The sequence below is a fragment of the Laspinema palackyanum D2c genome, assembly GCF_025370875.1.
Classification (GTDB): Bacteria; Cyanobacteriota; Cyanobacteriia; order Cyanobacteriales; family Laspinemataceae; genus Laspinema; species Laspinema palackyanum.
This window is the reverse complement of record NZ_JAMXFD010000004.1, coordinates 196777-254447: the sequence shown is the minus strand read 5'-3', so window position 1 is coordinate 254447 and position 57671 is coordinate 196777. Positions and strand designations below refer to the sequence as shown.

At 48.3% G+C, this 57671-nt stretch carries 47 protein-coding genes (1 of these 47 running past the window's edge); 28 read left to right on the top strand and 19 right to left on the bottom strand.

Annotated features, from left to right (window positions below; translation table 11 throughout):
* Both NG795_RS07770 and NG795_RS07765 read right to left on the bottom strand, forming a co-directional pair.
* On the bottom strand, positions 1-1858 hold the 5' portion of the coding sequence (locus NG795_RS07770) for an NAD(P)H-quinone oxidoreductase subunit 5 (protein WP_367288082.1). It extends 212 nt beyond the left edge of the window; 1858 of the gene's 2070 nt are visible here — the first part of the coding sequence; it begins with the start codon at positions 1856-1858; the stop codon falls past the left edge of the window.
* A 369-nt stretch (positions 1859-2227) separates the two neighbouring features.
* Entirely contained in the window at positions 2228-2599 is a 372-nt protein-coding gene (locus NG795_RS07765) for a thioredoxin family protein (RefSeq protein WP_367288081.1), read from the bottom strand.
* A 1043-nt stretch (positions 2600-3642) separates the two neighbouring features.
* Here NG795_RS07765 and NG795_RS07760 point away from each other — a divergent pair.
* Complete coding sequence (locus NG795_RS07760) at positions 3643-4038, top strand: AbrB family transcriptional regulator (protein WP_254566134.1); 396 nt, start codon at positions 3643-3645, stop codon at positions 4036-4038.
* A 195-nt stretch (positions 4039-4233) separates the two neighbouring features.
* On the opposite strand, the gene NG795_RS07755 is transcribed toward NG795_RS07760, so the two are convergent.
* From NG795_RS07755 to NG795_RS07740, 4 genes are all read right to left on the bottom strand, one after another.
* Positions 4234-4509 carry a hypothetical protein gene (locus tag NG795_RS07755; protein ID WP_367288080.1) on the bottom strand — a complete coding sequence of 92 codons (276 nt, stop codon included), beginning with the start codon at positions 4507-4509 and terminating at the stop codon, positions 4234-4236.
* A 202-nt stretch (positions 4510-4711) separates the two neighbouring features.
* The gene (locus tag NG795_RS07750; RefSeq protein WP_367288079.1) at positions 4712-5179 is read right to left on the bottom strand and encodes a VOC family protein; all 468 of its coding nucleotides are present in this window, start codon (positions 5177-5179) and stop codon (positions 4712-4714) included.
* Positions 5180-5349: 170 nt separating this feature from the next.
* Positions 5350-6048, bottom strand: a complete 699-nt coding sequence (locus NG795_RS07745) for a Uma2 family endonuclease (RefSeq protein ID WP_367288078.1) — start codon at positions 6046-6048, stop codon at positions 5350-5352.
* A 75-nt stretch (positions 6049-6123) separates the two neighbouring features.
* Entirely contained in the window at positions 6124-7437 is a 1314-nt protein-coding gene (locus NG795_RS07740) for a hypothetical protein (RefSeq protein WP_367288077.1), read from the bottom strand.
* Between the two features lie 706 nt (positions 7438-8143).
* Between NG795_RS07740 and NG795_RS07735 the strand changes: the two genes are divergently transcribed.
* Both NG795_RS07735 and NG795_RS07730 read left to right on the top strand, forming a co-directional pair.
* Positions 8144-9025 carry a prohibitin family protein gene (locus NG795_RS07735; RefSeq protein ID WP_367288076.1) on the top strand — a complete coding sequence of 294 codons (882 nt, stop codon included), beginning with the start codon at positions 8144-8146 and terminating at the stop codon, positions 9023-9025.
* Positions 9026-9071: 46 nt separating this feature from the next.
* The gene (locus NG795_RS07730) at positions 9072-9260 is read left to right on the top strand and encodes a DDE transposase family protein (protein ID WP_367288075.1); all 189 of its coding nucleotides are present in this window, start codon (positions 9072-9074) and stop codon (positions 9258-9260) included.
* Between the two features lie 67 nt (positions 9261-9327).
* Here the strand turns inward: NG795_RS07730 and NG795_RS07725 are convergent, their stop codons facing one another.
* Positions 9328-12474, bottom strand: coding sequence for a protein kinase domain-containing protein (locus NG795_RS07725; RefSeq protein WP_367288074.1), 3147 nt, complete (start codon positions 12472-12474; stop codon positions 9328-9330).
* A gap of 755 nt (positions 12475-13229) precedes the next feature.
* Here NG795_RS07725 and ispG point away from each other — a divergent pair.
* From ispG to NG795_RS07670, 11 genes are all read left to right on the top strand, one after another.
* On the top strand, positions 13230-14456 hold the full coding sequence (gene ispG / locus NG795_RS07720; protein ID WP_367288173.1) for a (E)-4-hydroxy-3-methylbut-2-enyl-diphosphate synthase: 1227 nt from the start codon (positions 13230-13232) through the stop codon (positions 14454-14456).
* A 451-nt stretch (positions 14457-14907) separates the two neighbouring features.
* Positions 14908-16215 (top strand): carboxyl-terminal processing protease CtpC, encoded by a 1308-nt coding sequence (ctpC, locus tag NG795_RS07715; RefSeq protein WP_367288073.1) that lies wholly within the window; start codon positions 14908-14910, stop codon positions 16213-16215.
* A 363-nt stretch (positions 16216-16578) separates the two neighbouring features.
* On the top strand, positions 16579-18783 hold the full coding sequence (locus NG795_RS07710; protein WP_367288072.1) for a hypothetical protein: 2205 nt from the start codon (positions 16579-16581) through the stop codon (positions 18781-18783).
* A gap of 177 nt (positions 18784-18960) precedes the next feature.
* Positions 18961-19554 carry an AAA family ATPase gene (locus NG795_RS07705; RefSeq protein ID WP_367288071.1) on the top strand — a complete coding sequence of 198 codons (594 nt, stop codon included), beginning with the start codon at positions 18961-18963 and terminating at the stop codon, positions 19552-19554.
* Positions 19535-19669, top strand: coding sequence for a hypothetical protein (locus tag NG795_RS07700; protein WP_367288070.1), 135 nt, complete (start codon positions 19535-19537; stop codon positions 19667-19669). The genes NG795_RS07705 and NG795_RS07700 overlap by 20 nt, the downstream gene beginning before the upstream one ends.
* 255 nt (positions 19670-19924) lie before the next feature.
* The gene (locus NG795_RS07695; RefSeq protein WP_367288069.1) at positions 19925-20887 is read left to right on the top strand and encodes a TRAFAC clade GTPase domain-containing protein; all 963 of its coding nucleotides are present in this window, start codon (positions 19925-19927) and stop codon (positions 20885-20887) included.
* 9 nt (positions 20888-20896) lie between these two features.
* Complete coding sequence (locus tag NG795_RS07690; protein ID WP_367288068.1) at positions 20897-21685, top strand: hypothetical protein; 789 nt, start codon at positions 20897-20899, stop codon at positions 21683-21685.
* A gap of 94 nt (positions 21686-21779) precedes the next feature.
* Complete coding sequence (locus NG795_RS07685) at positions 21780-22619, top strand: dienelactone hydrolase family protein (RefSeq protein ID WP_367288067.1); 840 nt, start codon at positions 21780-21782, stop codon at positions 22617-22619.
* Between the two features lie 128 nt (positions 22620-22747).
* Complete coding sequence (locus NG795_RS07680; protein ID WP_367288066.1) at positions 22748-23587, top strand: class I SAM-dependent methyltransferase; 840 nt, start codon at positions 22748-22750, stop codon at positions 23585-23587.
* A 151-nt stretch (positions 23588-23738) separates the two neighbouring features.
* Complete coding sequence (locus tag NG795_RS07675) at positions 23739-24974, top strand: LL-diaminopimelate aminotransferase (RefSeq protein WP_367288065.1); 1236 nt, start codon at positions 23739-23741, stop codon at positions 24972-24974.
* Between the two features lie 187 nt (positions 24975-25161).
* A complete protein-coding gene (locus NG795_RS07670; RefSeq protein WP_367288064.1) occupies positions 25162-25725 on the top strand; it encodes a Uma2 family endonuclease in 564 nt (187 codons plus the stop codon).
* 286 nt (positions 25726-26011) lie between these two features.
* Here the strand turns inward: NG795_RS07670 and NG795_RS07665 are convergent, their stop codons facing one another.
* The gene (locus tag NG795_RS07665) at positions 26012-29362 is read right to left on the bottom strand and encodes a glycoside hydrolase family 15 protein (RefSeq protein ID WP_367288063.1); all 3351 of its coding nucleotides are present in this window, start codon (positions 29360-29362) and stop codon (positions 26012-26014) included.
* A 264-nt stretch (positions 29363-29626) separates the two neighbouring features.
* On the opposite strand from NG795_RS07665, the gene NG795_RS07660 reads away from it, so the two are divergent.
* Positions 29627-30364, top strand: coding sequence for a WecB/TagA/CpsF family glycosyltransferase (locus tag NG795_RS07660; protein WP_367288062.1), 738 nt, complete (start codon positions 29627-29629; stop codon positions 30362-30364).
* Positions 30365-30657: 293 nt separating this feature from the next.
* Here NG795_RS07660 and NG795_RS07655 read toward each other — a convergent pair whose 3' ends face one another.
* The 5 genes from NG795_RS07655 to cysK all read right to left on the bottom strand — a co-directional run bounded on the left by NG795_RS07655 (position 30658) and on the right by cysK (position 34939).
* Positions 30658-32556 carry an ABC transporter ATP-binding protein gene (locus tag NG795_RS07655; protein ID WP_367288061.1) on the bottom strand — a complete coding sequence of 633 codons (1899 nt, stop codon included), beginning with the start codon at positions 32554-32556 and terminating at the stop codon, positions 30658-30660.
* Positions 32557-33023: 467 nt separating this feature from the next.
* A complete protein-coding gene (locus NG795_RS07650) occupies positions 33024-33218 on the bottom strand; it encodes a hypothetical protein (protein ID WP_367288060.1) in 195 nt (64 codons plus the stop codon).
* A gap of 199 nt (positions 33219-33417) precedes the next feature.
* Positions 33418-33726 (bottom strand): hypothetical protein, encoded by a 309-nt coding sequence (locus NG795_RS07645; protein ID WP_367288059.1) that lies wholly within the window; start codon positions 33724-33726, stop codon positions 33418-33420.
* Positions 33727-33814: 88 nt separating this feature from the next.
* Positions 33815-33970 carry a hypothetical protein gene (locus NG795_RS07640; protein WP_367288058.1) on the bottom strand — a complete coding sequence of 52 codons (156 nt, stop codon included), beginning with the start codon at positions 33968-33970 and terminating at the stop codon, positions 33815-33817.
* A 6-nt stretch (positions 33971-33976) separates the two neighbouring features.
* Positions 33977-34939 carry a cysteine synthase A gene (cysK, locus tag NG795_RS07635; RefSeq protein ID WP_367288057.1) on the bottom strand — a complete coding sequence of 321 codons (963 nt, stop codon included), beginning with the start codon at positions 34937-34939 and terminating at the stop codon, positions 33977-33979.
* Positions 34940-35596: 657 nt separating this feature from the next.
* On the opposite strand from cysK, the gene NG795_RS07630 reads away from it, so the two are divergent.
* A complete protein-coding gene (locus tag NG795_RS07630) occupies positions 35597-36034 on the top strand; it encodes a type II toxin-antitoxin system VapC family toxin (protein ID WP_367288056.1) in 438 nt (145 codons plus the stop codon).
* Positions 36021-36248, top strand: a complete 228-nt coding sequence (locus tag NG795_RS07625; protein ID WP_367288055.1) for a hypothetical protein — start codon at positions 36021-36023, stop codon at positions 36246-36248. The genes NG795_RS07630 and NG795_RS07625 overlap by 14 nt, the downstream gene beginning before the upstream one ends.
* 140 nt (positions 36249-36388) lie before the next feature.
* On the opposite strand, the gene NG795_RS07620 is transcribed toward NG795_RS07625, so the two are convergent.
* Positions 36389-37594 carry a phosphoglycerate kinase gene (locus tag NG795_RS07620; RefSeq protein ID WP_261207748.1) on the bottom strand — a complete coding sequence of 402 codons (1206 nt, stop codon included), beginning with the start codon at positions 37592-37594 and terminating at the stop codon, positions 36389-36391.
* A gap of 194 nt (positions 37595-37788) precedes the next feature.
* Here NG795_RS07620 and NG795_RS07615 point away from each other — a divergent pair, with 194 nt between their 5' ends.
* Together NG795_RS07615 and ylqF are read left to right on the top strand one after the other, a co-directional pair.
* The gene (locus NG795_RS07615; RefSeq protein ID WP_367288054.1) at positions 37789-38202 is read left to right on the top strand and encodes a universal stress protein; all 414 of its coding nucleotides are present in this window, start codon (positions 37789-37791) and stop codon (positions 38200-38202) included.
* A 364-nt stretch (positions 38203-38566) separates the two neighbouring features.
* Complete coding sequence (ylqF, locus tag NG795_RS07610; protein WP_367288053.1) at positions 38567-39430, top strand: ribosome biogenesis GTPase YlqF; 864 nt, start codon at positions 38567-38569, stop codon at positions 39428-39430.
* A 27-nt stretch (positions 39431-39457) separates the two neighbouring features.
* On the opposite strand, the gene NG795_RS07605 is transcribed toward ylqF, so the two are convergent.
* Entirely contained in the window at positions 39458-40363 is a 906-nt protein-coding gene (locus NG795_RS07605) for a calcium-binding protein (protein ID WP_367288052.1), read from the bottom strand.
* Positions 40364-40494: 131 nt separating this feature from the next.
* Complete coding sequence (locus NG795_RS07600; protein WP_367288051.1) at positions 40495-41709, bottom strand: glycosyltransferase; 1215 nt, start codon at positions 41707-41709, stop codon at positions 40495-40497.
* Between the two features lie 176 nt (positions 41710-41885).
* Here NG795_RS07600 and NG795_RS07595 point away from each other — a divergent pair, with 176 nt between their 5' ends.
* Both NG795_RS07595 and NG795_RS07590 read left to right on the top strand, forming a co-directional pair.
* A complete protein-coding gene (locus NG795_RS07595) occupies positions 41886-42182 on the top strand; it encodes a hypothetical protein (RefSeq protein ID WP_367288050.1) in 297 nt (98 codons plus the stop codon).
* A gap of 100 nt (positions 42183-42282) precedes the next feature.
* Positions 42283-42852 carry a GNAT family N-acetyltransferase gene (locus NG795_RS07590; protein ID WP_367288049.1) on the top strand — a complete coding sequence of 190 codons (570 nt, stop codon included), beginning with the start codon at positions 42283-42285 and terminating at the stop codon, positions 42850-42852.
* A gap of 124 nt (positions 42853-42976) precedes the next feature.
* On the opposite strand, the gene NG795_RS07585 is transcribed toward NG795_RS07590, so the two are convergent.
* A complete protein-coding gene (locus NG795_RS07585; RefSeq protein ID WP_367288048.1) occupies positions 42977-43579 on the bottom strand; it encodes a fasciclin domain-containing protein in 603 nt (200 codons plus the stop codon).
* Between the two features lie 921 nt (positions 43580-44500).
* Positions 44501-47203, bottom strand: coding sequence for a bifunctional acetaldehyde-CoA/alcohol dehydrogenase (gene adhE, locus NG795_RS07580; protein WP_367288047.1), 2703 nt, complete (start codon positions 47201-47203; stop codon positions 44501-44503).
* Positions 47204-47771: 568 nt separating this feature from the next.
* Between adhE and NG795_RS07575 the strand changes: the two genes are divergently transcribed.
* The 4 genes from NG795_RS07575 to NG795_RS07560 all read left to right on the top strand — a co-directional run bounded on the left by NG795_RS07575 (position 47772) and on the right by NG795_RS07560 (position 49057).
* Entirely contained in the window at positions 47772-47900 is a 129-nt protein-coding gene (locus tag NG795_RS07575) for a hypothetical protein (protein ID WP_367288046.1), read from the top strand.
* Positions 47901-48333: 433 nt separating this feature from the next.
* Positions 48334-48540 (top strand): type II toxin-antitoxin system HicB family antitoxin, encoded by a 207-nt coding sequence (locus NG795_RS07570; RefSeq protein WP_367288045.1) that lies wholly within the window; start codon positions 48334-48336, stop codon positions 48538-48540.
* Positions 48537-48743, top strand: a complete 207-nt coding sequence (locus tag NG795_RS07565) for a type II toxin-antitoxin system HicA family toxin (protein ID WP_015149121.1) — start codon at positions 48537-48539, stop codon at positions 48741-48743. Before NG795_RS07570 ends, NG795_RS07565 begins: the two co-directional genes overlap by 4 nt.
* A 29-nt stretch (positions 48744-48772) precedes the next feature.
* Positions 48773-49057 carry a hypothetical protein gene (locus NG795_RS07560; protein WP_367288044.1) on the top strand — a complete coding sequence of 95 codons (285 nt, stop codon included), beginning with the start codon at positions 48773-48775 and terminating at the stop codon, positions 49055-49057.
* A 244-nt stretch (positions 49058-49301) separates the two neighbouring features.
* On the opposite strand, the gene NG795_RS07555 is transcribed toward NG795_RS07560, so the two are convergent.
* Positions 49302-51950 carry a colicin uptake protein gene (locus NG795_RS07555; RefSeq protein ID WP_367288043.1) on the bottom strand — a complete coding sequence of 883 codons (2649 nt, stop codon included), beginning with the start codon at positions 51948-51950 and terminating at the stop codon, positions 49302-49304.
* A 466-nt stretch (positions 51951-52416) separates the two neighbouring features.
* Here NG795_RS07555 and NG795_RS07550 point away from each other — a divergent pair, with 466 nt between their 5' ends.
* From NG795_RS07550 to ureC, 3 genes are all read left to right on the top strand, one after another.
* On the top strand, positions 52417-53472 hold the full coding sequence (locus tag NG795_RS07550; RefSeq protein WP_367288042.1) for a hypothetical protein: 1056 nt from the start codon (positions 52417-52419) through the stop codon (positions 53470-53472).
* Between the two features lie 30 nt (positions 53473-53502).
* A complete protein-coding gene (locus NG795_RS07545; protein ID WP_367288041.1) occupies positions 53503-55551 on the top strand; it encodes a CHAT domain-containing protein in 2049 nt (682 codons plus the stop codon).
* A 261-nt stretch (positions 55552-55812) separates the two neighbouring features.
* Positions 55813-57546 (top strand): urease subunit alpha, encoded by a 1734-nt coding sequence (ureC, locus tag NG795_RS07540; protein WP_367288040.1) that lies wholly within the window; start codon positions 55813-55815, stop codon positions 57544-57546.
* The last annotated feature ends 125 nt before the right edge of the window (positions 57547-57671 follow it).

The window sequence follows — 57671 nt, the reverse complement described above, 5'->3', positions numbered from 1 at the left end:
TGTAGATTTCGTCAAAGTACCATTTCTTGCGGGAAAGCAAGTAAAGGGGTTTGATTTGGGCGGCGATCGCCCCTGGGTCGATTTTCCGACTCAAGTACATCAGGGATGCCACGGTAATCCCAATCAAGGCAATTCCCACGGAACTGCCGCCCATGACTAAGAATTCGGTGAGGTTGAATTCTTCGGCGTGTTCAGCAATTTCCAGCATGGATTCACTGGGAGGATGAATAAATGCCTCAAAGTAATTGGCAAAGGGAGTCCCCACCAACCCAATCAGGACCGAAGGCACGGCCAGGGCCATCAAGGGGAAGGTCATGGCTAGGGGAGACTCATGGGGATATTCGCTGTGATGACCGTGAGAGTGGTCATCGTGGCTGGCTTCCAGTTCCCGAGGGTCCATTGCTCCAGGACCAAAGGCGAGGATGGGTTCCCCGGCTTCGGCTTCGCTTTTGAGTTGGTGACGAATTTCGGTGTCGTTGCCTCGGAAGGGTCCTTCAAAGGTCATGAAGTACATCCGGAACATATAGAAGGCGGTCATCCCAGCGGTCAGCCAGCCGACGCCCCAGAGGGCGGGATTGGCTTCAAAGGCGGCCCCGAGGATCTCGTCTTTGGACCAGAATCCAGCAAAGGGCGGGATGCCACAAATGGCGAGGGTGCCGATCGCGAAGGTAATGGCGGTAATCGGCATAAATTTCCGCAGTCCCCCCATTAGCCGCATATCTTGGGCCAGGGTGGGGTCATGACCCACGACTTCTTCCATGCCATGAATCACGGATCCAGACCCGAGAAACAGCATGGCTTTGAAGTAGGCGTGGGTCATGAGGTGAAAGAGTCCGGCGCTGTAAGCCCCGATTCCCATTGCCATGACCATGTAACCCAGTTGGGACATGGTGGAGTAGGCTAACCCTTTTTTGATGTCGGTTTGGGTGAGGGCGATGGTGGCCCCCAGGAAGGCGGTGAAACATCCGGTCCAGGCAATGACGGTCATGGCGCTGGGGATATGTTCAAAGACGGGATACATCCGGGCGATTAAGAAGACTCCGGCAGCCACCATCGTGGCGGCGTGGATTAAGGCCGAGATGGGTGTGGGGCCTTCCATTGCGTCCGGTAACCAGACATGGAGGGGGAATTGAGCAGATTTGGCAACGGGTCCCAGAAAGACTAGGATGGCGAGAAGGGCCGCGACTCCTGCACCGATCGCCCCAGATTGGACGAGATCTTGCAGGCGATCGCCCATGATTTGAAAATCAAAACTATCCGTTGCCCAATATAAGCCCAACATTCCCAACAGCAGACCAAAGTCACCGACGCGGTTGGTGACAAAGGCTTTCTGACAAGCATCGGCTGCCGGTTTGCGATCGAACCAAAAGCCGATCAGCAAATAGGAACACATCCCCACGAGTTCCCAGAAAATATAAACCTGAACCAGGTTCGGACTGATCACCAGACCCAACATTGAGGAGCTAAACAGGCTCAGGTAGGTGTAAAAGCGCACATATCCGGGATCATGAGCCATGTAGCCATCGGTGTAAATCATCACCAACAGGGCCACCGTAGTCACGATCGCCAGCATCAGCGCCGAGAGGTGGTCAATGGTGTAACCCATTGTTAGGTGAAAATTCCCCGCTGCCGCCCATTCCAGGGTGCGGGTGTAAGTTTCATGTCCTTGGATTTGACTCCAGAGCAAGGCAAAGGACAAAACCATTGCCCCACCTACGGAGGAGACCAAGAATGCGGCAGTTGCTTGCCGCAAATTATTGGTCGTCTTGTTATAAGAAATCAGGCCCAAGCCGACCAGCATTGCCGCTAATAAAGGCAAAACTGGAATCAGCCAAGCATACTGATAAATTGGTTCCATCGCTGACGCCCACTTAAATACTTCTTTACTGAGTTAACTCACTGGTTAACATTTTGACATAGACCCGTCATAGAAACGGGAGACTAGGGATATCATAGCGATATTCACTCATTTGCATTTTTGGGGTTTTCTGATATAATCCCTAACGGTTTGAATCCCGAGGTGGGCCTCACCGATTTTCCCCACCCCTCAAACAGAATTCTCCTCACCCCTGAACCCCAAAGGAAAAACCCCACGCAGATTAGACTAGATGGGGTTTAGGAGTTCCAATTTTTAAGAACGAAACACGGGCTCACCCGTAGTACAGGGCCCGTGATTCATCCCCAAAAAAGCGGATTGCTGTAAAAAATTCCTGACGAGAAACTCTCATCAGGAATTGATGGCCGGTTGTAACTGGGAATAAGAATGGGCTTTTTGAGTGTTCAGGAGCAGGGACCTTAATTCACGAGTTAAGTCATCTCGTCCTTGGAACCCTTCAATCCGATGGATAATGGATCCTCCATCAAACAAAATCAGGGTGGGCAACGTCGCGATCCGATAGGTACTTGCCAGCTTTAAGGTTTGATCGGCATTAATTCCGCCAATTTTCACCGTTTCGCCCCATTCAGCCTCAAATCCCTTCAAAATCGGGTTAATCAGCAAACAAATACCGCACCACGGTGCCCAAAAATTCACGAGAACAGGAGTGGGAGCTTCTAAAACTTCTTGTTTAAAGGACCTTTCATTAAGAGACAACACCATGAGACCTCTTGATTGAATCGGTTTGGATATCAACACCGGGATCATGGTACATCGATTTGGGATCGTCTGGCTATCCCCCTGAGTCATCAGTTTCCAGTTTTGCCCCCAACCCCAGGCAAAATTTGGTCCATTTATAAGCTCAAAACGCTCTCTCCACAAAGTCTTGAGGGTTTTCATGTAACCCAAGGAAAAAATAACACTTCTTAAGTTAGTAATTAGCGATTTGTTGTTGGCCATTTGTTGTTGGTCATTTGTTGTCAGCAATACCCCATCTCCCCCATCAACCAAGGACATAAGACATAAGACCCATCCCCCCCATCAACCAAGAACCAAGGACCAAGGACCAAGGACATAAGACATAAGACCAACAACAAATGACCCATACCCCCATCAACGAGGGACATAAGACCAATGACATAAGACCCATCCCCCCATCCTCTGATGTGAGATACCCACCCCACTTCTCCCCACTTTCCCGGGTCAGGATTTTACAGAGACCTAAAAATAGAAGATTGCCCTCTGCTGAGATGATCAATTAGAGAAATATCCCTTGCGTCCCATTCGGGGGAATTTTTCAGTGGATTTACTCTGTGGAAACCGAATCAAGGCTATTAATACCAAAACGGGTTAGGGATTGTGGTGAGGGAAGAGTTGGGTGGAATTGACGTGAATGAGGGAAGTGGCGACGGGACGGATTGAGTATCACCTTCCTCCTACTCGCCTATTTCAGCCCTTATCATAAATCTGGGCAATTTTATCAAGTTTTCTTTTTTCTGAAAGACAAAGCTTTTAAGGGAGAGGAGGGAGTGAAAAATCTTAAGGAGATGGAGTGACAAGGAGGAAGCCTCTGCTATATAGAGGAGTCAGTGGTCTGTCACTGCAAAAATAGCGGTTCAATGCTAAGGGCCACGACTTGATAAATTCCTTTGATCGCAGGATCGGCAATGTCGTGTCTGAGTAATTAAATTTTAAAAATAGGTGTTGTATTTTTTAGAAGTTCGTTTATAATAATTCTTGTAAGAAGAGTTAGTAAGGAATTAATAATGGCTGAAACAGCAACTGCCCTAAGAGGAAAAGCGCTGCTCAAGAAGGCAAAAGAACTCGCCAACTTACCCCGGCGAGAGTTAGCAAAGGCTTGTGGTTACTATACCACCACAAAAGGTGGGGAAACTCGGGTCAATCTGACTGACTTTTATGATGCACTGCTCGAAGCCAGAGGCATCGCCTTGGATCCGGAAGCCAAAAAGAGCACTCGTGGCAGAGAAGCAAGCTATCGGGTTTCCGTCCACCAAAATGGTCAACTCGTGATTGGTTCAACCTACACCCAAGCAATGGGGTTGAAGCCCGGTGATGAGTTTGAAATTAAGCTAGGTTACAAGCATATCCATTTAATTCAAGTGGACGAGTCAGAAAAAGACGGCGAAACCGAAGCGGCTTAATTCAGAGCATCGGGGGGAGCGATCATTAATATAGAGTCCTTTTTGGGAGTTTCTACTTAAGAAAATCAACAGGGTTTCTCTCTCTCAAGAAAACCTGTAGAGGGAGAAAAAACCTTGTAACAGCCCCAGGGCAGGAGGTTCTGACCCGCTGTCCTCTTCAGTAAAATCCCCAGGAAAACTTGTTTTTAGCATGGATTAGGGAGAGATTTTTCCGGGGGCAAATACGTCAGGAAGGTCCGGAAGCCCTGGATTTTCGCTTAAATATTCTGAAATGGGTTTGCGAGGAAAGACCCTAACCGATGGGATACCATCGTTTCGGTGGATGTAATGGAAAAGCCTTTCGCGATCGCGAAAGGCTTCTTTATTTAAAGAGGCAGTTCCTGGGGGGATATCCGAGGCGATCGCCGAGGTATCCTCAAGCAGGAATCCTGTGGATGATTCATAGGAAGGATTGACCCTTCGTGGCAACATCAACCCCGACTCTTCTAACGAGAAGAGGTTAACGGCGACTGGTTAAAAGCGGGATTTGGTATCCCGTTTTACAGATAAATCTTCAGGGATTTTTATTCCAATGGCAACTCAAGTTACTCGATAGGGAGGAAACGGGAGATATTCTCAGGTTTCCACAGTCTCAAACCCCACTTTCCCCGGACTCGCCTCGGACTTTTATCGGTCAACTGTCGAGAGGATTGCAACGGATCTCGATAATAAACCCATCGGGATCGTAAAAGTAGATACCGCGTCCAGTCGGACGGGTGACGGGACCGCTATCGATCGCCACCTGATGCGCTTTAAGTGCCTCAACTGCGTCGTCAAATAACTGCGGATCGATATCGAAGGCGAGATGATTGGCACGGGTAAAGGCACGTTTCGGGTCCGGGTCCGGGGGTAATAAATCCGGTTCGTAAAATAAATCGATAACCGTCCCATCTGGGGTAACAAAATTGGCAACTTTCCCCGTTGCGACTAATTCGCGCAACGTGGTGGGAACAGACTCCCCAGTTAGTTCCTCTAACCCGAGGATCCGGCCATAAAAATGGCGGGATGCTGCCAAATCCCTGACGTTAAATGCGATATGGTGAACTTGTCGCAAACTGCCAGGAGCGATCGCAAAAGTTGAAGATTCTAAATTGATTTGCATGATATGGACTCGTATGAGAGGGTAATCCCGGTGGAAATTTCTCAGGACATTTTCGAGGAATCCCGGATGGATTGGAGTAGTTTATCGGGAGAATTTTTGCCAGAAGTGGTGCGATCGCCCCGGGGATAAATGCGATCGCATCCGGGTCGGGATGAGCGATTTAGATATCCCTACAACTCATCTGGATCAATTCCCATAGAGCGTAGGCGATCGGCGAGTACCTGGGATTTCTGGCGTTCTCGTTCCAGTTCCGATTCCGCTTGTCGCGCCCGTTCTTCGGCCTGTAGCGCCCGTTCCTCTAATTCCAACGTGGTGAGAAATGGTTCGCCATCGGGACGATACAGTTGCAATCCCGTGTCTGCCATTTGAAAGCGTACCCCAAGGCGGGGACTCACCCAGCCGTCCATTTGTTCGATCGGTTGTAAACCCTCCTCACCCTTGCACCATCCTGCTAAATCCAGTAAATCGGGATGATAGAGATAATATTCTTCTACACCGTAGTTCTGATAAAACGCCAATTTCTTGGCCATTTCCGAGGGACGGTTCCCGGGAGACCAAATTTCAAAAACTACCTGCGGGGGGATATTCTCTTCCTTCCATTGTTGGTAAGACCCTCGATATCCTTTGGGTCGTCCGAATGCTACCATCACATCCGGCGCTTGTCTGAGTTTATTATTTCCTTCAACGGGATACCACAATAAATCTCCGGCGACGAAGACATTCGGATCGGGAGCATAGACCCGTTCTAAATTTTCTTTAATCCAGACGATCAGCGCAAATTGTTGGGTATTGTCTGCCATTGGTTGACCATCGCTATCCGGGTAGATGACGGTTGCCTGGGGTTCAGGCGATCGCACTTCTGTAACCATAGCTATTTCTCCGGGGGGTTGTGCTAGACTTAATTTTAGCAGGAGAAACGTGCGATCGCCGGATCAACCCCCGCATCACTTCCCGAGTTTTTGCCAGAGGGAGAGGGCTACAAAAGTGACTAAACTGGCGACCCCTCCGCAAATTACACTTAACAATAAGAGCCCAGTCAAGCCTGAATTTGTCCCCGGATTCACGGAGGAAACAGGAGGATTCATCGAAGAAGCGACGGCTACTATACAACCTGTCGCCACACCGACTCCCCCGATCGCCACTGCGGTTTTAACGGTGCGATCGCGCTGGGCCTGACGAATTTCCACCTGACCCTGAATCATCTGGGTTAGATGTTGTATCCGTTCCAAATTTAAGCGGAATGCATTGATATCCCCTTGCAGTCGAGGGAGGTAAGTTTGTTTGACGGAGGTGCTGAATTGTTTTAAAAACGTGAGGTCTGTTAACCCTAAACCATCAGCATCTTGTTCTAACTGATGGCAATATTGATCATAATGGTCGATATAGATTTCCATCCAATTGAAATAGCTCTCTAACGTCGTGAATCCGGTGAGCAATCCGCAGAGAGCATCCCTCGTGGTTTTGAGGTGATAGAGACTTAGCTCAGAATAATCAGCGATCGCCTCAATCTGGTGATATTTGTCGATTAGCTGTTGTTTGAGCTGTTGACTCTGGCAGTGGGCCCAAACAATTTGATGGCGAGATAATAAAACTTGTTGCCATTGTTCATAAAATCCCCATCCCGCTTGAAACATTTCGCGATCGGGATACAGAAGCAGGAGTAAATAACTATTGCCTTCAATTGTCGCCCCAGTGTTTCCCCGAGATGTCCGCCAAAACTCATGCAGTTTCACCCCCACATAGTCTCCTGTTGCGCGATGATGCCATCCTTCCGGAGAGATTAAGGTTTTATAGCTCTCTTCGGCCAGTTTTTCGATTTGAGTGGAATTGCCATGTTCCCAAACTCCTGAAATTAGCCAAGTTTGTCCTAAATTATCGGGGGAATAGGGGTTAGGGGTTAGGGGTTTGAGGGTACTCAGCAGACTCTGAATTTGATGGGCGTTATATCTTTCCTGAACTGAACCATCAAAGATTAAGGCATAAGTCTGATGGAGACTACGCCGCAGATAGCGTCCGAGGATGGTGTGGTTATGGAGGGTTCCTTTAAATTTTAAATCGGCGGTGGGTTGGGACTGGAGAGCGAGGAAAGTTTCCTGACAATCCGGGGCGATCGCATCGGGGATTAATCGAGAAATATCCCCCACTATTTTTTCTAAAACTGAGTGATAATTCCGTTGACTGCTTTCTAGGCTGATGCCTAACCCTTCTTTGAGATGGTAACTAAATAAATATAAGTTAGGAGCGTTGATTTCTAGCATGAATTTGGGGGCAGGTCAGATCTAATCGAAAAGACGCATTTAATTGTACCGCAGATTTGAGGGAATAATTAATATAAGTTTAGGGAAATTAACAGAAATTGGGGTCTAAATCTGCTTCGGGTTGCAGCGCGATCGGTGTTGGGGAAGGGGGGGGATATTGCTTGTGAGATATAGGGTGCGGTGAAGAAAGTTGGAGGGATAATGTAGTCTGGTTTTGAGTCACTTTGTATTGTTAGCAGGATTAAAGGGAAGAAACGACTGAAGTCGGGACGTTGAACAGGGGAAACGACTGAAGTCGGGACGTTGAATACTCCCCATCTTCCCTATCTCCTCTATCTTCCCCATCTCCCCTATCTTCCCCATCTCCCCCATCCCCTCCATGATAGAAACTTCCGGGCAGTTTCCGGACTTAGGGGGTTTTTTGTTGAAACAAGCGCACCAAGGCTCTGTTTAGGGGTTTTGCGGTGATCATGAATTGATTGATTGACTAGGGTAAGTCCCCAATCCATCAAAAAAATTTATGGCAAGTTGTTGTCCAGCGATCGCTCGGGTGGGGTATCCGGTGTGGTATCCTAGCAAGATTCGTGGGGCAGCAGTTGGATTGCCCCGGGGAAAACTTGAAAGACTCTCATCGCGTTGATTGATTTAAACTGAATTGTATTTTATTGTCGATGTCCTGTTCATTACAGCAGTTTGAGGTAATCCCATGACCTTCATTGCCACAATCCTCACCAGTCTCCTCTCAATTCTGGTGGTTCTTGTCGGGCCGAAGTTTTCGGATGAGAAACATCGCAATACTGTGCGCGCTGTTGCCCTTTTAATCGGCATTTTGGCGGCGACAGTTTCCTTGTTGAAAACCTTTACGATTATCCCATCGGGCAAGGTTGGGGTGATTGAGGTGTTTGGGAAGGTAGACCCCCAACCCTTGAATCCCGGGGTGCATTGGGTGAACCCATTTGGAAATGTTTTGAAGTTTTCCACGCGCTTGCGGGATATGCCGGAAAAAATTGCAGCTACCTCCCAAGAAGGGTTAAACCTGGTGGTAGAGGGGACGATCCAGTATCGCTTAGACCCGAATAGTGCAGCGGATCTGTATCAAAATGTGGGTGTCAATGATGGTGAAATCGTGCGATCGCGGTTTCAAGCGATTATGCGGGAAATTACATCCAGTTATCCCGCTAGAGACATTTACACGGCTAAACGAGAGGAAGTCACCCGGCGACTGCGGTTGTCCATGCGGGAGTCTTTAACGCCTCTGGGTTTTATTGTAGAAGAAGCCTTTCTCAAGGATGTGGCGCTACCGGAGAAATTGCAAGCTGCCATTGAACAGAAAATGGAGGTAGAACAGGACAATCAGCGCATGGAGTTAGTGCTAGAAAAAGAGCGGCAAGAAGCGGAACGCAAGCGGATTGAAGCCTTGGGAATTGCGGAGTATCAACAAATTATTTCCCCGGGTTTAACGTCGCAATTCTTGCAATGGCGCAGTATTGAAGCAACCGATCGCCTTGCCAATTCTAATAACAGTAAAGTGGTAATTATGGGCGGGTCCGGCAATAATGCGACTACGCCGGTGATTCTGCAACCCTAGACGATCGCCCATTTTGCTGTAACCCCCTTTTTCTTAATCTAAACCGATGGCTGAACCCTCCAAATACTATATTGTCAAGGGCAAAAACGGAACTTGTGAAATTCTCCCCAGCAGCAGCCTGGAAGGGACGGACCCGCCGGAACTCGGGGAGAACTGGGGACCCTTTGAGTCCCGAGAGGAGGCGATCGCCCGCCGTGTGGGTTTGATTCGCGCCGGAAAGTGCCAACCGTTATAACCTGGACGGGAGAACCCATCGGTGTCATACAGGAATAAGGCACCGATTGATTCCCCTGAATCGGTGACTAGCGGCCCATCTTGACTAAAACCCAGTCCCGGGACTCCTCTGCCAGAGAGAAATCCGGTTGAATTTCTAGGGCTTTTTCGTAGGAAACTAGAGCCTCATCGTACCGTTCAATGGACTCCAGGGCGATTCCCCGTTGAGTCCAGACTAAGGCATCTTGGGTTTGAGCGGCGATCGCCTGATCAAACGATTCGATCGCATCAGTATAACGCCGGAGTTCATTGAGTGCGATCCCCCGATTCGCCCAGGATCTGCCATCCCTTGGCTCAATCTTAACCGCTTGATCAAACGAGGTCACTGCCTCTTCATAACGGCGTAGTTCCATTTGTGCCAAACCGCGATCGCGCCAACCTAGATGAAAACTCTCCTCAATCGCCAAAGCGCGATCAAACGCCTCGATCGCCTCAAAGTGACGACCCAACCCCAGACTCAGCAAGACGCCGCGATTATGCCAGCCTTTATAAAAATCCGGTTCGATCGCCAGAGCCTGATCGTAAGCCGCTAACGCCTCCGTAAATTGAGACGCACTATACAGCGTCGTTCCCTTGGCATTCCAGGCGAGATAAAACTCCGGATTAATCTCCAAAGCGCGATCAAACGAAGCGATCGCCTCATCCAGACGCTGTAACTGATTGAGTAATCGACCCCGTTCCAACCAGGCATTCAAATCATCCGGGTTGCTTGCCAACTGGCTATCGTAAGCAGCCAGAGAGCGTTCAAAAGCGCGATCGGCCTCCTGGGGACGTTGCAAATAGTCTAAAACTAACGCCTTGCGTTCCCAGCCTTGCGGGTCATTCGGCTCCTCTTCTAGGGCTTGGTCCAGGGCTCCTAGAGCCTCATCGTAGCGATGTAAACTGAGTAAAGCCAGACCCCGACCCTTCAGGGCATTCACATCATTGCGACGAAGTTCTAAAGCGCGATCATGAGCTGCGATCGCCTCCTCGTAGCGCTGTAATTGATACAAAGTTTCCCCACGATTGTTCCAATACCGGGCATTTTTCGGTTCTAAACGACTGGCATTGTCATAAGCCACGAGAGCCGAGTCATAGCGATCAAGCAGATAAAGCGCATCCCCACGACATTTCCAAGCCAAGGCATAATCCGCCGTAATCCCGATCGCCTGATCGCACTCATCCAGGGCTTCCAGGTACTCCTGAGACTCCAAAAGCAGGCTGGCATTTTCGATAAATTGGTCCGAGTCTTGACGCGCTTGGCGCGTTTGCTGAGAATTGCTCAGGGCGATCGCCACCCCTGCCGTTCCCATCAGGGCCACCGCTGCCAGAATCGGCCAGGGTTTGGCAAAGGGTAACTTTTTGGAAACTTGGGTCACCCCGGCTACAGCGGCAGCGCCGATGGGAGCCTTCGCTTTATTCGCAACTGGGGGACTCGCCCCTAGGTCTGCCTGGGGCTGTTCTGGGGGGACCTGGGGAGAGACAAAACCCTCCGCCCCCATCGGCACCGGGACCGACTCCTCCAAGGGGGCAATGACCGGCTCTTGGAGGGCGCGCAGATCCGCTAACACCTCCTGAGCCGATTCATAGCGCTCGCGGAAATAAGAGCGCACCATTTTATCCAGAATTGCCCCAAAGCGATCGCTCACCTGAACGTGCTTGCGCCAACTGAGCTCGCCCGTATGGGGTTCCGTCCCCAGATAATCCGGACGCACCCCGGTTAACGCTTGCAGGGCCACTGCTCCCAGAGCATAGATATCACTATTCGGGCGGGGATTGCCCACCATTTGTTCCTTCGGCATATAGCCCGGAGTGCCGATCGCCGTCGAAGTCGTGAGCTGGCCCTGGTCAATCGTCAAGGTGCCAATTTGCTTCACCGCGCCAAAATTGGTCAGCATCACCTTACCGTCGGACTGACGCCGGAAGATACTCCAGGGGGTTAAATCCAAATGAATGGCATGATGTTCATGAACGAAGGCGAGAGTTTCTAGGACCTCTTGTAATAAAGCGACTGCCTCTTTTTCCTCGTACTTTTTGCCCTGGAGCAATTCATGAGAAAGGGACTGTCCCTCAATCTGCTCCTGGACCAAATAAAATGCCCCATTTTGCTCAAAATCTGCCAGCAACGTGGGGATGCGGTCATGAGTGCCTAAACGGTGTAACAATTGCGCTTCCGCATCAAAAAAGCTTTTCGCTTCCCACCAGGGAAAGGTCTCTTGTTGAGCCGGTTTAATTTGCTCTACCGTACACCAGGGCATTTCCTGGCGTTGTAAATCCTCCCCTAAAAAGGTTTTACTAAAGCGGCGTTCGGCTAACAAACTCACCAGTTGATAGCGACCATCGAGGAGATTGCCAATTTCATGTAAAGACCGTAAATCAGCGATGACCTCCGTCGCCTGTTGGTAGCGGTCTTGATAGTCTGAACGCACCATTTTATCCAGAATCTGAGCCAACTTCGGGTTCACCGGGGCCAAATGGTGCCAGATCGTTTGACCCGTTTTGGGGTCCCGTTCTAACTCCCGGGGGGGGACGCCGGTTAAGGCTTGAATCGCGGTCATACCGAGGGCATAAATATCGCTATTAAAGCGAGGTTTGCCCCCGAGTTGTTCGATGGGGACATAACCTGGAGTGCCGATCGCCGCTGTGCCAATTTGACCTTGAGGATTGATAGCTAAAGTTTCGATTTCTTTAAGCGCTCCAAAATCCACCGGGATAATTTTGCGATCGCCAGTCCGTCGGATTAAATTAGAGGGTTTAATATTGCGATGAATCACCGAGTGCTGATGAATGAACGCTAACACTTCCAGGACTTGATGCAATAGTGCCATCACCAAGCCTTCACTCCAGCGGTTGCCTCGGATAATTTCTTGACTGAGGTCTTGACCTGGGATAAATTCTTCAACAATATAAAATTTTTGCTCCTCCTCAAACCCATCCAAAATTCCCGGAATCAGGGGATGAGCGCTTAATTTTTGCATGACTTCGATTTCTCGTTGCAAGCGCCCACGGGCTTCTTCAACCAGGGTGGGATTGGAAAGATTCGGCTGGAGTTGTTTAATGACACAGGGGCGCGGTTGGTCCGGCTGTTGTCGGTCTTCAGCCAGATAGAGTTTACCAAAAGCACCTCGCTTGAGGTCTTTGATGAGTTGATAGCGCCCTTGGATGAGCTGTCCGGTCATGGCGTTCATCAGTTGCATAGCTTTAGATCTGCGGCGGCGGTTGAGTGAATAGTTTTCCGGGGCGAGAGAGCCCCTTGGTTATGGAGTTTTTGGGTGCGATCGCGAGGTTTAGGATGATGATTTAGACGGGTGGCACCCTTTCGCGGGTTGAGAAAATCTGATAGGGGACAGAGAAAATCAAATCACCGCTGCGATCGCCTCGGGGGGTTACGACCCCTGCAATGGGTTGAATAGGGGCCTTCGTTCGAGCGCTCCTGGCATTTTGAAGCACTTGCATTCAGGATAAACAGCTCTGGCACTAACAACACATCGATTGATTTCCATGCAAGCAATCCGTTGAACAACAAAGGTTTTTTACAGCAAGAATCGCACCCTTTGAGAACTTAGCGTGGCGCGATCGCAAGCCATCGGACTTGCCATCGGCGAAAATATCTTCCTATCTTATCGGTTTCTCGTCCCCTGTCATCAACCCCATCCAAAAATCTCTCGGAGGTGGGGTAAAACGAGGGCGCGTGACGGGAGGGGAGAATGCATCAGTCTGTGGGTGACGAGAGATTGAGGGAACCGAGGGAAGTTTTCTCTCAGGATTTTCCGCCAAATTGACCCAATTTATGGCAACCTGAAAAACATAACCCAGACTAGAAGACCCCGGTGCGTCCATTGGCTGATCGAGAAGGGGTATGAGCCCCAAACCTAGAAGCCTGAATGCGATCGCCCGGGTTTTAACCCAATCAACCACCCTGCACAGCAACTATCGGATTGCGATCGCCAGTATGCAAACACTCCCGAACCCAACCACCCCCCAACCGACTCCCAATACCGCCCTGACGGACACCACCATCCACCGTCGCAAAACCCGCCCGGTTCCCGTGGGTAACATCACCATCGGAGGCGGTAATCCGGTGGTGGTCCAGTCCATGATTAACGAAGACACCTTAGATATCGAGGGGTCCGTGGCCGGAATTCGTCGTCTCCATGAAATCGGCTGCGAAATTGTCCGCGTCACCGTCCCCAGTATGGCCCATGCCAAAGCCTTGGCGGAAATTAAGCAAAGACTGGCGCGAACTTATCAACTCGTCCCCCTCGTCGCCGATGTCCATCACAACGGCATGAAAATTGCCCTAGAAGTCGCCAAGCACGTCGATAAGGTCAGAATCAATCCCGGACTCTACGTCTTTGAAAAACCCAACCCTAACCGCACCGAATACACCCCGACCGAATTTGCAGAAATTGGGGAAAAAATCCGGGAAACCCTAGAACCCTTGGTCATTTCTCTACGCGACCAAGGTAAATCCATGCGAATTGGGGTCAATCACGGGTCCCTCGCTGAACGGATGCTGTTTAGTTATGGGGATACGCCCGAGGGGATGGTAGAATCCGCCCTCGAATTTATCAGAATTTGTGAATCGTTAGACTTCCGCAACCTGGTCATTTCTATGAAAGCATCCCGCGTTCCGGTGATGCTGGCCGCCTATCGCCTGATGGTGCAGCGCATGGATCAGTTGGGAATGGACTATCCCCTGCACCTCGGGGTCACCGAAGCTGGAGATGGAGAATATGGTCGGATTAAATCCACCGCTGGCATCGGCACCTTACTCGCCGAAGGGATTGGCGACACCATTCGCGTGTCCCTGACGGAAGCGCCAGAAAAAGAAATTCCGGTCTGTTACAGTATCTTACAAGCCCTGGGTCTGCGAAAGACGATGGTGGAATATGTGGCCTGTCCCTCTTGTGGTCGCACCCTCTTTAATTTAGAAGAGGTCCTCCATCAGGTCCGCGAAGCAACTAAACACCTGACGGGACTGGATATTGCTGTAATGGGTTGCATTGTTAATGGACCCGGAGAAATGGCCGATGCCGATTATGGTTATGTGGGTAAGCAACCGGGATATATTTCCCTCTATCGAGGTCGGGATGAAATTAAAAAGGTCCCGGAATCTCAAGGGGTTGATGAGTTAATTAAGTTGATTCAAGCCGATGGGCGATGGGTTGATCCCTAGTATTGTAGGGTGGGCAATGCCCACCGATATTAAGGTGGGCATTGCCCACCCTACTGAATACTTAAATTCCCCCCTCCTCTGCAAGGGGAGGGGGCAGGGGGGAGAGTTCAGAGCGGTTTGTAGGCAAAATTGAACCGAATCAGGCCGGTCTGTTACCTCAGCAAAGCCTGTGTTATCGTAGGGCTAGGGACAAACCTTATCCCTACAATCCTGACAATCCTCTATTCCTTATTTGAGCTGTTCCCGGCCTAGTGGGGAAAATAAAATCAGGGCAGGCGCTTTCTCGTCGGGTTAGTCATCTATCGTTCACTATCAACCCGGTGCTTTCCCTTCATTAACCCCCATCCCTTCCCTGTCGATTGCTTCCATCGTACTACCTTCTTTGTCGAAAGATAGAAGAGTCAACCGGGGTCCTCCTTAATCGTAGTTTTTCCTTCCTGATTGAATATTTATGGTGATTACAAAACGCGGACTTATAGTAGGTGCAACAGCAGTAGCCTTAACTGCTGTTACGGTCACGGGGGCGGGACTTCATCTGTCCCAAAGTCAAGCATTTTTTCAAGAGAGTCCCAAAGAACTGGTAGACGAAGTTTGGCAAATCATTAACCGCAATTATGTGGATGCCACGTTTAACCAAGTGGATTGGGAGACGGTTCGTCAAGAGTATCTGAACCGACCTTATACCAATAAGGAGGAAGCTTACACCGCGATTCAAGAAATGCTGGAACAACTGGGGGACCCTTACACCCGGTTTATGAATCCAGAAGAGTTCAAGAGTATGCAGATTGATACCTCTGGAGAACTGACAGGGGTGGGGATTCAACTCTCCCAGGATGAAGAAACAAAGCAACTGATCGTGATTTCGCCGATCGAGGATACACCGGCTTTCTCGATGGGAATTCAAGCTAGAGACGCCATCCTCCAAATTAATGGACAAAGTACCGAGGGGATGGATATCAATGAGGCGGTGTCCCTGATTCGGGGTCCCGTTGGCACGGAGGTGACCCTGACTATTGAACGGGTGCTTGACGAAGAACGCGGGACGAAAGAGACGAAAGATTATACGATTCGCCGCGAACGCATCGAACTCCATCCGGTTCGCTACAGCTATCAGGAAAGCCCGATGGGTGGGGTCGGTTACATCCGTCTGACGAATTTTAACGCGATCGCTGCTGAAGAAATGCGCGATGCTATCCAGGACTTGGAAGGTCAGAATGTCTCCGGCTATATTCTGGATCTGCGGTCTAACCCCGGGGGTTTGCTCCATTCCAGCATTGAAATCGCTCGGATGTGGCTTAATTCCGGCAGCATTGTCTCCACGGTGAACCGCGTTGGAGAGATGGACCTTCAGTCTGCCAACGGACGCGCCCTCACCAATAAACCGTTAGTGGTGTTAGTGGATGGGGGTTCCGCCAGTGCTAGTGAAATTCTTTCGGGGGCCTTGCGAGACAATGAACGGGCGGTTCTCGTGGGATCTAAAACCTTCGGGAAGGGCTTAGTGCAGTCGGTACGCGGATTGGGAGATGGATCTGGACTGGCGGTGACGATCGCCAAGTATCTCACCCCCAATGGCACGGATATTAACCAGGAGGGGATTACTCCGGATGTGGCGATCGAACTCACCGAGGACCAACAAAAACTCTTACGGGGCGATCGCACCTTAATTGGTTCCGCTCAAGACCCGCAATACACGAAAGCGATGGAAGTTCTCCGCCAAGAAATTGCCACCGCCCGGGCTAGACGTATCCCTGCTAACTAACATCAAATCGCTGAATTTTTAAGGGTTATAAGTTTCAAAACTTTGATTGTTTTTACCTGTTTCCCTGAAATTAAGACGATTTAGAATGGTTCAATAAGACCCCCATCCCGTAAGATGAAAGGGTCTTATTTTTTTCTTGTATCCCTCCAAGGGAACTCCAAAAAATAAAACCGCTAAACTGTTCGGAGTGACTCCTTCATCGAGTCATCTTATTAAAGAAACCCCTGAAGGGGGGACGTTGAACGTTTGGATGATTTATTTTTTGCAATCCCCCAAGCAGTCTTTTCAGTTCTTGACGGGCGATGAATCCTTCGCTAACAGCATCAAGAGAGGGGACGGAAACGAATAATTATATTGCCCATAATGAATAATCACAGAACCGCACAAATTGCTCAGATTGTCGAAAAACGTCGCCCTTTAGCCGAAAAAATTAGTCGGGTTGAGGACAATTTGAGGTCCCTCGCACAGGCCCTTCGGACCTTACAGGACCACCGCGATCGCCTTTTGGATTCCGTGGAGGATCTGGCGATCGTTGGACATCTCCAAGACGTGGATTTTTGGAAAATTCAGGTGGAAATTGCCAGAGAATTAGAGGCAACGGCGAAACTGAAAGCGCGGTTTTCCCGGGATACCCTGAATATAGGCGTTGTCGGACGCGCTAGACAAGGGAAAAGTCGCCTGTTACAAAGTTTAACGGGACTGACTGCCTCGGAAATTCCCGACGGCGATCGCCAACATTGTACCGGCGTCCTCAGTACCATCTACCACAATCCCACCCTGGAAACTCACGGGGAAGTGTTCTTTCATAGTGAGCGATCGTTTTTAGACGAGGCGATCGCGCCCTATTACGACCAACTCCAGCTAGGACCCGCCCCCCAGTCCCTGGATGACTTTGCAAGACAGTCTCTTCCGCCCCTGCCTCGCGACCTCTACGGCGCACAAACCGGGGCAAAACACGAACATCTCCGGCGCTATCACACCCACCTGGACCAGTATCGGACTCTCCTCCAGCAGCCCTCCCCACGGCGAATTTCTCAAGGGGAAATTCGCGAATATGTCGCACAAGATACCCCCGATGGTCAGCGCGTCTTTTTCAACTATCTGGCTGTGCGTCAAGTAAAAATTGTCTGCACCTTCCCCAATGGGGATGTGGGAACCATTGCCTTAGTGGATATGCCCGGATTGGGGGATACCGGCATTGGCGATGAAGTGAGACTGATTGAAACCCTCGGTCATGAGGTGGATTTTGTTCTATTTGTGAGAATGCCTAAGTCCTCGGGGGATTATTGGGCCGATGTTGATGTCAAGTTGTACGACACTGCTGCGGCAGCCTTAACCGAACTGCCGATCGCCCTTTGGTCGATGATGATTCTCAACCAAACCAGTGCCGGTTCTGGCAATGGAGATAATGGCAAAAATTGCCAAGATTTAGCCGAAACAATGGCGGAAAAACATCTGGAAGTGGTCAAAACCCTAACGGTGAATTGCGCTGATTCTGTGGCGGTGAATGAGCAGATTTTAGAGGGAGTTTTGGAGTATTTGATGGCTAAAATTACCGAACTGGACCGACAGTATGCGGCAGCTTGTCAAGACCGACTCTTGCACCTGCGAGATCGCCTCGCTGCCGAACTGGTCAAGGCAAGGCAAGTCATGGGCCAAGCGGCCCAACGAGAGAGCGAATTTCCCCTATTTCTGCGGTTATTTGATGCCCTCTGGAATAACTTAACCAGTGGGTTAGAGGGATTTTTGCGGGGTCTGTTTCACCAGCGAGAAGCAGAAGATTTGGAGTTTAAAAAGCAAGTCCAAATTGCCATTACAAATTGTCGCCAGGACCCGGGAATTCCCACTTTAGAAGAGATAGAAACACGACGCGATCGCGTGGGAGGATATCCCAATGCTTACTATCAATATTTGAACGAAATTCGCGCCCATTTATCCCAACATTTTTTGACCTTAGATGATGGATTGAAGCAGGCGATCGAGCGAGTCAAGTCCCGAGTCGCGGATGTTCTGATAGAACAGGGACGATTAGGAAACCTCACCCCAGTTCGGGGAAGTGAATTTTTAGGCGTAATGGCGGAACTATTACCGGAAGATTTACAGAAACTCAAACTAGGGTTTAGAATTTTAGATGAATTTAATTTATCCTATCGGGGACTGATTCAACATCGGATTCGTCAGCAGTTGGATGGATTAAATCCAGATAAGACGGGATTGAAATTATCGAATCAAGGGGTTTCGGCATCTGAAGTTTTAGGAAACCTAAAAACCCTTCATGCCGAAGCCGTTTATAATTGTGAAACCGCCCTGGAAGATTTGTTAGTTGAACCGAATCAGGCAGCGTTTGCGATCGTTGAGGAATTTGTGGATCGCGTATTGCGCGTGGAAGGGGTGAAAACCGAGTGGCAAATCTTTTTAGAACAAGTTCGGTCCGAGGTGTGGCAAGATGAATTTGACCGTCTAGGCAGTCGCGATCGCCTCCGTCGAGAATGGTTTGCTGCGGTGGATACCGTAGAAGCGGGGAATCAATTGGAATTGATGCAATTTCTGCCGGGGAATCGCGGTTGAAACCGGGTGAAAGTGCAGATTTAGGCTTCCTTCAGTGGGACAAGAAACCGGGTTTTTACCCCAATTTATGACTCTTTACCAAAGATTGTGTGAAAAACCCGGTTTCTAACCGCTATTAGGCCACCACTTCATTGCGGCAAATATTTTCAGAATTTGGGTTGATTTAATCTCCATTTTATGATAGATGACTTGGAAATTATCAAAAGGCGAACCCTAAACGTAGAGGCGATTCGCGAATCGCCTCTACATTTAGATAACAAGGTTACCAATGGCGTAAATCCGGGGATAGAATTGGTAATATTTATCGGCTTGCAAGGGGCGGGGAAAAGCACCTTTTATCAAACCCATTTCGCCGAAACCCATGCTTTGGTGAGTAAAGATTTGATGCGAAACAATAAAAGACCCGCCCGCAGACAAGCCTTTTTAATCGCCGAACATCTCAAATCTGGAACCTCTTTAGTGGTGGATAATACCAATCCCACCCTGGGCGATCGCCTCGCTATCATTGAAATTGCACAAAACTATCAGGCCAAGATTATCGGCTATTATTTTAACTCCAAAATTGCCGATTGCCTCACCCGCAATCGACAACGAGATGGAAAAGCCCGAATCCCGGATTACGCACTCTATATGACTCGCAATAAATTAGTCCCCCCGAACTACTCCGAAGGATTTCATCAGTTATTTCAGGTCAAAATAGCCCAGAATCCAGGAACCTTTGAAATTCATCCTTGGACCCCGGAGGAAAACCTTGGACCCGAATCAATTTGACCGCCAAATTAGGCAACTGGACTATTTCCACAATCTATCCCAGGTGGTAGATTGCTTTCGGTGGCGACAAGCTTATGCCACTCCTTATGGGATAAACTTTAATGAATTACCCTGATAACAGCGTCACGGGACAGGGTTATATTGGGAAAATTACTCCAAAATCGGGTATAATCCGATTATAGGGCAAGAAGTCGTTGCCACCGGACGGCGAATTAAAATTGATGAAGCCTTGCCGATGAAGGCCGCTTATAGCGAGTTTATCGCCGGATTATTAGACAGTCAGGAGAGGTTAAAGGACAACTGCCTTTGATGCTGCTGACATAAAAGTAACTACAAAAACAATCAGGTCAACCCTAAACCCAAGAACATAATGCAGGAATTAAAAGTCACCATGCTGGGACCCAGTGGCGTGGGTAAAACCAGCCTTTTGACTGCCATGTATGAGCAATTTGAACGCAGTATTGGACAAACCAATTTGCAACTGACCCCAGATTTAGAAAGTGCAGCTTTGCTACAAGAACGATTAGCTGAACTGAAAACCCTACCGGACAGTTTTGAAACCAAAGGATGGATGCAAAGTACGGAAGACCATAAATCTTTTATATTTGAGTTGGGTAGAAGAGGGGCAATTCCCTCATTAGCGCTACACTTTCAAGATTATCCCGGAGAATATCTAGCCGCCAAAAGTTCGCGGGAAGAAAAGGAACGAGTGGAGACATTTGTGCGGGAATCGGCAGCAGTGGCGATCGCCATTGATACCCCTGCCTTAATGGAAAAAAACGGCCAATGGCATGATGCGGTCAATAAACCCCAACAAATTGCCAATTTATTTCAACGAGTCTATCGCGAATTAGAGTCTCCCCGATTGGTGATTTTTGCCCCAGTCCGCTGCGAAAAATACTTACAAGATGAAAAAAGCAGTGCGGAATTAGTCCGGCAGGTACAAGCGGGATATGCCAGGGTATTAGATTTATTGCGTTCGGAATCATTACTCTCAAAAGTCGTGGTGATTATCACCCCAGTTCAAACCGTAGGAACTGTGGTCTTTTCCCGCATTGAAATGATGGATGGTAAACCGTTATTTATTTTCAGAAAAACCAGTCACGATGCCCAATACAATCCCCAAGACAGCGAACAGCCTTTGCGCTATTTGTTACGGTTTTTGCTAAGACTGCATTTGGACCGACGCAATTTAGGCTTGTTTAATTTTATCCGAGATTGGTTAGGATTGGATAATCACCTCAAAGATGCAGTCCGGGAATTTGCAAAAGGCTGTAAAAATACGGGTGCTTATGCGGTGTTGCAGGGTCAAAATTGGCTGAATATTGGATAGGAGAAGAGTATGGAAATTTATGTAAAAAGTCGGGGATTTGCTCAGGAAGAAGGCTACTGTTGGCTACGGGAAACCCCTTCAATTCTCACCTTAAATCGGGTTAATGACTGCATTCAAACCGAATCTCCCTCTCTCGTCTTGGGGCGATATAGCGGACGGTTGCTATTGCTGATTACTGGGTTAGAGGCGAGGGGACGGACCGATTTTCGCGATCGCGCCATTCGCAATTCCATCGCCTGGGTTGCCGAAGATTCTGCTACGAATGAACAACAGTTACGGGCCATTGCTGTCCGCGCCTTACGCACTTTTTTAGAGGAAAAACAAGACGGATTAGATGCGGAAATTGACCAAGCAATTCCCGTGGGAGGACCGGACGGATTTACCGTCAACTGGGAACTGTTAAAAGAATTATCCGCAAGCGCAACTCTTGCCAGTCATCCCCAAAAATCCGACCGAGAACGAGAAGAACATTCTACCGATAAACTCGCCAAAAATTGCGATCGCACCAAAGAAACCCTCGCCACCCAACTTGAACAGTATGGGTTACCTCAACGAGAAGGTCCCCTAGTTGTCGTTACCGGAATTAAAAGCAAAGATGCCTTAATTCAATCGCGAGTCTGGCGGGGATTATCCAAAAGTTTAGAGGAGGAAGATTGGACGCCGGTTCGAGAGAGACAAAACGCCCCCAGTTCTCCGGAAGAACCGTTACAGCCGGAAAAAAAGCTCAATGAAACGGCAACTTTAGTGGCAGGAATTGTGGCGATCGGGATGCTAATTTTAGGGTTTTTGTGGTCTTAGAGGAGGGGAAATCATGGCAGGGGTCATAGAAAAGTTGTTTGTTTAGATTACAATTAGACCGAATGATTCCTTTAACCCATAGGACCCCTTGCCAATGAAACCTTTAACCCGCCGACAATTCATCAAAGTGAGTGCGATCGCCGCTGGATTTGCCCTTGCCGCCCATCCAATTTTCGCCCAACAAGTCATCACCACCGATAGCGAAGGATTAACCGCTGGTGAAGTGACTATCCCCGTTGCTGATGGAGAAATCCCCGCCTATCGCGCCATGCCTGCCAGGGGACAAAACTTCCCGATTGTGCTAGTCATCCAGGAAATTTTCGGGGTTCATGAACATATCCAGGATGTCTGCCGCAGATTTGCGAAACAGGGTTATCTGGCGATCGCCCCAGAAATGTTTGCCCGACAGGGAGATGTCTCCCAAATGGAAGACATCCAGCAAATAATCTCCGAAGTCGTATCTAAAGTACCCGATGAACAAGTGATGTCGGACCTCGATGCTACCGTTGCTTGGGCACAAAACAGCAGTAACGGCAACCCCGAAAAGCTGGGCATCACTGGATTTTGCTGGGGAGGACGAATCGTCTGGTTGTATAGCGCCCATAACCCCCAAGTCACCGCAGGAGTCGCCTGGTATGGGCGATTAGTCGGTGAATCCACCCCCCTAACTCCCCAACATCCCATCGATATCGCCGAGGAATTAACCGTTCCCATCCTCGGATTATACGGCGGTGACGATGACTTGATTCCTAACGATACTGTCGAACAAATGCGCGATCGCCTCGCCTCCGGCAACACCAACTCCGAAATCATCCTCTATCCCGACACCCCCCACGGATTCTATGCCGACTACCGTCCCACCTACCGCCCAGACGAAGCAGCAGATGCCTGGAGTCGCCTTCTCACTTGGTTTGAACAGTACGGCGTTGCCTAAAAAAAATCTGATTTAATTCTCCCAAAAGCCCCCCTTCTTATAGGGGGGTTGGGGGGATCTCTCCTAGAATATTTTATCTTTTTACTCCCCTAAAAACCCTTGTAACAAAACAAAAAACCATAACAATCATGAATAATTCTCGGATTCATAATGACTATAAACAACAAATTGCTGATTACTTTAATCGCCGGACTAACTATGACCAAGAAGGCGATTTTCATCCCATTGTTGCCCATCATCTCATCCAATGCGCTGACATTCAACCGGGACAGCATATCTTAGACATCGCCACGGGAACGGGTCTAGTTGCTATTGAAGCAGCCCAAATTGTAGGGAATAGCGGGTCAGTGGTGGGAGTCGATTTGTCCGAGGGAATGTTAAGGCGATCGCAGGCCAAAATCACCGCTGCTGCTTTAACCAATATCGAACTCCAACAAGGAGATATCGAAACCATCGACTTTCCAAATAACAGCTTTGACCGCATTTTTTGCTGTTGCGGTATTCCTTACATTCCCAACATTCCCACTAATTTACGCCGTTGGCAAAGATTTCTCAAACCCGGTGGCATCATCGCGATTACCGGAGTTGCTGAAACTGCTTATATGTTTAGACATATTTTAACAAAAATCGCCAAAAGTTACGAAATCCAATTGCCGAATTGGAACGAATCCATAGGAACGGTAGAAAAATGTAACCGCCTCTTACAAACATCTGGTTTTGAAGTAATTCAAGTCACCGAAGAACAATTTGGAGAGTATTTGAGCTTAGAGTCTGCTCAAAAGTTATGGGATATTATCATCAAAAATCCTCTCACTTTTTTTAACTTCGTCCAACTCTTGAATTCAGAACAATTAGAGGCTGCTAAAGCACAATATTTAGCGGACTTAGAAACATTAGTCACGGATAAAGGGATCTGGAACGACATCACCCTATTTTATATCGTCGGACGCAAACCCATCGGCAGCTAAAAATCAATTCGAGAAACCCCTCGTCACGAATCGGGTTGACTGGGGTATCCCCAGACTTGAAATTGCTCATAACCGGAATAGCAACGCTAACCTCTATCCCGGATGCCACCATTGGCAGTAAACTGTAATACGATGTTTTTAACGATTGACGATGGCAACGATTAACGACAACTACCTCAAACTTAAAGCGGGTTACCTGTTTCCCGAAATTGCTCGTCGGGTGAATGCCTTTGCCGAGGCGAATCCGGACGCCAAAATCATCAAACTTGGCATTGGCGATGTCACGGAACCCCTACCGGAAGCTTGCCGCAAAGCGATGGTAAAAGCGGTGGAAGATATGGGCGATCGCAGCCAATTTAAAGGGTACGGACCCGAACAAGGGTATGCCTGGTTGCGCGAGAAAATTGCCACCCACGACTTCCAATCCCGAGGATGCGCGATCGATGCCTCAGAAATCTTCATCTCCGATGGTTCTAAGTGCGATACCGGCAACATTCTCGACATTTTCGGCAACAACAACAAAATCGCCGTGACTGACCCGGTTTATCCCGTCTACGTTGATACAAACGTCATGGCAGGACATACCGGACCCGCCAATGATAAAGGAGAGTATGAGGGATTAGTCTATCTCCCCATTAGTGCGGAAAATAATTTTACCGCCGAACTTCCCACCGAGAAAGTTGATTTAATTTACCTCTGTTTCCCCAATAATCCCACGGGTGCAACTGCCACAAAAGACTACCTGAAAAAATGGGTAGACTATGCCAAAGCCAATGGTTCCATTATATTCTTTGATGCGGCATACGAAGCCTTCATTACTGACCCCAATTTGCCTCACTCCATCTATGAAATAGAAGGCGCAAAAGATTGTGCGATCGAGTTTCGTTCTTTCTCCAAAAATGCGGGATTTACCGGCACTCGTTGCGCTTTAACCGTAGTTCCAAAAACCTTAACGGCAAAAGCCTCCGATGGGTCTGATGTCGAAGTTTGGAAACTCTGGAATCGCCGCCAATCCACCAAATTTAATGGCGTTTCTTACATTGTCCAACGCGGTGCAGAAGCAGTTTACTCCGAGGAAGGACAAGCACAAGTTAAAGAATTGGTCAGTTTCTATTTAGAAAATGCCACAATTATCCGCGAGAAATTAACCGCTGCCGGATTGTCAGTTTATGGTGGTGTGAATGCACCTTACGTCTGGGTGAAAACTCCAAATGGATTATCCAGTTGGGATTTCTTTGATAAATTGCTGCAAGTGGTGAATGTCGTTGGAACTCCCGGTTCGGGTTTTGGCGCTGCTGGGGAAGGATACTTCCGCATTTCTGCCTTTAATAGCCGGAAAAATGTGGAGGAAGCGATGCAGCGGATTACGGAAAATTTGAAAGTCTAGTCCAAGTTTAGCAGAAGATTAGAAACCGGGTTTCTGAACAACGATTAGGGAGAGAACCTTAATCTGACTTAGAAACCCGGTTTCTTTTTGGGAAACGGAATGCGCTCTAGGATTGAGCGCTATAATAGGGGGAAATTGAGAGAGGCGATCGCGCACTCAACCCCCCTCATTTTGGAGGTCCCCCAACATGGTCCAAACCCCATCTAAATCTTTAACCTTAGAAGAATTTCTCAAACTCCCCGAAACCAAACCCGCGAGTGAATATATTGAAGGCGAAATCATCCAAAAGCCAATGCCACAAGGAGAACATAGCACAATTCAATCTGAACTAATTATCGCGATTACTGCCGTTGTTAAGCCCACCAAAATAGCCCGAGCTTTCCCAGAATTGCGGTGTATCTTTGATGGACGGACCATTGTGCCAGATATCGCTGTCTTTACGTGGGACCGAATTCCCAGGAGAGAAAATGGTAGAGTAGCCAATGTGTTTAACGACTCTCCCGATTGGATCATAGAAATACTCTCTCCCGAACAAAGAGTTGCAAAATTAACAAAAAAAATTCTACACGCTCTCAAACACGGGACTCAAATGGGCTGGCTCATTGACCCCACGGAACAGACTATTTGGGTATATTATCCTCACCAACCACTCGAAGTCTTTGATGAACCTGAACAGCAAATTCCTGTTCCTGCCTTTGCCAGTGACTTGCGACTAACTGTGGCAGAGATATTTGGCTGGCTGTTAGAATAGAGATGAATTCAACACTCTATTTCAAAGTTGCCACACCCGGCGGGGGTTAAAACCCCCGCCTCACAGAATTAAGTCGGTTGAAACCGACTGAAAGTCTTATGAAATGGTGTCTTTAGTCGGTTTTCAACCGACTTTAGCTATGAGGCGGGGGATTTATCCCCCGCCGGTTGTTGCAACGGATGATATGGTTGAATTAATTGTGTTTTTAGTCGGTTTTCAACCGACTTTAGCTATGAGGCGGGGGATTTATCCCCCGCCGGTTTTTGCAACGGGTGCTAAGGTTGAATTACCCGACTGCGATCGCCTTGCCAAATTTGGTCAGGTAGCGGAATGCTTTCACCACAAAACTGGCGCAAACATAAGGGGAAGTATTGTAAAATGAAGGCCATGCCAAGGCTTTATCTTCATCATAGCAATCGCTTCGTTCCGGATGACCTTCAATCCAGGCTAATCGCACCGCATGACCAATTAATACATCCAGGACGATGTATTCCTGAATCTGTAAATCGGGGTTGCGATCGCAAATTTCCGCGAGTTCCATCAAAGTTTCAATATTTACCTGTCGGTATTCCGGTGCTTGAATTTTATTCAGCAAATGTTCCACCCGCAAAGCAAAATTCTTTTCTCCGGGGGTCATTTCTGCTAAAATCAACTCACTATCTAAGCGGTTGCGGCGCTCTAATTTATCCCCAATCACTAACCCTTTACAATGTTGCATGACTTGCCACACCCGAGGATAAAACTCTTTCGGGACTCGTCCTGCCGCGCCATCTAACTGTCGCCGTCGGTGCCAATTTCCTGAGATTTCCTCGGTTTCATTGGGGGAAGGAAGCACTACCCAGTCAATTTCTTGTTCCTGTTGTTGAACGTGCAGAGATTCTTGTTTTTTCAAAAGTTTATTCATCCCTGCATATCCTTTCAAGACTTCCCGCAAGCGATTATTAATTTCAAAGGGACTTAATTCCATCACCCGTTCATAAGCTTCATCTTGGGTGAGGTTTAATTCTTTGGCGAGTTCACTGGTAATCAGCAAGATTAAGTAACTCACGCGCAGGGTTAGCAATCCATCAAATAAGTCGGGTTCGGCTTTGATTAATAACCCCAGATAGAGTAAAATCTCCTGAGTCAAGACGCGATCGCGAATGTCCTCTCCGCAAAACAGCCGAATTTTGTCCACAATTTCTGTATAAGACATCGGACGAGAAATCAGGGATGCCTCACTGTAAGCTTTCCCGACGGTAATCTGCTTTTGTCGGACCAGGATATCCGTCACCGCATCGGATAACCCAATATCTACTTTATTCAACAACCCTGCGGCGCGACGGACAACGGACCAATGAATCTGCTTTTGTGCCGCATTCTCGGTGCTATTCCCCTCGGTTCTCGGAGTCTTTCGTTTGGTACTTCCGGCAAGGGTACAATCCCCGATCGCCTTCCCGGTTCCTGCCTTAAAATAGACTTCATTCAGCAAATCGGCCACCGTCACTCGGCGTCCGGGTCCTGCCAGTCCCGTCTCAAACTCTAATCCCCGCAAGCGATACAGGGTATGCAACAATTCGATTTGCTCATACAAATTACAAGAAGAGCGCAAGCTATCCAACAATAATCCCGGATCGGTTTCACTCTCTAGCATGAACTCCTGAGTATGACTTAACGGCCCATTTTTCTCCGCATCGTAAGCCAAAAAATAACAAGCGGGGGCCGCATTTTGTACGGGATTCTCACTAAACTGAAATTCATGGAGAAAATCAATCCGTTCAATGCTGCCGGTGAGCATCAATTGATTCAGTCGTCCCAACTTCACCGGGGTTCCTGCACAGTGCCCATCGCGCAATTCTTTCATCAGTTCCAGCAATGCTGGGAGAAATCCCTCACCACGCCCATCGGTTTCTAACATGGCATGAGTTAGCAGCAAGGTTACCGTAGGACGTCCTACTCCATGACCCCCAATTTGAGGATAGCGCCACCAATGGCGATGGATATAGGCCAGTTCACCCTTGATATTTGACACTAAAAAGTGATAATCTAAGGTGAGATAAAACTCCTGCTGGTTTAAAAATGACGGCAAGAAGACAATCGTTTCTCCGCGAATCCGAAAAATATTAGAACTTGTGAGACTCCGCAACCGGCGCACGGGTCGTCCGGTTAGCCCTAATTTATCATTTCGGCCAATTTGCCGATAGACTTGGGAGAGGTCTCGTGCTTGTCGCACTTGGATCGGTTCGACTTCTGCCGGAGTTTGGGTGGCGATGCCATGATAGGCGAGTTCGGTTTGGAGGTCTTCATCTTCCGCAAGCAAGGCGATTTGCACCACAGGTTGGCGGCGTCCTGTGAGGGTGCGGCGACGTCCTAATGGGTCGATATCCCCTCGGTCTAATAACCCTTCATCCAGCATCAGACCCAGGAAATATAGACTTTGCGCCCAGACTAAGGGGAGATTTTCATTGGGGAGACGCGGTTGAGTCTGGGGATTGGCACGTTCGGCTTCTACCTTGTCTGCGGGAACGTAATACAACTCAGGGAGGAGTTTCAATCCGTAGGATTCGACAACCAAGGAGTTGAGGCGTTCTTTATACTCTTCGGTTTGGGTGCGATCGCCTCTAAAAATCCCATCCAAAAACAAGTAAGTGAAAAATAACGGCCACTCACATTCGATATTCTCAAACTTTTTCAGTTCCCAGGGTTCGTAATGCAAGCGCCAGGGGTCTTCCAAAACCGTTTGATGTCCATCCCGCAAAAACCGCTTGCAGCCGTATTTCCCTTGTAATTTTTTGATGACCTTCTGTTTAGTGCGATCGCATAACGGACCATCCTCGATCGCAAACGCCGGAAATGTGATAATACTCAACAACGCCGCATCCACTTCCTTAGAACTCGATTCCCGAGGCAGAATCGATTCCAACGTCTGCCTTGCCCGGGCAATTTCATCCGCCAGGACATGAATCACCGAATTTTGAGACCCTTTGACCCCAAACAAATTCACCCCATTAATCGCTTCCAATGCCGCCAGTGCCATGCCAATCGAAGAAGCATTTAACTCCGGATTGCCTTTATTAATTTTATTTCCCCGTTCCCAGATGCCATAATCCGGAGTGCGATACGCTCGGCCAATATAATAAACCAAGTTTTGAATAAAATTAACCTCATCCACCGTATAAATGATGGATAACCCGGAAACGGACATTTGAGCTAACATCAACAAAAAGATTGAAGTTGCATCAAGTTGGAGATGTCCCCATTCATTATCTCCGACGACTGTATCTCCGGTATGGGTATCGAATTTAGCGTGTAAACAATCCAACAGAGATTGGGTTTCTTTGAAGCGTTCCACCTTGTCCGCTTGTCGCATCATACAAAACAGCAATCCCCGCATCAACTTCACCACACTATGTTCTAACTCATAAGTGCGTCCTTGGGAATCATCCATTTTGCGATAAGCGAGGGCCAACCCCCAAACGGCGAGAATGCTATAAACATTGTCGCGCACCCAGGCATCGGTATAGTCCCCGTGGGCGTTGATGGCGGTAGAAGCCGGTAACAGCCCTGTAATCGGATTTTGGCGAACCAGAATGAGGGACTGGATCTGGTGATAGTAATAGTCTAATCGGGTTTGACGTTCGGTTGAGGTTAGGGTCATGAGGTTGTTGGGGGTTGAATAAACAGTAAGATTGGGAGCAGTGCGGGTTTATCCTCAGTGGTGCAAGGGGCTTTTACCCTCCCTAGAGAATATCCGGGCGCTTTAATACCAATTTTTATAAATAAGCGCGCACCTTATTATCCGTAATTTTTATAAAACTGAGGTTAATGGTAATCAAATTAAAATATAATTAAAATCAAATTTAGTCAAGAATAAGCTGAGGCGTTAGCAAGCTGGAAGTAAGGGTCTAAAAATAAAAGGGTTATGTTACAGGTGTTGCAAAAATTTTCTGTATTGGGACTGCCGGTTCATATTACCACTCATTATCGAGACTGGTTACAGTCACGGTTGCAGCAACGCCAGGGTACTCAGGTCGTGACGCTGAATGCGGAAATGGCGATGCAAGCGCTAGAAAATCTGGACCTCGCTGAGGTGATTCATCAGGCGGATTTGGTGATTCCTGATGGTGCCGGAGTGGTGTTTTACTTTCTCGTCAGAGGTCGAAAAATCCAGCGATGTCCTGGGATTGAACTGGCGGAGTCCTTGGTGCAGTTAGCGGGGGATTTGGGGGAGGACTGTTCCACCTTTTTCTTTGGGGGGAAACCGGGAATTGCTGAAATAGCGGCGAAGCGATGGCAAACGGAGTTACCCGGATTGGCGATCGCCGGGACCCAGGACGGATATCTGTCTCCAGAGAATGAACCTGCATTCAAAGCGCGCCTTCAACAACTGCAACCCCGCTTGATTTTAGTCGGATTAGGCGTTCCCCGACAAGAGTTTTGGATTCGAGAAAATCGCCATTTATGTCCCGACGCAATTTGGGTGGGAGTTGGCGGTAGTTTCGATATTTGGTCAGGTCAAAAAGAACGAGCACCTGTTTGGTTGCAACGCCTCCAGATGGAGTGGGCCTACCGTCTCTATCAAGAACCCTGGCGTTGGCGACGGATGTTAGCATTGCCCCATTTCGCCTGGATTTCCCTGAAAAGCGCCCTCCGTCAGTAAGAAGGTTTCCCTTTGTTCGTAGTAACGACTTCAGTCGTTTCCAATGTTTGTAGTAACGACTTTAGTCGTTTCTTTATGTTCGTAGTAACGACTTCAGTCGTTTCTTCAGTTCGTTAAAGGTCGCATCTTAAATATTAAAGGTCCGAGTCACCTTATCCCTTCCCAAGGGGGAGAACGACTGAAGTCGTTACTACGAACTAAGAAAGAGAACGACTGAAGTCGTTACTACGAACTAAGAAAGAGAACGACTGAAGTCGTTACTACGAACTGGGAAGACCCCCATCCTCCACGAACTACGCCGACACCTGCCGCTGTGCTTGTTGTTCTTGGATGCGATCGAGGGTGCCGGTGGGGATGGAGGCGATGAGCGATCGCGTGTAGTCTTTTTGAGGGTTGCTGTAGATGCTTTCGGCGGGACCCACTTCTTCTATCTTGCCTTTATTCATGACTAGAATGCGATCGCTCATAAACTTGACCACACTCAAATCATGGGAAATAAAAATATAGGTGAGTTTAAACTCCTCCTGTAATTCTTTTAACAAATTCAACACCTGCGCCTGGACCGATACATCTAAGGCCGAAACCGATTCATCACAAATAATAAACTTAGGATTCAGCGCTAATGCTCTCGCGATACAAATCCGTTGGCGTTGACCTCCAGAAAACTCATGAGGATAGCGATTCATCAATTCCGCATTTAATCCCACTCGTTCTAATAAATAGGCCGATCGCTCTCGTCGTTGGCGTGAACTTTCTCCGACTCCATGTATTTTTAACGGTTCCATCACCAAGTTCCCAATGCTCATCCGGGGATTAAGGGAACTAAAGGGATTTTGAAAAACAATTTGCATTTCTCGGCGCACTTGTCGCAACTTTCTCCCTTCCAGTTTGCCGACATCTTGCCCTTCAAATAAGACTTTCCCGGCAGTGGGTTCAATTAATCTTAATAAAGTGCGAGCAAGGGTGGTTTTACCACAACCGGATTCTCCCACTAATCCCAAGGTTTCTCCCGGATACACTTCAAAAGAAACCCCATTCACTGCCATCACATACCGTTGGGTTTCTCCAAAGATACCGCGCACCGGAAAAGCGACTTCTAGGTTACGAACTTCTAGCAGAGGAGACTTTTGCTGTAACTCAGTTAACCGTTTTTCGATGTCCGCCTCACTGACTTCTTGGATGTTTGTTACTCCATCCAGAGAATCGTGAGTTTCGCTGTGTTTTTCTCGAATTTCGCGATCGCCACTGGCATTGGTGACCACTTCCATAAAATCCGAAACCGTCGGCAGATAAATTAACCGGCGATCGGGACGGGGACGACAAGCTAATAAACCTTTTGTATAAGGATGTTGGGGATTAGAAAATATTTGCAAAACTGAACCCTGTTCGACAATTTTCCCTTGATACATCACCGCCACTTGATCGGCGATTTCCGCAATCACCCCAAGGTCATGGGTAATAAACATCATGGACATTCCCCGGCGATCGCGCAAATCCCGCATTAATTCGAGAATTCTCGCCTGGACTGTCACATCCAAGGCCGTTGTCGGTTCATCCGCAATCAGCAACGTGGGGTCACAGGAAATCGCCATAGCAATCATCACCCGCTGAATTTGACCCCCAGACAATTCATGGGGATAGCGCTTCAAAATTGCCAATTTTTGCTGATTCACCTGTTGCATGATTTCCCGGTCCGTTGCCGTTTCGGGTAGCTGCACCTGTTCGCGCAATTCGGCATCACTCGGGAGCAACTTCACCTCTTGTAACGCAGCAACTGCCCGTCTTCTCGCCTCAGATTCTGATACTTGATGATGCAGTAAAATCGCTTCAGTGAGTTGAAATCCGATATTATAAACCGGGTTCAGAGAACTCATCGGTTCCTGAAAAATCATCGAAATTTTGCCCCCGCGATACTGCTGTTTCGCTTGGGGAGGCAGGGTCAATAAATCGATGGGTTCTTCTTCCTGAGTCCCTCGAAACCAAATTTCGCCCCCGGAAATCCGTCCCGGAGTCGGCACTAATCCCATCACCGCCAGGGAAGTGACGGATTTCCCAGAACCCGACTCCCCGACAATGCCTATGGTTTGGCCGCGTGGGACTTTAAACGAAATCTGGTCAACAGCTTGAACGGGTCTTCCTTCGGTGAAAAATTGGACTTGCAGATTGCGAACGTCAAGAACGGTGTCAGTCATGGAGAATTAGGGGGAAAAGGTAGGAAGATTGTAACAGGGTCAGTTTGTAGATGTTGTAATTTTAGGAGTAGTTTTAGGGGAAAAACTGCATCAGTATCCCCTCAATATTAACCCACTCCGTATCTGGAGCGATCGCCCGGTACTCTCTCCATCGCGGACCCTGGCACTAAAAACCGACTCAAAGCGAGGCAAAGCCCCCCACCGTAGCTGCATCCAGCAGATTGGTCCAATTGATTTGGGTAAATTTTTCCCTACGTTTATTAAAAGCTGTATGAGAAACAGTTTTTGGTAAAATTAAAAGGAAGTTAACCCCCTTCAGGGAAAGCATAGAAATAATGGATATTGATGAAGTTCTCAGGCGATACGATGGGAGTGAAAGAGATTTTAGCCAGATTAATCTACATTTTTTTGCAAGAGATATATTTAAACGAGTTCTCGACTTCCCCCTCTAAAAATTTTTGATAATATTAATCCCGCACCCCATCAAAAACATCGGACTCGATCCATATTCCCTCAGAATCCAGTTCTCGGCGAAAGGCCTGAAGCCGTTGCCAAAATTCTCCCCCTGTCTCAATCGACAACCTAATTTCTTGACCATCGGGAATATCTAAATCTTCAAATATTTCAATATTTCGACCTTTTTTAATTCCTTTGATTTGCATAATAAATTATTTTGCTTCCTCATGGATAACCTTTGGGAAATTATATCATACCCCTCTAAAAATTTCATCAATTCTCCTGAAAAACAGAAAGAGGCGATCGCTCACCTCTTTCTCAAAAACATCTTTTAATACCCTGACGGACCCAGGGGATGAACTCAACGGATTCACCTTTCCCCTGGAGGCCGATCGCTTCTTTGGATTACTGCGCGGTAGGGTTTTGATGGTTTTCTTGGTTTTGATGGTTGGGGGCATTTTCTCCGCCGCCCATGCCACCATTCATTTTAGCTTTGCAACGTTCTTTCATTTCTTGCATTTCCTGCATTTGCCCCCTCATTTCCTCCATCTGCACCCTCATTTCCTGGTGCTGTTGCTGCATCTGTTCCAGAGTCATGGGGGGGACCGTTCCTTGGGGTCTTTGTGCGAACAAAGGATTGGCACTGACGACTAAGAGGGTCACACCTGCGGCGGCGGTTCCTAGGACGGTTTTGGTGAATAAACTTGCGTTCATTTCGACTTCTCCAGGGCTTAATTTTTTCCTGTTAAACACAGGATAAACCCTCCGCTTAAGGGGAGAGTCTAGGGGGTTTTACAATTCTTTACAATCGGGTAAACAGGAGATGGGGGCGATCGCCTCCAGAGGGTTCTCCGGTCCCTGGTGACCGGGGTCCCATTCCCCAAGCAAAACTCGACACCGTAACCGAGAAATTGGGTTTCTGGGTCACGGTGTCGAGTTCAGGGGAAAAATCAAGCAAGGGATATTAACTAATCGCTGCTGCCTCTTGAAGTTCAGGGTCTTGGAAGAGGGGAGTGCTCAGGTAACGTTCTCCAAAACTGGGCTGAATCATCACAATCAGTTTACCTTCATTTTCTGGCCGTTGAGCGAGGCGGATCGCGGCGCATAAGGCAGCACCCGCAGAAATACCCGAGAGGAGACCTTCTTCCCGGGCCAAACGACGACTGTAGGCCATTGATTCATCATCGCTGACCACAATTACTTCATCAATGAGTTCTACCTTCAACACATCGGGAATGAATCCCGCCCCGATGCCTTGAATTTTGTGGGGACCGGCAGATCCGCCGGTGAGGACTTGACTGGTGGTGGGTTCAACGGCGATCGCCTTAAAACCGGGTTTGCGCGCCTTGAGCACTTCTGCCACTCCGGTTAAAGTCCCACCCGTTCCGACCCCAGCAACCACAAAGTCTACAGCACCATCGGTATCTTCCCAAATTTCTTCCGCTGTCGTCTCCCGATGAATCTGCGGGTTGGCGGGGTTGCTAAACTGTTGCAACATATAGGCATTCGCGGTACTGTCCACAATTTCTTGAGCGCGAGAGATGGCCCCTTTCATCCCCATATTGCCCGGAGTCAATTCCACCTTAGCCCCATAAGCGCCTAACATCAATCGGCGCTCTTGACTCATGGTTTCAGGCATCGTTAGAATCAGTTGATAGCCCTTGGCGGCAGCGGCCATTGCCAGAGCAATTCCGGTATTTCCCGAGGTCGGTTCAACTAAGATGGTTTTTCCCGGAATAATTCTCCCCTCCTCTTCCGCGACATTAATCATATTGACGCCGATACGATCCTTAACGGAAGAGGCGGGGTTCATTCCTTCTAATTTCACCACAATTCTAGCCACACAACCTTCGGCTTGAGGAATGCGGTTTAAATCGACTAAAGGAGTGCGACCGACGAGTTCAGTAATATTTCGAGCTATTTTCATGACTTCACTGAATAGATAGGGTTAGTGGGGTTATTGACTGTTGAGAACGGTGCAGCGCCAGATTGCACTGACCGATTGTACTGAGATTCCCTTGGGGGATTTTTGAGCTTAACCCGACTCCAGTAAACGATTGAGAATGGGGGATGGTCAAGGTTGATGTAATAAAACTTTACTCATCAAACGTCCCAGTATGTGAGAAGTGACTGCTAAGTTTTGATAACTGAATCAATCCAAACCCTATTTCTCTAACCTGCATTGGAGTCGTCGTCACCCGGTGAATAATGACAAAAGATTATTATAGCGCGATTGGGAATGATTTTAGTTGCAGATTGGGGCGATCGGCACCGATAAAGTCGCTTAATAGAAAGTAGATTAACAATTACTGGACAAGACATTCAGGCTGTCATTTTTCCAGGGAGCAGCTTCTCTATATTTTTGATTAGGTCTACTTACTTATAAAAAAGTTCCTTGAAATCACAATAAATCTTTAAAATAAATTCAATTGTGAATCAATCTTAAATCAGATGCCTTCACGCCCCCCATGAGCAACGATTTAATTCGGTTATATAATAAGGGTACTCAGTCCCATTACTGAGTCGAACATTTTACGGGTAATCCCCAAGAGGCAGTCCCCCGATCGCCGAAGGAAATGATATAATGCGGCTTTACCTTGATACCATCGCTTACAATCGCCCCTTTGATGACCAGTCTCAAGTTAAGATATTCCTGGAAACCCAAGCAGTCCTGCTGATTTTACAACTGATTCAAGATCAGCAAGTAGAATTAGTGAACTCCAACGTTTTAGAATATGAAAATAGCCGAAACTCTAATTCTGAGCGGGCAAAATTCGTTGACTTTTACCTGAGTCGGGCCACATTCCGGCAAATCGCCAACGAGTCGATTCGACAACGCGCCCAAACCTTAGAAAAAATGGGACTCAAAGCCATTGATGCCTTGCACGTTGCCTGCGCTGAAGCGAGCCAGAGCGATTATTTTATAACCTGTGATAAACGATTAATTAATCGGTGTAAAACCCTAAACCTACTCGTCATGAATCCCGCTGATTTTATTTTGGAGATGGATGATGAAAATTAAAAGACCAACCGAACAAAAAGTTATTCAACAAGCCTTAAATATCTTATCGAATCACCTAGAACCCTTGAATTATGCTCGGTTTGTAGCAGCTATTAAACTGGGAGAAGGGGATTATTTAAAAACCAAAGACCAACTTTTTACCCAGGAAACCGTTGATAGTCTTTATGAAAAAGTTCAGACCTTTGAAACGGCAAAAAATGAATCTCAACTCTAATATTCAAGTTTACCGTTCCCGGGCTAAAGTAGGGGTAATGGATGAATTACCCCTACTCAACTCCTGAAAGAGTTATCCTCGGTTCAGGCAGCGTTACACCCTAGGACTGGGTATCCCACCCGGTCTAAATATCCCAATACTTAGGCTTCATCTAAGGCGGCAACTCCGGGGAGTTCCTTGCCTTCGAGTAATTCTAAGCTGGCACCGCCGCCGGTGGAAATGTGGCTCATTTTATCGGCCAATCCGACTTTTTCCACGGCTGCCACGGAGTCGCCACCACCGATGATGGTGGTAGTGCCTTTGGGGGTCAGTTCGGATAAAGTATGGGCGATCGCCTCGGTTCCTTTGGCGAATTTGTCGATTTCAAACACACCCATCGGTCCATTCCAAATCACCGTCTTGCAATCGGCAAGAGCGTCTTGGAAGGTTTTTACGGAATCAGGACCAATATCCAATCCCATCCAACCATCCGGGATATTTTCCACGCTGACAATTTGCGTATTGGCATCGGCACCAAATTTGTCTGCAATCACCACATCGGTTGGCAATAACATCGCCACGCCGCGTTCTTTTGCCTTCGCTTCCAATGACTTGGCTAACTCTAGCTTGTCATCTTCCACCAAGGAATTCCCCACGCTGATGCCGCGCGCTTTTAAGAAGGTGAAAATCATCCCACCACCGAGGAGAAGTTTGTCACACTTCTCTAACAAGGTTTCGATGACGCCAATTTTGCTAGAAACCTTGGAACCGCCAATAATCGCCGCCAGAGGACGCTGAGGTTCTTCGATCGCCCCTTTGAGGTATTGCAGTTCTTTCTCCATCAAAGACCCAGCAACCGAGGGACTCAGGTAATGGGTCACCCCTTCGGTGGAAGCATGGGCACGGTGGGCCGTTCCAAAGGCATCATTCACATACAAATCGGCCACAGAAGCCAGCTTTTTGGCAAATTCTGGGTCATTTTTCTCTTCCTCAGCATAGAACCGGACATTTTCCAGTAAGGCAACTTGGCCGTTTTCCATGCCTTGGACCTTGCTTGCCACCTCATCGCCAATGCAGTCATCGCATTTGATGACTTCTTGACCCAATAATTCCGAGAGGCGCTTGGCAACTGGGGTGAGGCGCATTTTTTCATTCACCTGACCCTTGGGACGTCCAAAGTGGCTGGACAGAATAACTTTGGCCCCTTTACCCGTTAAATCTTGAATCGTCGGCAATGCAGCCCGAATCCGGGTATCATCGGTGATGTTACCAGCATCGTCGAGGGGTACATTAAAGTCAGCACGAACTAACACCCGTTTACCGGATAGGTCTGAGGCTGACAAATTTGCTACAGTTTTCTTGGGCATGAAGATCCCTCCTAATTGCGTTTTTTGGTCTGTTTTCTAGAAAATCGGCTTATAGCGCGTGGGATTTAACTCCTGCGCCGAGGCAGTACCCCAAAACTGACCTCATTAATGGGGTCACGATAGATGAGTCTCTCTCTATCTGGAAGGTTTGCCGTAAACATTTTATCGTTGAGTGCGTCCTAAACACGGCTGCTATGTTTAAAACTGTTCTTTTTCCGATCGATGAAAGTCGCGAGTCCCGTGAAGCGGCGGATACGGTGGCCCAAATGGTCAAAACCTTCAACTCGCGCTTAATTTTGCTGTCTGTGAATGAGGTTGAGGTGGAGGGAGAGGAACCGCCACCTCCAGAACGGGTGATGACCCCGGAGGCGATCGCAGAATTACTCAAAAATGCTCAGTCAATGTTTTCTAAGCTAGGTATCACAGCGGAAACCATTGAACGGGAAGGAAAACCTGCCTTTATCATTTGCGATGTAGCGGACGAAATCAATGCGGATCTCGTGATTATGGGTTGTCGCGGGATCGGGTTGACGGAAGAGGGTCTCGCCGATAGTGTCACCAACCGGGTGATTAATCTGGCCCCTTGTCCCGTGCTGATTGTACCGTAGGGCAAGTTTCTCCCCTCTTAGTTTGTAGTAACGACTTCAGTCGTTATCTTCTCTTAGTTCGTAGTAACGCCTTCAGGCGTTATCCCTCTTCTGTTCGTAGTAACGCCTTCAGTCGTTATCCCTCTTCTGTTCGTAGTAACGACTTCAGTCGTTATCCCTCTTCTGTTCGTAGTAACGACTTCAGTCGTTCTTCCGGTTCCTTAAAATGTAGCATCCTAAGCTTTATGGTTTGAATCCTCGACTTGGTTAAGCCGGAAACGACTGAAGTCGTTACTACGAACAGGGGAGGATGGTCTCTCCCCCATCCTCCCCATCTTCCCCATCTGTCCCATCTCCCCATCCTGCATTTATCAAGTATTTAACAATGACAACTCCTGACATTCAATGGTATCCCGGCCATATTTCTAAGGCGGAAAAACAACTGGCGGAACAATTGAAGCTGGTGGATGTGGTGTTGGAGGTCCGGGATGCGCGGATTCCTTTGTCTACCCATCATCCCCAGGTGCCGCAGTGGGTGGGGAGTAAAAGCCGAGTTTTGATTATTAATCGGGTGGATACGATTTTGCCCCCCCTGCGCGATCGCTGGCATCTGTGGTTTCAACGTCAGGGAGAAACGCCGTATTTTACCAATGCTCAAGATGGGACGGGGATCAAGGCGATATCTAAGGCGGCAAAAGAGGCGGGGATTGCCCTGAATCAACGTCGTCTCGATCGCGGGATGCGCCCTCGCGCTGTTCGTGCGGTGGTGATTGGGTTTCCTAATGTGGGCAAATCGGCGTTGATTAATCGCTTAGTTGGGCGTCGTGTGGTGGAAAGCGCCCGACGTGCGGGGGTGACTAAGCAACTGCGTTGGGTGCGGATTTCCGATGAACTGGAACTGTTGGATGCCCCTGGGGTGATTCCCAGTAAGTTAGAGGACCAAGATGCTGCTTTAAAGTTAGCCATTTGTGATGATATTGGTGAGGCAGCTTATGACAATCAACGGGTGGCATCGGCATTTGTGGATATGGTGAAAGAGATTGAGGCAATTGGGACCGGATGGATGCCACCGGAGGCGTTGCGATCGCGCTATAAACTTGACCCTCTCCCCATGACGGGGGAAGATTATCTCCATAATTTTGCCGAATCCCGATATGAAGGCGATGTGGAACGGGCGGCGCGGCAAATTCTCAATGATTTTCGCAAGGGATTGTTAGGTCAAATTCCCCTAGAATTGCCTCCGGAATAACTGGAAGAGGGCGATCGCCTATTCAAGTTACCCTAGGGCTAGAATCTCTGGCGGTACTGGGGTGATTGCCCTTCGCAGTTCGCTGTCGGTGGCATTGAGCACAACTGCTAACACTCTACCTGTGGACTCCTGTTGAATTAATGTCCCTTCTATCTGTCCATTGTCGTTCGGGTCCAGTTGGCCTGGGGACAATTCACTTAACACCAAAACATCATCGGTCGTATAGGTTTGCAAAATATCAAGTTCGGCTGGTAAATCCCGAGTAAAGGGTTGAAATACCAAATCATTGGCTGTTACGCCTTCGGTGAGTCCAATGCGATCGTTATTAAAATCCAAAATAATATCCGCTTGTTCGGGATTGGTGGAGGCGGCGTCGGTGCGAAGGACAAATAAATCCGTACCACTTCCCCCCACCATGCGATCGAGTCCGAAATCACCGATTAGGGTATCATTTCCTTCCCCACCTATCAGCAAATCGTTGTCTTGACCCCCTCGCACGACATCGTTTCCTCGACCTCCGAGGACTAAATCATCCCCGCGATTGCCATTGAGAATATCATCCCCTTCTTCTCCATAAACGGCATCATTATCCTGTCCACCGCGCAAGGTATCATTACCCCCTCGGCCAAATAAGAGATCGGTGCCCAAATTGCCGTTGATCAGTTCATTTGATGTGGCACCAATGACCGTATCATCCCCGGCTAAAGCTCTTACTCCCCCTGGGCGTTCAGCGAGTTGTCCCGGACTCAGCCTAAAATCATCAGGGCGCAGGGCGTCATCCTGGAGGTCCAGAAAGTCCGCCGGGTTTAAGGCTTCACCCGGGGGAGCTCCCGGTGCTGTCGGTCCGGGAACCGCCCCAGGGTCGGGTTCTTCTGGGATCAGTGTACTCAGGCAACCACAGGCTAAATCTCCGGGTAAAACTCCAGGTATCATCTGTTTTCCTCGCTGTTGAAACTCAGGTTATTGATTCTTTTTATTGTATGGCCTCATCCCCACGCATCAACCCCACGGATGAACCGGAAGAACCGCCGGACAATAGGTTCCACGGAATTTGAGCGTTCCTATCAGATTTTAAATCCCATGTCTTTTAAACTTTGGCGCAACGCTGGACCCGCAGGGGATTTCCGTTGTTCATAGAGGGAAACGGCCCGTCGAAAGGCTTCTAATCCATCTAAAATATTCCCCCCTTTGAGTAAGGCAACGCCAAGATTTTGGTACGCTTCGGCATAGTTGGGATTGAGTTGAATGGCTTTGTAATAGGCGGCGATCGCCAGGGGAATTTGCTTTTTTTCTTTCAAGGCAATTCCCAGGTTAAAATAGGCGGAACTCAGGGAGGGGTCGATTTGTAAGACTTTTTGATAGGTGGCGATCGCCCCGGTGAGATTTCCGGTTTCCAGCAGGAGGTTCCCCAAGTTATTATACGCCCCCAATTTGATGGGTTCTAAAATCGGCAGGGCAACCGCTTTTTCATACTGCGCTTTGGCTTTGCTCAGTTTCTGCTGGCGCGTATAGGCGATTCCCAAATGATAATGCAGTTCATACACAACCAGGGGTTCTAACCTTGTACTGGCGGCTAATCCCAGTTTTAATAACTGCATCCCCCGTTTAATCTCTCCGGTTTGCACATACAAGGCCCCGAGTTTGCTGCAAGTATAAGCATCGTTGGGATGGGCGGCGAGATAGGATTCCATTGATTCTCGGGCCCGGGTCAATTTATCTCGGGAGGCGATCGCTTCGGCTTGATACCCTTCATGTAAAATTGCCACCTCCATCAACGAACCCACCTGCCATTGATTGGATTGCTGCTGTAACATCCGCTGCACACTATCATCAATCATGGCATGATAGGGCCGCTCAAACTGGATTCCCGGTTGATTTCTAAACAAGCGTGAAACCAGGGAATAAGGGGATTGTTGCGCCCCGACTTCTTGACGAATTAAGTTCATTAAAAGATAGGGTTTCGGTTGGGCGTTGCCACTTCCATTAATCAATTCTTTGATTTGGGGGACAACTTCCGGGGTTAACACTTCATCTGCATCTAATACGAGAATCCAGTCCCCTTGAGCATATTTAAGGGATTCATTTCGCGCCGCAGCAAAATCATTGCACCAGTCGAAGTGATGAACATCAGCCCCAAACTCTTGGGCGATTTCTACGGTGCGATCGGTGGATCCGGTATCAAGAACCACCATTTCATCTACCAGATCCTTGACGCTGGCAAGACATTTGGGAAGGGTAGCTTCTTCGTTTTTGACAATGGTGCAAAGACTCAGCTTCATCGGAAACCAGTTAACGGTAATGGGTCAGTTTTATTGTACTGGTAGAGACCCCGTAATGGTAGTCTGAGTTGAAGCCAGTGGCGATCGCGGCCTCCAAAGACCCTAGGCGGGAGTAGTCGCCTCAGCGAGGATCTATTGGTTTATACTGGAACAGCAGAGCATGAAGAGGTAAGAATGTGGCCGAAATTATTCTCAAAACGGATAATCCAGACCGAGTGACGGACTTAATAAAAAGAGCGATCGCTGCTGAAATAGATCGCATTGAAAAAAATCTGAAATTTACAAAAAAAAGACTTCAGGCGTTTGAAGATAAATATAATCAACCCTCCCATCAGTTGAAAAATAGACTGACGGCAGAAGATATGGATGGGGGAGATTTAGAATATTTAGAATGGGCGGGAGAATATAAACTATTTTTAGAGTTAGAGGAACAAATTAAAGTCCTCAAAAGCTTAGAATATGTCAATCCATAATGCCAGTTTTACCTCAAACTCAAATTGAGTGACAGTCGCCCAGATGGAGGGCGATCGGCACTCTTATCATACCGTGAGACTTTGTTAGGAGATGATCCTCATGACTCTAACTTTATATCCTGACTTACCAACCCTGGAAAGCGATCGGCTCATTCTTAGAAAAATGAGCCGAGAGGATGCACCGGATCTGTTTGAGTATGCCTCAGACCCTGAAGTAGCCCAATACACAACCTGGCACCCCCATCAATCCCTAGAAGACAGCTATATTTTTTTAAATTCTATCCTCGAAAAATATCAGACCCATAAAAGTGGTGATTGGGGCATTATCCATAAAGGCGACTGCAAATTAATCGGCACTTGTGGTTTCGTCAACTGGGTTCAAGCTGATCATCACGCTGAAATCGGCTATGCTTTATCCCGACGCTATTGGGGAAAAGGATATATGCCCGAAGCTGTAAAAGCTGTCCTCGCCTTTGGCTTTCAGGAAACTAACTTAAACCGGATTGAGGCGCGATGTAAACTGCCTAATCACCCCTCCGCAAGGGTGATGGAAAAAGTTGGCATGAAATATGAAGGAATCCTCCGCCAACAGATGTTTAGCAAAGGCAGATTTGATGATATGAAACTGTATGCCATTTTGCGGGAAGATTGGGAAAATTTATCCAAGTAAACGGTGTCATTTCAGGGGAAAAAGGGAGTTTAGCTCTCTCATTCCATAGCTAAACCCCCAACCCAATTGACTCAAGCGTTGGGTTTAATGCAGTAAATTGTCGCTACCTTTAGGACAAATTTTCCTACATTTGAGGCGGCAGAATTACTTTATCAATCACATGAATCACGCCGTTACTGGCTTGGATATCGGCTTGAACCACGTTAGCACTATTGACCATAACGCCATCGTCACCCACTGTCACATTGATGGAACGTCCTTCAATGCTGGGAACTTGCGTGGTGCTCAAATCCCCAGACATGACTGAACCCTCTACGACATGATAGGTTAAAACTTGAACCAAAAGCTGGCGGTTTTCCGGCTGTAATAACTGCTCTAAAGTGCCTTCGGGTAAAGCGGCAAATGCCTCATCGGTGGGTGCAAACACGGTGAAGGGACCTTCACCGGAGAGGGTATCGGTTAAACCGGCAGCTTCTAAAGCGGTAGTGAGGGTGGAGAAGGATTCGCTACCCGCAGCAATGTCAGCAATTGTCTGTTGACTCGTTTCCATTGTGCTCGCGGGGGTTTGAGTCCCAGATTGAGCGATCGCCTCATTAGAATCGGTCATCTTATCTGCTGCGGTGCTAACCCCTGCCACCACAGGCAATCCCATCAGTAAACTTGTCCCTGCAACACCCAAAAAGAGAGCAACTTTTTTGTTGAAACCGTTCCAAAATTTAGACTTCATCAGGTTTTTCCTTAATAAGTGAAGAATCGAAATATCGAGATATGAAGTAATGTTACACGATGGTTTTCAATTTGACCACTCCCGCGAAAAATTTGTCAAAATTCCTGGGATAGCGGGGCCTATTCTCTATCAGAAATAGTTCTGTGTGGGGGATTCAAGGGATTGCGATCGCCCGGATGAAGGGGGCGATCGGTCAAATAATCCTCCCGATAAAAACCATCAAATCCATGCAGCACAATAACTTTAGAGATATAATAAAGAAAAGTCCCCGGCAGTCCTCCCCAAAAATCCGGGGGATGGAAAACCCATTTTTTTCAAGGGTGAGTCCATGAACTGGGAGCGGATGATTCTTACTTAAATGTGACAATACCGGGATATTTGATAGATTGATTTAGCAAAAAAAATCACTCCCTCTGTATTTTATCCGCTCCTATTTAAAGATTTCAGAGATAATTTCACTTAAATTTCTCGTTTAAGTGAAATTAAGAAATTTTTCAATATCTACCCCGGGATAGAGAGGAATCGCGCCAAGATACCCTAATTTTCTCTAAATTGTTTTTATCGATAAAATGGCCCTGGCGCACTCCCGTCAATTGAGAGGAATGTTACTACTGAGCGATCGGCCCCTTAATCATGAGGGAAAAATGTGAGGATGGATAGGCTTACTGTGAAAAAGGTAGATTATTAAATGACTTTATACAGAAGTATTGATTGGGTTAAAAAAATGCAAATCAACTCTGTAGCGCTTCTACATCAGATTATCATGGAAGAAGCGAGAAAGATGTGATGCACCGACGGCACGCGAAGCCGCATAGCGAAGGTATAGTGATTCAAGGAGATAGCATCTTCCTATAAGCCCGATCGCCTCTCCAAGAAAAAAGCCCGCTTAAGCGGGCTTTTCCTTTGTACATTAGCTGGACATTACGAGTTACTTTCCACCATCACCGGCTGGATGATAGAAGTTACAGCATCAGCGCCATTGCCTTGTAACACCTCTTCCTGAGATTCTTGATGATACAAAGCGGAATCGATGCGGCAACCCCGGTAAGCTAGGACATACAACTCTTTAAGGTCGCGAATCAGGGGATAGCGGGGATTGGCACCTGTACATTGGTCGTCAAATGCCTGATCCGCCATTTCTTCCACTTCTTCGTAGAAGGCTTTGTCATCCCCAGAGAGGGCTTCTTTCAGGGTCAGAGGAATGTCTAACTCTTTCTTGAGGTTCTCGATCGCCTCTACCAATTTCTCGATTTTCTCTTGTTCGGTATCCCCACCGAGTCCGAGATAGTCGGCAATCCGCGCATACCGCCATTTGGCATTGGGATATTTGTATTGCGGGAAGATGGCTTGCTTAAAGGGCGTGTCCGTGGCATTATACCGGATGACGTGAGAAATCATCAGGGCATTGGCTAACCCGTGGGGGACATGGAAGGTCGAACCCAGTTTATGCGCCATTGAGTGACAGACCCCGAGGAAGGCGTTCGCAAATGCCATCCCGGCGATCGTCGCCGCATAATGCACTTTCTCCCGCGCTTTCGGGTCTTTGGCCCCGTTTTTGTAGGAGGAAGGCAGATACTTAAACAGCAGGCGAATCGCTTCTAAGGCCAATCCGTTGGTAAACTCAGAAGCACAGACGGAAACGTAGGCTTCTAAGGCATGGGTGAGGGCGTCGATGCCACCGTAGGCGGTGAGTTTCTTGGGCATATTCAGCACCAATTCCGGATCGACGATCGCCATGTTCGGAGTGAGGGCGTAATCTGCCAGGGGATACTTGATCCCCGTGCGATCGTCCGTGACGACGGCGAAGGGGGTGACTTCTGAACCCGTTCCCGAAGTGGTGGGAATGGCAACCATGATCGCTTTGACACCCAATGGCGGGAGTTCGTACACCCGTTTGCGGATGTCCATAAACCGGGTGGCGAGTCCTTCAAATTCGATTTCCGGATGTTCATACATCAACCACATGACTTTCGCCGCATCCATCGGGGAACCTCCCCCGAGGGCGATAATCACGTCGGGTTTGAAAGAGTTCATCCGCGCCAGTCCCTTATTGACCGTAGTCAGGGATGGATCGGGTTCGACGTCGAAGAAGATGTCATATTTAACGCCAATTTCTTCGAGGACTTCTTCCACGGACTTGGTGAGACCCATGTCGTACAACGGTTTATCGGTGACGATAAAGGCGCGTTGTTTTCCGGCGAGTTCCCGCAGGGCGATCGGGAGGGAACCATATTTAAAGTACACTTTGGGCGGAATCCGGAACCAAAGCATATTTTCCCGGCGTTCCGAGATGGTTTTGATGTTGAGCAGATGGTGGGGACCGACGTTTTCGCTGATGGAGTTGCCTCCCCAGGTGCCGCAACCGAGGGTCAGGGAGGGGTCAAGGCGGAAGTTATATAGGTCGCCGATCGCCCCTTGAGAGGAGGGAGTATTAATCAGCACCCGCGCCGTTTGCATTTGCCCTTCAAATTCGTGGATATTCTGGGTATTCGCCGGAGATGTATAGAGTACGGCAGTATGTCCCCGTCCGCCAAACTGCACTAAGTCATGGGCTTTATGGACGGAATCGTGAAAATCTGTCGCCCGATACATGGCTAAGATAGCGGAGAGTTTCTCGTAGGCAAAGGGTTCCGCTTCGGAAATCTCTTCTACTTCCCCAATCAGGACCCGCGTCTCTTCTGGAACGGAAATTCCGGCAATTTCAGCCAGTTTTTGGATGGATTGTCCGACAATATCCGGATTTAAGCGTCCGTTGACAATGATTTTGCTGCCGAGTTTTTGCCGTTCTTCCGGATTCAGGAAGTATGCGCCGCGATCGCTAAATTCCTGTTTGACCTCCTCATACACCTCATCTACCACAATCACCGATTGTTCTGAGGCGCAAATCATCCCATTGTCAAAGGTTTTGCTCAGAATAATCGAGGAAACAGCCATTTTAATATGGGCAGTTTCATCAATCACCGCCGGAGTATTTCCAGCACCTACCCCTAAAGACGGATGTCCGGAAGAATAGGCCGCTTTCACCATACCCGGACCGCCGGTTGCCAGGATTAATTTAATATCAGGATGCTGCATCAAGTGCTGGGATAACGGCACCGTGGGCTCGTCAATCCAGCCGATGAGGTCTTCGGGTGCTCCGGCAGCTACGGCAGCTTCCAGGATGATTTTTGCCGCATCTCGGGTGCATTCTTTCGCCCGAGGGTGGGGAGAGAAAATAATCCCGTTCCGGGTCTTCAGGGCAAGCAGGGCTTTAAAAATAGCCGTAGAAGTGGGGTTGGTTGTGGGGACGATCCCCGCCAGAATGCCCACAGGTTCGGCTATTTTCTGGAAGCCAAAAGATTTGTCTTCTTCGATAATGCCGCAGGTTTTTTCGTGCTTATATTTGTTGTAGATAATTTCTGAGGCAAAGTGGTTTTTGATCACCTTGTCTTCCACGACTCCCATGCCGGTTTCTGCTACCGCTTTCTTGGCCAGGGGAATTCGGGCTGAGTTGGCGGCTAGGGCTGCTTTCTTGAAAATTTCATCCACCTGTTGCTGACTGTAGGTGGCATATTTTTCTTGGGCCGCTTTGACCCGCTGAATGAGTTGTTCGAGTTCTTGAGTGTTGGTGACTTGGCTGTTCATGTTAATTATTTTCCTATCTCTCTAGTACCACAACATTAACATTTAGATAGGCTCAATCAGGATAGAATTGCCGGTTTTTGATGAGTGGTCTGGGATAACGAGTCCTGCTCGGGTTTGAGCGGATTAATTGTAATCTAGACTACCCATTTTCAAAGTCTGACTGGGGGTAATTCATGGCTTAGATCAGGTGTTAGATGCTGATCAGGGGGTGGAATTTTAAAATCTAACCTCGTTTCGCCATTGCTACCCCGTCCGTTAAACTTCTATACCTCTATCATAAACAATTTTTTGGATTTTAGGACAGCAAGGGGTAAAATATTTTTTGAAGGGTTTTTATCTAGGGATTCTGTCTATTTTAACACTTTTTTCCGACTTTGCCGAGGCGTAAATCTTAAATTTTTCTACATTTTTTGAAAATCACCGGCTCGATGCGGGTGACTCCGGAACACAGCGTTCAACCCATGCAGAAGCTCAGGCTAGGATCTAAGCGGAAGATTATCTGGGGACATTGCCCAGGATTTTATTATATTTTAAGCTTTCTCTTGAGCTTGTTGATGCAGTTGATGCTATGGATAATGAGTGGGAAACTGCCTCCGGTTGCCGAATCCTGTGCCACCCCAGTCTCGGATGGTTCCTTTCCCTGGCGATCGCCAACCCGTTGCTACAGCCGAAAAATTGGGTCGTCCTCAATCTGTAATGCTGCTTTTCTCGCGTTGTATATCAATTCACCCTTGTCTCAAGCGAGCAAGATGCTCGCACTCCTAATCGCATTTGTCTCCCATGAGTTCGGGAACTGCTCTATCCCAATTTCATACGGAATCCGGTTGTGATAGGTCTGTAAAAACCCGCACATAAGCATGGTGGGGCTACACAGACCAAGCCCGCCCTTCGACCCTTCGACCCTTCGGGGGGGTTGCGGGACAGCGGGCTGCGGGACAGGCTTGACTCATGCTTCGACAGCCCAGTCAATGGGTTTGAGGCAACAACACTCAACAACCCTCTGCAATTTGTTAGTCTAACAACTTAACGATTCCCTGCGAAACCTGAAAGCGATCGCCGCTACTCATTTGGCGTGAAAACTGTGTCTGAGTCTGCTATATTGAACTTAAAAAAGTGATGAAGCTAAGTTTATGAAAATTAAAGCCATTATTCATCCAGCAGAAGAAGGGGGCTATTGGGCAGAAGTTCCAGCCCTTCCCGGTTGCATTACCGAAGGTGATACCTTGGAAGAGGTCACCCAGAATTTACAAGACGCCGTTGAGGGTTGGCTGAGTGTTGCGAATAATAGTCTGAAAAAAACAAAGTCCACAGACGAAATTGTGGAAATTGCGGTATGAAGTCTATTTCGGGAAAACAACTTTGTAAAATTGTGGAAAAGAAGGGCTGGGTTTTACAGAGAATTACAGGAAGCCACTATATTTACAACAATCCCGAAGAACAAAAAATTCTCTCTATTCCTGTCCATAGTAATCAGGACTTAAAAATTGGCACTTTAAAGGCATTGATGAAAGTAGCCAATCTCACCGAGGAGGACTTGTGAAAAAAGACCCAGCAACAGAATAAAATAGAGTGATTTTGCTTTTGAGCGATCGCCAAGGGTTGCGGATGCCAAATCGCCTACACTCAGAAACCTTTTCTGATGAGTGTCTGCATCCTCACAGCGGGCGATCGGCACTTCAAGCCTTGGGCTACAATAGCTGGAAACCCTACCGGCTTTTCAACATCCATGACAACCAACAAGTCCTTATAAGAACGCATGAACGACTGAAGTCGTTACTACAAACATTCGAGGACTGGAGTTTAAATCTCAGAGGGGTGCATGACTTGTGCGGCAGCTTTCCTCCTTGTTTGTAGTAACGACTTTAGTCGTTGCCAAGAGTGTTATGGCTCCTGCCATAACACGAGCAAACCCAGGGTGGGCGTTACTTGGCTGACGCCAAGTAACGCGGTAACGACTGAAGTCGTTACTACAAACAGAAGATGGGCGGATGACTTGTGCGGCAGATTTCCTCTTGGTTTGCGGGCTAATGTCCGCGAGTTTGAACCCTCTACGGGTGCAGGTTTTTATAGACTTTGACAACCGGATTCCCTATTAGGTCTATTCTCTCCCATTTCCCCCTGGATTAGAGGGCATACCTCCGATTAAGCCATTGGCGGTATTGAACAAATTAATCGGGCTTTTGCCGTCGGTAATGAGCACACTTTGTAGACCTAATCCCGCTAAGAGTCGGGCTTGCATTTCCGGTCCGGCTTGAGCGATCGCCCGCAGGGTTTCCGGTCCTAATGCAGCTACTTTTTGGGCGAATTCGGTACTGGTAATTTCCGCCATCCGTTGGGCTTTTTCTATCTCTAGGTTTGTGAGGGCTTGTTGATGGGCGAGTTCGGCTTCTTGGCGCGATCGCAGTTGGGCGAGTTCGACTTCGGCGCGGATGCGGTTGGCTTCGGCTTCTTGGCTGGCTAAATTCACTTGTAATTGCCCTTGAATCTGCGCGGCTTCGGCTTTGGCGCGGGCTTCGGCGGTGGCTTGTCCCGTGGAGGAAATGGCGGCGTTTTCTGCTTCTAATTCCAACAGGTTGCGGCGTTCGGCTTCGGCGGCACTTTTGTCTACAATCGCCTGTCTTTCGAGTCTGGCTTTGGCTTGTTGGGCGATGCGTTCGGCATCATGTCTTGCCGCAGCTTCTTGGGCGTCGGTGGTGATTTGAATGGCAATTTGTACGGATTTTTGCAGGCTTTTTAAGGTTTCTTCATCTACAGGTTCGACGGATTGAATGTCGATGTTGGTGATGACGAGATTATTCGACCGAAATCGGAAGTCTTCCCGAATATGTCCCTCGTCATCGACGCCAAAGACGGCTTGACGAATGATGCGGGCGGAGTTGCGGTGGAATTCATCGAATTGGACTCCGGCAACGGCACCGCGCACTCGGGAGGCGATCGCCTTGCAAGCAGCGCCGACAAAATCGGGAACTTGAAATAATTTCTCCGTCTGTTCTTCGTTATTTTTATCGACTTCAAAATACCAATTATAAGATAATTGTAATTGCAGTCGCGCATGATCCGAAGTTTCCACGGTGAAAATATCCGTCATGAAATCCGGACCCAACAATAAAGCTAACGATTTAATCGCATTGGGTCGTTTGGGTTTATCCCCCGATAAACTTAACACGGTAAAGGCTTCATCGGGTCCTAACATGACTAAATCAGGACCGAATACATTCCGGGCAGTTCGTTCTTTATAGTCGTGAATTTGCACCACGGCATTTTGAGGAATATGAAAGACAACCGCACGAGTTTTATCCCGTTGTTTGCGCTGATTCTGGGTTCGTCCCCGGGTTTCCTCACCACTGCCGCTATATTCCCCGCGATCGCCTAATGGGTCACTTTTGCGTTGCAGCAACTCTTCCACCACTGGGGGTAACTCTTTTTCCCAAGGTTCTTCATGGGGGGCTAACAGATAGGCTTGGGGCCCACTCACCAGTTTCAGTTCCCCATTTTGAATATCTCGCACATAGATTCCTTCATTTTTATCTAAGGGAATCGCTTTGCGGGTTTCGATGACTTCGACTTGTACCGGAGGAATATAATCCCGGGGACCATGAATCATCCATAAATCCCCGGGTTGGTGATGAATCGGGTTCTCTGGGGTTCCTTCGGTAAAAGCTTCATAAGCCCGGAGTAACAAGGCTTCCTGTTCCCCTAGCACATAGACTTTTTGGATGCCGTTGTGGAGGGATTCTCCGGGATGTAAAAAGAAGGTAATACGCCCTTGTCGGACTTCCCTCATCCCAAATTGGGGTTTACCTTGGCGATCGATGGGGTCTACGACGATACACCATTCTCGGTCATTCAATGTGGTGACTTGGACTTCCCCCACGACTTGTTCATAGACATCGGGAATATGAATTTCTGCATCTTCTAAGGTAACTAACCATTCATCTCCGGCTTTCCGTTGCCGTCCAAAAATGTCAGTAAAACTGCGTTTGGCTTTGAGATGCAAGGCTTTGCGCTCGGTTAAGACATAAGCCTCAATTAAACCGAGGATTTCTTCATCAATGCCCGGTAAATAAGCTCCTTCTTCTCGTACTAACCATTCTTCTCCGGCGCGGCGGGGAATTCCCTGGCGATCGATGCAGTTTTGACGGGAGAATAATCGCAGGGCTTGATTGGTTTTAATAATAGTGGCTTGGACGGTTTTAACGATCGCCACTTCTACCCGAGGAATGTAGGTTCCGGGTCCTTCAAATAGCCATTCATCTCCAGCAACCCGCTCAATCATTTGGGTTTGAACAGTTTCCCCGGGGATTGCCCGGGTCTCGCTAAAATCCCGTAAGGCGCGCAATCGCAAGGCTTGATTGGTTTCGACGACTTGCAATTGGGTGACACTTTCTGCAAGTTCTTCCCCTGGATATAGGGGAAAGGGTTCTTGGGATAAACGAATTTCCCGATCGCCATAACGGAGTCGGATTTGTCCCCGAGGGTCGGTGAGGGGTGCGCCATTTTCATCCACCATGACTGGATTGGCAACGATGCAATAATGGCGTGGGGGAACAACAATGGCGGGTTGGGGTTTTAAGATAAGTCGTTCCCCATCTCGCAGGGTAATCGTTTGGGGGCCGACTTCTAGGCGAGTAATTCCCGTATTATTATCTAAAACATGAATAAATTCCTGGGGTTTAAGACGAATCACTCCACTGGCTAAATCCGAGTTTAAGGTGAGATTTTCGGAGAGTTGATCGGGTTTACTCATGTTTTGAATATTCTCTACGCAGAGAATAGGTGATAGGATAGTTCTACTATAAACAAGGATTTCAGGGATGAAGTGATTTCGATCAGGCGATTGCCCAGGTAGAAATCACCCTAGATGAATGACGGCGATCGCTGGATTCCAAATGGGTCCAATTGCTAAGGGAATTACAAAAAATAAATCATCCGAATTTTCGTAGTAACCCCTTCAGGGGTTACTCTAAAAATGACTCAATCAAGGAGTCACTACGAACGTTTTGGTGATTTTATTTTTTGGAGTTCCCTAATCCTATTTTGCTCGGAGGTGAGAGAAAAAATAAGTATTTTTAACTAAACTGATTGCCCTAAAAGATGAAGGGGCAACCTAACTGTCCTCAGTTCAGTGAAAAGAAAATGTGATTTTGCAGATCAGAACGGGTACAATCCTCGAAGGGGTATTTTATTGTTTAGCTTCGCCACTAATGAAATGTATGATCGTTGAGTTACTTCTTTTCGGGATTTTATTTCCCCTTGATGTCGCCCAAGCGGGCGAGGTAGAACCCTGGCAAGCCGGGGGGTTCGGGGACAATCTGGAATTATCTGCTGATGCTGCCCATCTGGAGCCTTTATTTTTCCAACCCCTTCAGGGCGATCGCACTGAGGTTGAGGTCCTTTTTCCCGAACCGGATGCCTGGGAGGGGACAGTTTCCCCCCAAGGTGAGATTGCCCAAGAAGACCCCGCCACAGCACCGGAAGAAACGGCCCCCCGCTCAGGGACTCCCTTACATCGGGGGATTCCCGGGGAACAACCGTTCATGCCCCAACGCATCCCGTTTCGCCCGCGTACGGATGTTACCACTCAAAGCAAACCCTACTTGGCCTCTCCGGGGATTACGGTGATGACCCCCTCGGGCTATGGTGCCGGTTGGGGAAGTGCGGGATTTGGGTTGGGTTTACAGGAACGAACGCGGTTTACAGATAGCAGCGATGGGGTTGCTGGATTCGGCATCGGATTTGGAAATCCTAGGGACAATATTGGCTTAACCGTGGGTGTGACGGTGACGGATTTATGGGGTGATGCCTTTGAGGATGGCAGTCTCAGCTTAAAATTGCATCGGCAATTGCCGAACGATTTTGGCATTGCGGCAGGGATACAGGGAGCTCTCACTTGGGGAGAAACCGATGGGGGGACCTCTGGGTATGGCGTGGTGACGAAACGCTTCGTTTTAGATGAACCGGAGAACCTTTGGAGCCAAATGTATGTGACCCTGGGGGTCGGAGGTGGACAGTACCGATCGGAGTCAGATATCGAGGCGGGAGAGGGGACTGTCGGACTGTTTGGATCCGTGGCTTTGCGGGTTGCACCTCCCGTCAGTGCGATCGCAGAATGGACGGGTCAGGACCTCACTTTGGGGGTTTCCGTTGTGCCGTTCCGGAATATTCCCTTGGTGATTTCTCCCGCGATTACGGACATAACTGGAAGTGCGGGAGATGGCACTCGGTTTATTCTCGGGATTGGTTATGGTTTTACCTTTGATCGGTTGTAGTACAGGCTTATTTATAAAAGGATTCTCACAATGAAGCTGTTTAAGGGATGGATGAAATTGTTTCTGGCTATGACATTGGTGGCGATCGCTGCTGATCCTGCCATCACCCAGACGGGAAACCAGTCCGATGTCACGGGACCCCTACCAGAGGAACCGCTACCAGAGGAACCGCTACCAGAGGAACCGCTACCAGAGGAACCGCTACCGGAGGAACCGCTACCGGAGGAACCGCTACCGCCACCGCCAACGATCGCACCCACAGGAAGCATCACCCCTCTACCTACTCCCACCGAAACTCCCGCAGAAACTCCCGCAGAAACTCCCGCAGAAACTCCCGCAGAAACTCCCGCAGAAACTCCCACAGAAACTCCCACAGAAACTCCCGCAGAAACTCCCACAGAAACTCCCCCAGAAACTCCCACAGACACACCACCTGGAGATACCCCAGTAATCCCTGTTGACAGTCCAGGGGAAGTGCTGACACCGATTCCCGTTCAAACCCAAGAACCGATTAACATTCAGTCCCCCGAACCCACGGGCCCGCTTGTCATCCCCGAGAATCCAGAGATTCCCCTGGAGGAGGAAATTCCTCCTCCGGTGAGCGAGAATAATCCAGAACCCGACCCCACAACTGAAAGTACCAATTCCATAGAGGGTCAAATTCTCGAAGGTGAGCCCAGCACAACGGGAGAAGCACAGCCCTTGAGTAGTCTATCGGACCAAGAAGTTGATCGCCCGGGTTATGAAACTCAGTTAGCTGCGGCTGATATTGGGGTGGCGGTTCAAATGTTGGAAGAATATCAGGCAATGGAGTTTAGCAATTATTTAGAAGTGGAGTTATTTGGGGAAACCGCAACTCCCGATGATATTGCTCAAACCTTGTATGATTTGTGGCAAGCGACGGGTAACAAGAGTTCATTTATTTATGTCTCAGCGTTAGCGGACCAATTAGAACTGGTGATGATTTTTCCCCAGAATTTTCGAGTATCGGGGGGCAGTTCTGACTTAGTGGCTTCGGCGGATTTAGCCCAAGGACTGATTGAGAGAACCACGGATGTAGCGGTTCGCGAAACGGTACCCAATGTCGTGCGGGAACAGCTTCTTGAACAGGTGCAAAACTTGCGATCGGAACTGACTAATCCCCGAAGGCTCAACAGTAAAAGTTACTTACCGATCGCCCAATCACTTTATCAGTCGCTAATTGCTCCAATGGAAGCACAACTGGAAGCCAATGGGATTGAAACTTTAGTTTTTTCAATGGATTCTGGGTTGAGAACCCTTCCCCTGGTGGCCTTGCATGATGGGGAACAGTTTTTATTAGAAAAATATGCCGTTGCTTTAGTCCCCAGTTTTGGCTTAACTGATGTCACCTATTCTGATATCCGGAACCGAGAAGTATTAGGGATGGGTTCTGCTATTTTTCAAGACCTCAATCCCCTCCCTGCGGTGCCGACTGAATTGCAAAATATTGTGAGCGCTCCCTGGAAGGGAAATGTCTTTCTGAATGAACAATTCACTGCCGCTAATTTCCGACAAATTAACCAGGAAAAACGCTTTGGAATTATCCATTTAGCAACCCATGCCGAATTTCAAGGGGGAAATTTAGATAACTCTTATATCACGTTTTTTGATAGCCGAGTCGGACTCAATCAAATTCGAGACTTAGCCACGGAACTCGGGTGGAATACCTCCCAGAGTCCTCCCATTGAACTATTAACCCTAAGTGCCTGTCGGACCGCAGTGGGAGATACAGAGGCTGAGTTGGGATTTGCGGGGTTAGCTGTACTTTCTGGGGCTAAGGCATCCTTAGCCAGTTTCTGGTATGTCAGCGATGCAGGAACTCTGGGATTAATGAGTGAATTTTATTCCCAATTAGGGGAAAAACCACTGAAAGCCGAAGCTTTACGGCAAACCCAACTGGCGCTGTTAAGGGGAGAGGTTCGCATAGAAAATGGGATGTTAGTTCTATCGAATGGCAAAACCGTTCCCCTACCCCCGGAATTGAGGGAACAAAAAACGATAAACCTATCTCACCCTTATTTTTGGTCTGCGTTTACCCTGATTGGGAACTGGAATTAACCCGATTAGCACTGATAGCCAATCCAGTTTTCGGAGGTTGACAAACACCCCCAGCCGCAAGGGTGTGGGGTGTTTACTCTAAAATCTGCATCTCGATCGCCCGGTTGATGTCATCGATTGTTGGGAATTTTGGTAGCTTTATTCCGCTGTTTTACTCCCGTCTGTTCTCAACAGCACTAACGCCGGTTTAATTCTCCCTAAAATGGGATAAACTAATTGGAACCCAGAAATGATGGGCGAGAATGGAGTGAGGGAACGTCAATGAGTTATAAAATGGACCGCCGCGCTTATGCGGAAACTTATGGCCCAACGGTGGGCGATCGCATTCGGTTAGCCGATACAGAATTATTTATTGAAGTTGAACAAGACTTTACCACCTACGGCGATGAAGTGAAATTTGGCGGGGGAAAAGTCATCCGCGATGGCATGGGACAATCCCCCATTGCCAATGATAACGGGGCGGTGGATTTAGTGATTACCAATGCGGTGATTCTCGATTGGTGGGGAGTGGTTAAAGCCGATGTGGGAATCCGGGATGGCAAAATATTTAAAATTGGTAAGGCGGGAAATCCTTATATCCAAGATCATGTTGATATTATTATCGGTCCAGGAACCGAGGCGATCGCCGGGGAAGGGATGATTCTCACTGCCGGGGGAATCGATGCCCATATACACTTTATTTGTCCCCAACAGATTGAGGTGGCGATCGCCTCGGGAATTACCACCATGTTAGGCGGGGGAACCGGACCCGCTACGGGAACGAATGCCACCACCTGTACCCCCGGACCTTGGAACATCCACCGGATGTTACAAGCTGCCGATGCCTTCCCTGTGAATCTCGGATTTATGGGAAAAGGCAACAGCAGCAGACCCCGCGCCCTCGTGGAACAGGTTCTCGCCGGTGCAATGGGATTAAAATTACATGAAGACTGGGGAACCACTCCAGCGGCGATCGATACTTGTCTGACGGTTGCCGATGAGTATGATGTGCAAGTTGCCATCCATACCGATACCCTGAATGAAGCGGGATTTGTAGAACAAACCATCGCCGCCTTTAAAGACCGCACCATTCATACTTACCATACGGAAGGGGCTGGCGGAGGACACGCCCCGGATATTATCAAGGTTTGCGGACAAAAAAATGTCCTCCCCTCTTCCACCAATCCCACCCGCCCTTATACTGTAAATACCTTAGAAGAACATCTGGATATGCTGATGGTGTGCCATCACCTCGATCGCAGTATCCCCGAAGATGTCGCTTTTGCTGAATCCCGCATCCGTCGGGAAACCATTGCTGCCGAGGATATTTTACATGACCTCGGGGCGTTTAGTATGATTTCCTCCGATTCTCAGGCAATGGGACGAGTGGGAGAAACCATCATTCGCACTTGGCAAACCGCCCATAAAATGAAGGTACAGCGCGGGTTTTTGTCCCCGGATGACCGCAAAGATGGGATTCCCAGTACAACAGAACAGGATAATTTCCGGGCGCGACGTTATATTGCCAAATATACGATTAATCCCGCAATTGCCCACGGGATTTCTAATTATGTGGGGTCGATTGAAGAAGGTAAACTGGCGGATTTATGCTTGTGGCGTCCGGCATTTTTTGGGGTGAAACCGGAACTGGTGATCAAAGGGGGGGCGATCGCCTACGCCCAAATGGGAGATGCCAATGCCAGTATTCCGACTCCGCAACCGATCCATTCTCAGCCGATGTTTGCCAGTTTTGGAGGGTCTCGGACTGCCACATCTTTTACATTTGTCTCCCAAGCAGCATTGGAGTTAGAAATACCAACTCAGTTAGGTTTGCGAAAACCAGCTATTGCCGTTTCGGACACGCGCAAGGTGGGGAAACGGGATATGAAATTAAATGAGACCCTGCCTTATATTGAGGTAGATCCAGAAACCTATCAAGTTTGGGCGGATGGTCAATTACTCACCTGTGAACCGGCACAAGTGTTGCCCTTGGCCCAGCGATATTTTCTGTTTTAAGTTGCAACAACCGGCGGGTTTTAAGTTGCAACAACCGGCGGGTTTTAAGCAACAACCGGCGGGTTTTAAGCAACAACCGGCGGGTTTTAAGCAACAACCGGCGGGTTTTAAGCAACAACCGGCGG

Excerpts from the sequence above, each read along its gene's own strand:
- NG795_RS07675 (WP_367288065.1), top strand. The coding sequence starts at position 23,739 with ATGGCAACGATTAACGACAACTACCTCAAACTTAAAGCGGGTTACCTG.
- NG795_RS07550 (WP_367288042.1), top strand. The coding sequence starts at position 52,417 with ATGATCGTTGAGTTACTTCTTTTCGGGATTTTATTTCCCCTTGATGTC.
- NG795_RS07760 (WP_254566134.1), top strand. The coding sequence starts at position 3,643 with ATGGCTGAAACAGCAACTGCCCTAAGAGGAAAAGCGCTGCTCAAGAAG.
- NG795_RS07630 (WP_367288056.1), top strand. The coding sequence starts at position 35,597 with ATGCGGCTTTACCTTGATACCATCGCTTACAATCGCCCCTTTGATGAC.
- NG795_RS07690 (WP_367288068.1), top strand. The coding sequence starts at position 20,897 with ATGGAAATTTATGTAAAAAGTCGGGGATTTGCTCAGGAAGAAGGCTAC.
- NG795_RS07585 (WP_367288048.1), bottom strand. The coding sequence starts at position 43,579 with ATGAAGTCTAAATTTTGGAACGGTTTCAACAAAAAAGTTGCTCTCTTT.
- NG795_RS07745 (WP_367288078.1), bottom strand. The coding sequence starts at position 6,048 with ATGGTTACAGAAGTGCGATCGCCTGAACCCCAGGCAACCGTCATCTAC.
- NG795_RS07590 (WP_367288049.1), top strand. The coding sequence starts at position 42,283 with ATGACTCTAACTTTATATCCTGACTTACCAACCCTGGAAAGCGATCGG.
- NG795_RS07680 (WP_367288066.1), top strand. The coding sequence starts at position 22,748 with ATGAATAATTCTCGGATTCATAATGACTATAAACAACAAATTGCTGAT.
- ispG (WP_367288173.1), top strand. The coding sequence starts at position 13,230 with ATGCAAACACTCCCGAACCCAACCACCCCCCAACCGACTCCCAATACC.
- NG795_RS07660 (WP_367288062.1), top strand. The coding sequence starts at position 29,627 with ATGTTACAGGTGTTGCAAAAATTTTCTGTATTGGGACTGCCGGTTCAT.
- NG795_RS07750 (WP_367288079.1), bottom strand. The coding sequence starts at position 5,179 with ATGCAAATCAATTTAGAATCTTCAACTTTTGCGATCGCTCCTGGCAGT.
- adhE (WP_367288047.1), bottom strand. The coding sequence starts at position 47,203 with ATGAACAGCCAAGTCACCAACACTCAAGAACTCGAACAACTCATTCAG.
- NG795_RS07605 (WP_367288052.1), bottom strand. The coding sequence starts at position 40,363 with ATGATACCTGGAGTTTTACCCGGAGATTTAGCCTGTGGTTGCCTGAGT.
- NG795_RS07600 (WP_367288051.1), bottom strand. The coding sequence starts at position 41,709 with ATGAAGCTGAGTCTTTGCACCATTGTCAAAAACGAAGAAGCTACCCTT.
- NG795_RS07695 (WP_367288069.1), top strand. The coding sequence starts at position 19,925 with ATGCAGGAATTAAAAGTCACCATGCTGGGACCCAGTGGCGTGGGTAAA.
- NG795_RS07645 (WP_367288059.1), bottom strand. The coding sequence starts at position 33,726 with ATGAACGCAAGTTTATTCACCAAAACCGTCCTAGGAACCGCCGCCGCA.
- NG795_RS07655 (WP_367288061.1), bottom strand. The coding sequence starts at position 32,556 with ATGACTGACACCGTTCTTGACGTTCGCAATCTGCAAGTCCAATTTTTC.
- NG795_RS07615 (WP_367288054.1), top strand. The coding sequence starts at position 37,789 with ATGTTTAAAACTGTTCTTTTTCCGATCGATGAAAGTCGCGAGTCCCGT.
- NG795_RS07625 (WP_367288055.1), top strand. The coding sequence starts at position 36,021 with ATGATGAAAATTAAAAGACCAACCGAACAAAAAGTTATTCAACAAGCC.
- NG795_RS07665 (WP_367288063.1), bottom strand. The coding sequence starts at position 29,362 with ATGACCCTAACCTCAACCGAACGTCAAACCCGATTAGACTATTACTAT.
- NG795_RS07705 (WP_367288071.1), top strand. The coding sequence starts at position 18,961 with ATGATAGATGACTTGGAAATTATCAAAAGGCGAACCCTAAACGTAGAG.
- NG795_RS07620 (WP_261207748.1), bottom strand. The coding sequence starts at position 37,594 with ATGCCCAAGAAAACTGTAGCAAATTTGTCAGCCTCAGACCTATCCGGT.
- NG795_RS07650 (WP_367288060.1), bottom strand. The coding sequence starts at position 33,218 with ATGCAAATCAAAGGAATTAAAAAAGGTCGAAATATTGAAATATTTGAA.
- NG795_RS07740 (WP_367288077.1), bottom strand. The coding sequence starts at position 7,437 with ATGCTAGAAATCAACGCTCCTAACTTATATTTATTTAGTTACCATCTC.
- NG795_RS07555 (WP_367288043.1), bottom strand. The coding sequence starts at position 51,950 with ATGAGTAAACCCGATCAACTCTCCGAAAATCTCACCTTAAACTCGGAT.
- ctpC (WP_367288073.1), top strand. The coding sequence starts at position 14,908 with ATGGTGATTACAAAACGCGGACTTATAGTAGGTGCAACAGCAGTAGCC.
- ylqF (WP_367288053.1), top strand. The coding sequence starts at position 38,567 with ATGACAACTCCTGACATTCAATGGTATCCCGGCCATATTTCTAAGGCG.
- NG795_RS07545 (WP_367288041.1), top strand. The coding sequence starts at position 53,503 with ATGAAGCTGTTTAAGGGATGGATGAAATTGTTTCTGGCTATGACATTG.
- cysK (WP_367288057.1), bottom strand. The coding sequence starts at position 34,939 with ATGAAAATAGCTCGAAATATTACTGAACTCGTCGGTCGCACTCCTTTA.
- NG795_RS07575 (WP_367288046.1), top strand. The coding sequence starts at position 47,772 with ATGGATAATGAGTGGGAAACTGCCTCCGGTTGCCGAATCCTGTGCCAC.
- NG795_RS07755 (WP_367288080.1), bottom strand. The coding sequence starts at position 4,509 with ATGTTGCCACGAAGGGTCAATCCTTCCTATGAATCATCCACAGGATTC.
- NG795_RS07565 (WP_015149121.1), top strand. The coding sequence starts at position 48,537 with ATGAAGTCTATTTCGGGAAAACAACTTTGTAAAATTGTGGAAAAGAAG.
- NG795_RS07670 (WP_367288064.1), top strand. The coding sequence starts at position 25,162 with ATGGTCCAAACCCCATCTAAATCTTTAACCTTAGAAGAATTTCTCAAA.
- NG795_RS07765 (WP_367288081.1), bottom strand. The coding sequence starts at position 2,599 with ATGGTGTTGTCTCTTAATGAAAGGTCCTTTAAACAAGAAGTTTTAGAA.
- NG795_RS07685 (WP_367288067.1), top strand. The coding sequence starts at position 21,780 with ATGAAACCTTTAACCCGCCGACAATTCATCAAAGTGAGTGCGATCGCC.
- NG795_RS07735 (WP_367288076.1), top strand. The coding sequence starts at position 8,144 with ATGACCTTCATTGCCACAATCCTCACCAGTCTCCTCTCAATTCTGGTG.
- NG795_RS07570 (WP_367288045.1), top strand. The coding sequence starts at position 48,334 with ATGAAAATTAAAGCCATTATTCATCCAGCAGAAGAAGGGGGCTATTGG.
- ureC (WP_367288040.1), top strand. The coding sequence starts at position 55,813 with ATGAGTTATAAAATGGACCGCCGCGCTTATGCGGAAACTTATGGCCCA.
- NG795_RS07710 (WP_367288072.1), top strand. The coding sequence starts at position 16,579 with ATGAATAATCACAGAACCGCACAAATTGCTCAGATTGTCGAAAAACGT.
- NG795_RS07725 (WP_367288074.1), bottom strand. The coding sequence starts at position 12,474 with ATGCAACTGATGAACGCCATGACCGGACAGCTCATCCAAGGGCGCTAT.
- NG795_RS07730 (WP_367288075.1), top strand. The coding sequence starts at position 9,072 with ATGGCTGAACCCTCCAAATACTATATTGTCAAGGGCAAAAACGGAACT.